Genomic DNA, 56,451 nt, shown 5'->3' on the forward strand with positions numbered 1-56,451 from the left:
TGTCCCTATCGTCTAGAGGCCTAGGACATCACCCTTTCACGGTGAGTACCGGGGTTCGAATCCCCGTGGGGACGCCAAGACAAGAAAGCCCGCAATTGCGGGCTTTTTTTATTTCTGCGGCACCCGGGCCGTGGTGCTCGGCGATGCGCCGCTGCAGATCGTCACAGGCTGCGGCCATTGAGCGGTTGGCCGCTACCTCACTTCCCAGTCCACCATGCCTGAGCGCATTCTCGCTCACGCAACGCGCGCTCACTCATATGACTGAATCTAAGCCGAGCGTCACCGTCGATTCCAGTGAGCGGCACACAAAGCAGAAGCCCGACATCATCATGATGCGGCTTTTTTTCATCCAGCAAAAATCATTCAGGCAGCACTGTCTCCCCGGCGGCAATCACGGCGGATGTTTTGCGCTATCCTCTCCGGCAAACCAATACTCATACTCAGGAGCGCACATGGCAGAGGCAGCCAATCTCGACATCGACAATCGCGGCGTCGCCACCATCACCTTGAATCGTCCGGACGTGCACAACGCCTTCGATGACCAGCTGATCCTGCACCTGATCCGGCTGATCGGTCAGGCGCGCGACGACGCCCGCACGCGCGTGCTGCTGTTGACGTCGACCGGCAAATCCTTCTCCGCCGGCGCTGACCTGGCCTGGATGCGGCGCATGGGCGATGCATCGCGCGACGACAACCTGCGCGATGCGCGCAACCTGGCGCTGCTAATGGAAACCCTGAACAGCTTTCCGGCGCCGACCGTGGCCAAGGTGCAGGGCGCGGTGATGGGCGGTGGCGTGGGCCTGGTGTCGTGCTGCGACATCGCGATCGTCTCCGAGGCGGCGTTTTTCGCGTTGTCCGAGGTGAAGCTGGGATTGGCGCCGGCGGCCATCAGTCCGTACGTGATCGCCAAGATGGGCGTGTCGCAGGCGCGCCGTTACTTCGTCTCCGGCGAGCGCTTCTCCGCCATCCGCGCGGCGGCGATCGGCTTGGTGCACGAGGTGGTGCTGGCCGTCGAGCTGGACGACAAGGTGGAGCTCGCGCTGGCCGCGTTGCTCAACAACGGCCCCCAGGCCATGCGCGCGGCCAAGCAGCTGGTGCAGGTGGCCAACCCCGTGAAGGTCACACCGGACCTGGCGGAATATACGGCCGGCGTGATCGCCGACCTGCGCGCCTCCGATGAGGGGCGCGAGGGCCTGCGCGCTTTCCTCGAGAAGAGCACGCCGGCCTGGGCGGTGAAAGACTGAGCGCGAACAGACCTGCGCGAAATACCGGACGGCGGCGGTGTCTTATGAAGCCGCTTCTTGCGTGCCTTGCGGCTCCGGCGCATCCAGCGGCCAGGCCAGCGACAGCGGCGTCAGGCGCAGGCCGAAGGCGGCAGCCGTGGCGGCCGGCGCGCCTGCATCGCGCGGGGCGGCGATGCGCGCCAGCAGGTCGCGCACCGAGTGCTGCAGCACCGGGCAGGCCAGCGTCTGCAACGGCGCAGAGCGCACTGCTACGTCGCCGCCATTGGCCAGCCGCGCCAACTGCGCGAGGCTGTGTTCTTCCGGTCCCGCCAATTCATAGATTCCCGCTTTGCCCATGCCCAGTGCCGCCGATTCGGCAATGGTGGCGACGTCGCCCAGGTTGATCGGGCGGGTGGTGCGCTGTTCGGCATGTTCTCCATACAGCACCACCGGCGCGTCGGGCGCCTGCTGCAGCAAGGCTTGCTCGAACGGCAGCGGCTGCGGGCTGCCGCGCACCACCGGGCCCAGGCGGAAGATCACGCTGCCCGGCAGGACGCGCAGCACGTCTTCGGCCATGCCCTTGGCGCGCAGGTACCAGTTCTCCGAGCCGGCATCGGCCAGCAGCGAGGAAAAATACACCACCCGCGTATCGCGTGCGCCGACCGCCTGCGCCACCTGGCGCGCGGTGTCGACCATGCCGTGCTCGTAGGCGGCCCAATGGTCGGCGCCCACCACGCCGGTCAGCAGCACCACGGCGTCGGCGGCGGCGATGGCCTCGGCGCTGTGCGGGTTGTTGGTCCAGTCGCTGATCACCTCGTCGGCCACCAGCCGGGCGGGTTGGCGCACCAGCGCGGTGGCGTGCATGCCGGAGTCGCGCAGCAGCAGGAGCAGCAGGCGTCCGGTCTGGCTGTTGGCGCCGGCGACGACGACGCGGGGACGGGCAGCAGGGTGGGGCTGGTTCATGTTTCCTCCGGACGGATGGGAGAACAATCTGCCGGCGCGGCCGGCAAGGCAGGAAGCGGTGGCGCCGGGGGAGGAGGCGCTAGCTGCGGCGCAGCGTGATGGCGTGCTCCGGGCACGCCGCCACGCACAGGCCGCAGGCGCGGCAGGCGTCGGCATTGGGGGTATAGGCGACCTGCATGCCGTGCACGCGCAGCTTGAATCGGTTCAGCCAGCCCAGTTCGGCGAAGTCGGCGTCGTCGATGCGGCGCACCTCGAATACCTTCTCCGGGCAGACCGGCACGCAATCGGCCTTGCCCTCGCAGCGTTTGAGGTTCACCACCGGCACGATGATGCCGGGCGGCTGCTTGCAATTGGCAGCCTGCATCGGAAAAGCGGCGCCCATGCTCAATCGCGCTCGCGGTTGGGGCAGCCGAACATGCGCCAGCGCGACTGGAAGCGTTCGCGCTCTTGCGGCGTCATGGCCTCCCAGCGCGCACGCATGCGGCGCTTCTTTTCATGCCAGCCGCCATGGCGACCGCGGAAACCGCCGAACAGGATGCGGCACAACACCAGCAAGCCCAGCGCACGCCAGAACCCGATCTCGACCGCACCGGGGAACATCGGCGGCACCACCCAGTTCCACAGCAGCATCACCGCGCCGCCCAGCACGCCCACGCACAGCAGCGCGAACACCCCCTTGATCAGGAAGCCCATGCGAAAGCGCCGGCGCGGCCTGATCTGCTCCAATTCCCGTCCTTGATTCTGATCCTGGTCCATCACATCTCCAATTCGTCATAAACCGCCTGCAGCCGCTCGCGCAGATGCAGGACCGCATAGCGCTTGCGCGCCAGCAGGGTGTTGAGGCTGGTGCCGCTGGCGGCAGCCATCTCCTTGAAACTGATGCCGTCGAGCTCATGCGCGACGAACACCTCGCGTTGGTTGGCCGGCAGTTCGTCCAGCGCTTCCTGCAAGGTTTCCAGCAGCATCGACCGGGCATAGGCCGCTTCCGGGCCGTCGTCCACGGCCGGCAGCGCCAGGTCCAGCCGCCACGCGTTGTCGGCGGCATCGAAGTCGTCGGCGTCGGCCCCTTCGTGCAACGCGGCCAGCGGTTCTTCCTTCTTCTTGCGGAAGCGATCGATGATGCGGTTGCGGGCTACCCGGAACAGCCAGGCGCTGACCTGCTCGATCGGTTCCGGCAGCCGGTAGGCCTGGACGAACTCATGGAACACGTCCTGGAGAATGTCCTCGGCCTCGCCGGCGTCGGCCACCCGACGGCGAATGAAGCCGCCCAGCCGCGTACGCTCGCGCAGCACGGTGGCGGTGATTTCGCTGTCCTTGTCGCTCATGGCTTGGTTGTCGGGAATCGCCTGCATGCCCTGAAGACGGCTCATCTCCGGGGATATTGTGCGGTCGCGAAAAAAAGTGAAGGAGTGGGGAAACCGCCGATTCTAGCGGTTGCCGTCGCGGGACGGCGCGTGAAGGAAATACTTGGGCGCGGGCGTTGCCATGGCGGCAACGCCCGCAAGCAGGGGGGCAGAGGGAGCGGGAGATCAGCGGCGGCCGAACACCGCCACGGCGTCGGCCAGCGTGTCCATGCGCGCCTGCATGTTGGCCACCGCGGCGGCGGAGTGCTCGACCATGTCGGCGTTCTTCTGCGTCATGCCGTCCAGCATCAGCGCCGATTCGCTGACCTGGGCCACGCCCAGGCTTTGCTCGCTGGCGCTGGTCGACATCTCGCCGATCAGCGCGCTCAGGCGATGCACCTCGTCGACGATGACGCCCATTTCGCGTCCCGCCGATTCCGCGCGGCGCGCGCCGGCTTCGCTCTTGGAGACGCTCTCGGCGATTAGTTGCTTGATGCCGCGCGCCGCGCCGGCGCTGCGTTGGGCCAGGTTGCGCACCTCGCCGGCCACCACCGCGAAGCCGCGTCCGGCCTCGCCGGCGCGGGCCGCTTCTACCGCCGCGTTGAGCGCGAGGATGTTGGTCTGGAAGGCGATGCTGTCGATCAGGGTGTTGATTTCGCCGATCTTTTCCGACGACTGGGCGATCTCGCGCATGGTCTGCACCACCTGCATCACCACCTCGCTGCCGCGTGCGGCGGTGTCGCTGGTTTCGCGCGCCAGTGCGTGCGCCGCCTGCGCGGTCTGGGCGCTGTGCTCGACGGCAGCGGCCATCTGTTCGGCCGCGGCGGCGGTCTGCTGCAGGTGCGAGTGGGTGTCGGCGGTGCGCTGGCGCAGGTCGGTGTTGTCGCCGGCGATCTGGCGGTTGGCCTCGGCCAGGCCGTCGATCTGGGCCGAGACGTCGTCCAGCAGGGCGCGCAGGTTCAGGCCGGCCTGGTTCACCGCGCGCAGCAGCAGGCCGATCTCGTCGACCCGGTTGATGCCGGGCGTCTCCGTCGGCTGGCCCGCGGCCACCGCCTTGGCCTGCTCCAGCACCTCGCCCAGCGGGCGGGCGACGCGATATTCCAGCCAGGCGCCGGCAGCCGCCAGCGAGGCCAGCAGCACGCCGCCGGCCACCGAGAGCGGCGTGCCGGTGGCCAGCCATTGCGCGGCCAGCGACACCAGCGCCGCGCCGCCCAGCGCCAGGCGCAGGCGCCAGCGCACCGGCATCACCTGGCCCAGGCGGGTCCAGGCCATGACGCCGTTGCGCACCACCAGTCCCTTGTAGAAGCGCAGTCCGCGCGCGCGGCCTTCGCGAAAGGACTGGTACAGCGCTGCCGCTGCCGCGACTTCCTGCGGCGCCGGACGGGTGCGCACCGACAGGTAGCCGTGCACCTCGCCCTGGCGGCGGATCGGCGTGACGTTGGCGCGCACCCAGTAGTGGTTGCCGTCGGCGCGGCGGTTCTTGACCAGCGCGGTCCAGGCGTCACCGCGCTGGAGCGTACGCCACATGTCGGCAAAGGCTTCCTTGGGCATGTCCGGGTGGCGCACGATGTTGTGCGGCTGGCCAAGGATCTGCCCGCGGGCGAAGCCGCTGACACTGAGGAAGGTGGAGTTGGCGTAGGTGACCAGGCTGGTGGTGTCGGTGGTGGACATCAGCGTGGCCTGTTCCGGGTAGGCGTGGCCTTGCTCATCGGAATCGATGTGAAGGATGGCGGGCGCGATGACAGGCGGACGGGTGCCGGCGGGCGCCAGCGGATAGGTTTCGGTCTCTTCGGCCAAGGGTGTGAAGGCCTGGGGCAGGTCGTTGATCTTCATGATGGTCGGTGGTGATGACGGTGGCGACGGCAATGGCGACGGCAAGACCGGGGCGCATCCGCGCTGCTGCTAAGCGGGCGAATGGAACGCATTGCTGGTCGTCGGGTGGAAGCGCCCTGACATGGGCATGGTCGGCGCGTCGGCGCCGGCGTCGTGGTCAGCCGTCCTGGATTACGATCATGTGCACCCCCTGCGGTTACGCCGTCCCATCGGCGACGTCGGCGGTCATGCATGCGAGACGCATGCGATGGGAATTGCCATATTTATAACGCCGCCGCGCGCCATCCCGGGCCGGCCGATTTGAGCTGCATCAACACGCCGGACAAAATACCTGAGGGAAATCTTGCTCAAAAAGAAAACGCACCCAATGGGTGCGTTTTCGTTGAAGTAGCGCGAAGTTGCTGTGACTATGCGCGAGTTTGCATGGCGAGCGGTGCGCCGGTCACAGCTCGATCTTCGTGCCCAGCACCTTCAGGAATTGCGCCAGCCAGGCCGGGTGGGCGGGCCAGGCCGGCGCCGTGACCAGCTTGCCGTCGGTGATGGCGGCGTCCACCGCGATGTCGGCGAACTCGCCGCCGGCCAGCTTGACCTCCGGCGCGCAGGCCGGATAGGCCGAGACCTTCTTGCCCTCCAGCACGCCGGCCGCGGCCAGCACCTGCGGGCCGTGGCAGACCGCGGCGATGGGTTTGTCGGCCTTGGCGAAGCCCTGCACCAGCTCGATTACCTTGGGGTTCAGACGCAGGTATTCGGGCGCGCGGCCGCCGGCCACCACCAGCGCGTCGTAGCCGGCCACGCTGACTTCATCGAAGCTGGCATTGAGGGCGAAGTTGTGGCCCGGCTTTTCGGTGTAGGTCTGGTCGCCTTCGAAGTCATGGATGGCGGTCTTGACCTTGTCGCCGGCCTTCTTGCCGGGGCACACGGCATGCACCGTATGGCCGACCATCTGCAGCGCCTGGAACGGCACCATGGTTTCGTAGTCTTCGGCGAAATCGCCGGTCAACAACAGGATCTTCTTCGCAGCCATCGTCATCTCCTTGAGGGTAAAGCCGGCCTCGGGCCGGGGTGAAACTGGCGGGTGGCGCGACCCTGGGGGGTCAGGCCAGCCACCGCATCTGACGTGATTCGCCCATCAAAAAATCCCGGTTCATCTCCACGCATTCGCGCAGGTAGCTCCACAGCGCCGACACGCGCGCCACATGGCGCTGTTCGCTGGACGCCACCAGCCAGAAGGTGCGGGTGATGGCGATCTCCTGGCTCAGCACCGGCACCAGCAGTTCGGACTGCTGGGCCAGGAAGCAGGGCAGGATGGCCAGCGCGTGGCCGCTGCAGGCGGCGGTGTATTGCGCCACCACGCTGGTGCTGCGAAAGGCGCGGAAGGATTCGGGGGCGACCGTGTCCTTGTAGCGCAATTCCTCGCTGAACACCAGATCGTCGATGTAGCCGATGAAGTTGTGCTGCTCCAGATCGGCCAGCGTGCGGATGGAGGCGTGGCGCTCCAGGTACTCGCGCGTGGCGTAGAGCTTCAGTACATAGTCGGACAGTTTTGTGACCACGTAATTACCGGACAGCGGGCGCTCGATGGCCACGCTGATGTCGGCCTCGTGCTTGGACAGGTTCACGAAACGCGGCATTGGCAGCATGTCCACCGTGATGTGCGGATTGCGCGCGCAGAAGTGGGCGATGTGCGGCGCCAGCATGAAGGTGCCGAAGCCTTCGGTGGCGCCCAGTCGCACCTGGCCCGAGAGCTTGCTGTTGTGCCCGCCCAGTTCCTCGGCGGCGGCGTAGACGGTGCTCTCGATCTTCTCCGCGTATTCCACCAGGCGGTAGCCGTCGGCGGTGAGCTTGTAGCCGTGGTTGTTACGATCGAACAGCTGGCTGCCGACCTGTTCCTCGAAACGCTTCATACGGCGCGACACGGTGGAATGGTCGATGCCCAGCTTCTTGGCGGCGTCGACCAGGCCCTGGCTGCGCGTGAGCTCGAGGAAGATCCTGAGATTGTCCCAGTCCAGCATGCGGTCTCCTGTCCTTATTGCATGCGTTTTGCATTGGTGCAAAAGCATTTTGGATTTATGTTTATTGTACCGATATTAACGCACATGCAAAATGCACCTGCTGCAGAGGAAAAGCACGCTTGATGCTTGGCCCCGCAGCAGGAGGAATGCGGCGCGATCCGACGTCGATGCAACGGCGGACGCGACCGACAACAACGACAATATCAAGGAGACAAAATGCGTAAGAACGTATTCGGCCGTTCGGTCATGGCCGCCGCTGTTGCCTGTGCGATTTCCCTCTTCGGCGCCGTCACGCCTGCCATGGCGCAGGACGCCAATACCGTCAAGGTCGGCATCCTGACCGACATGTCCGGCCCGTATTCCGCCATGGGCGGCCAGGGCTCGGTGGTAGCCGCCAAAATGGCGGTGGAAGACTGCCTCAAGGCCGAGTGCAAGGGCATGAAGATCGAGATTCTCTCGGCCGACAACCAGAACAAGCCGGACGTCGGCGTGACCCGCGCACGTGAATGGCTGGACCGCGACAAGGTCGAGGCCATCGCCGACCTGACCAACTCCTCGGTGGCGCTGGCGGTGCAAAAGCTGATCAAGGAAAAGGGCGGCATCGCCATGTACAGCGGGCCGGCCACCGGCGCGCTGACTACCGCCGAATGCGCCACCAACGGCTTCCACTGGATGTTCGACACCTATTCCCAGGCCGCCGGCGCGGCTGCGGCGCTGACCAAGCTGGGCAACAAATCCTGGTACTTCGTGACGGTGGACTACGCCTTTGGCCACTCGCTGGAGAAGGACGCGGCCGACGTGGTCAAGGCCAACGGCGGCACGGTGGTCGGCTCGGTGCGCCATCCGCTGAACGCCTCCGACTTCTCCTCCTTCCTGCTGCAGGCCCAGGCCTCCAAGGCCCAGGTGATCGGCCTGGCCAACGGCGGCACCGACGTGGTCAATGCGATCAAGCAGGCGCGCTCGTTTGCGGTCGGCGGCAAGGACCAGCGCCTGGTGGCGCTGCTGGTGTTCCTCTCCGACGTGCACGCGTTGGGCCTGGACGCGGCCCAGGGCCTGGTCTACACCGACGGCTTCTACTGGGATTACGACGAGCAGACCCGCGCCTTCTCCAAGCGCTTCGAGGCGCAGTTCAAGAACAACAAGCCGACCATGGTGCAGGCCGGCGTGTATTCCAGCGTGCTGCATTTCCTGAAGGCGCGCGCCGCCGCCAAGACCGCCGACTGGAAGGTGGTGTCGCAGAAGATGCGCGAGATCCCGATCTCCGACGTGGTGATGCGCAACGCCTCGATTCGCCCCGACGGCCGCGTGATCCACGACATGTACCTGTACCAGGTCAAGTCGCCGGCCGAATCCAAGGCGCCGTGGGACTACCTGAAACTGCTGTCGGTGATCCCGGCGCAGCAGGCCTTCCGCCCGATGGACGCGGCCTGCCCGCTGGTCAAGCAATAACGCTTCTCCCGGGACGGCAGGTCCCCTCATTCATCTGCATGCCGCCCCGGTCTTTCATTCTTATTTATGGAAACTGCATCATGAGCCAAGCCAATATTCCCAACGTTCCCCTTTACCTCAACGGCGAGAAGGTGCAGTCGACCTCCAAGGAGTGGCGCGACGTGAAGAACCCGGCCACCCAGGAAGTGGTGGCGCGCGTGCCGTTCGCCACCAAAGAGGAAGTCGACCGCGCCGTCGCCAACGCCAAGGAGACCTTCAAGACCTGGCGCAACACCTCGCTGGCCCAGCGCATGCGCATCATGCTGAAGTTCCAGCAACTGCTGCGCGAGAACATCGCGCCGCTGGCCGAGTTGATCACCCGCGAGCACGGCAAGACCCTGCCCGACGCCGAAGGCGAGGTCATGCGCGGCCTGGAAGTGGTGGAGCACGCCTGCTCGATCACCTCGCTGCAGCTGGGCGAGATGGCCGAGAACGTGGCCGGCGGGGTCGACGTCTACACGCTGTACCAGCCGTTGGGCGTGGGCGCCGGCATCACCGCGTTCAACTTCCCGGTGATGCTGCCTTGCTTCATGTTCCCGATCGCGGTCGCCTGCGGCAACACCTTCGTGCTCAAGCCCTCCGAGCAGGATCCGACTTCCTCGCTGTTCCTGGTCGAGCTGGCCAACCAGGCCGGCCTGCCGCCGGGCGTGCTGAACGTGGTGCACGGCGGCCCGGACGTGGCCAACATGATCTGCGACCATCCCGACATCAAGGCGGTGTCCTTCATCGGCTCGACCCATGTCGGCACCCACATCTACCGCCGCGCCAGCGAGGCCGGCAAGCGCGCGCAATGCATGATGGGCGCCAAGAACCACTGCATCGTGCTGCCCGACGCGCCCAAGGATCACGCCATCAACAACCTGCTGGGCGCGGCCTTCGGCGCTGCCGGCCAGCGCTGCATGGCCAACTCGGTGGTGGTGCTGGTGGGCAAGACCCGCGAATGGATTCCAGAGATCGTCGAGCGCTCCAAGGCCATGAAGGTCGGCCCCGGCAGCGACCGCAAGGCCGATGTCGGCCCGCTGGTCTCGGCGTCTGCCAAGGAGCGCGTGGAGCGCCTGATCGGCCGCGGCGTGGAGCAGGGCGCCAAGCTGCTGCTGGACGGTCGCAACTTCAAGGTGGCCGGCAGCGAGAACGGCAACTTCGTCGGCCCGACTGTCTTCACCGGCGTGAAGGCCGAGATGGATATCTATACCCAGGAGATCTTCGGCCCGGCGATGTGCATCGTCGAGCTGGAGACGCTGGACGAGGCGATCGCCTTCATCAACGCCAACCCCAACGGCAACGGCACCTCGATCTTCACCAGCTCGGGCTACGCCGCGCGCAAGTTCCAGAACGAGATCGACGTCGGCCAGGTCGGCATCAACGTGCCCATCCCGGTGCCGGTGGCCTACTTCAGCTTCACCGGCTCGCGCGCCTCCAAGCTGGGCGACCTCGGCCCCAACGGCAAGCAGGCGGTCACCTTCTGGACCCAGACCAAGACCGTCACCGCGCGCTGGTACGCGCCGGACGAGGCGGCCGGCCAGGTCAACACCACCATCTCGCTGAAATAAGGAGGGCATCATGAGCGCGAATATTGTCTTCATCGGCCTGGGCAACATGGGCCTGCCGATGGCGCAGAACCTGGTCAAGGCCGGCTTCACGGTGAGCGGCCACGACCTGGTCAAGGCCAGCGTCGACAAGCTGGTGGAGGCAGGCGGCAAGACCGAGGCCGACTCCATGGCGGCGGTGGCCAAGGCCGACGTCGTCATCACCATGCTGCCGGCCAGCAAGCACGTCGAGTCGCTGTATCTGGGCGACAAAGGCGTGCTGGCCTCGGCCAAGCCGGGGGCGCTGCTGATCGACTGCTCGACAATCGCGCCGGAGGCTTCGCGCAAGGTCGCCGCCGCAGCTGCGGCCAAGGGCTTCGAGATGCTGGATGCGCCGGTTTCCGGCGGCACCAACGGCGCCGCAGCCGGCACGTTGACCTTTATGGTGGGCGGCAGCAAGAAGGCCTTCGACGCCGCCCAGCCTTACCTGCAAAAGATGGGTAAGGCGATCTACCACGCCGGCGACAGCGGCAGCGGCCAGACCGTCAAGGTATGCAACAACATGCTGCTGGGGATCCTGATGATCGGCACCTCGGAAGCGATCCGCCTGGGCGTGGCCAACGGCATGGACCCGAAGGTGCTCTCCGAGATCATGTCCAAGAGCTCGGGCCGCAACTGGACGCTGGAGGTCTACAACCCTTGTCCCGGCGTGATGGATGCGGTGCCGTCGTCGAAGGGCTATGCCGGCGGCTTCGGCGTGGACCTGATGCTGAAGGACCTGGGCCTGGCCGTGGAGAACGCGCTGGCCACCGGCAGCGCCATTCCGCTGGGCGCGGCGGCGCGCAACCTGTACGACATTCACAGCAAGAGCGGTTCCGGCAAGCTGGATTTCTCCAGCATCTTCAACTTGCTGGGCAAGGCGCAGTAAGGACTTGCATGGTGGTCTTCATGCTGTCCGTTTGTACTCCGAGGAAGTAATTCTTGCGCGGCTTCGGCCGCGTTTTTTTTCTGAGCGAATGACGGCATGGAGGAAGCCGCCAATACCGCTCAGGGTTCAAAATCTCTCGCCATCTGTCGTTCCTGCGAAGGCAGGAACCCGGCGTCGTTCAACGATCGTTGAGGCACGACGAACGCCACTGGATCCCTGCTTTCGCAGGGATGACATTGAGGTGTTGCCGGAGCCGCCGGCGGTTCAAGATACTTCCATTCTGTTGTCCTGACGAAGGTCAGGACCCGGCGTCGTTTGTCATGCTTCAGAAAAGCGGCACACGACACTGGATCCCGGCCTTCGCCGGGACGACGGAGGAGGGATCTCGAGCATGGGGAGGTATTGGCCTTATTATCGATGTCGTTCCTGCGAAAGCAGGAACCCGGCGTCGTTCAACGTCCATTGAGGCATGGCGAACGCCACTGGATCCGTGCTTTCGCAGGGATGACATTGAGGTGTTGCCGGAGCCGCCGGCGGTTCAAGATACTTCCATTCTGTCGTCCTGACGAAGGTCAGGACCCAGCGTCGTTCGCGCAGATCGCTGCGGAAAAGAAAACGGCGCCCGCAGGCGCCGTTCGTTATCAGCTTCAGCTGAATCCACTGACCAAGCCAGTGGATTACTTCTTCACTTCATCCTCGATATGCGCGCGGATGATGTCGGCGAAGTTGGCGTCGGCGGTGAAGCCCAGCGCCTTGGCGCGCTTGGCTTCGAACTGGCCGGGCCAGGAGTTGACGATGCGCTTGATGGCTTCGTCTTCCTTCCATTCGATCAGCTTGACCACGTCCTTGCCGGCGACTTCTTCCAGCGCGGCGACCATGTCCTTGACCGTCACGCACAGGCCGTCGATGGACAGGAAGCGGGCCAGGCCGAGGTCGGCGCCGTTGATTTCATGACCATGGATCAGGTTGGCGATGGCCTGGCGCGGCGACATCAGCCACATGCGGGTGTCGGCACCCACCGGGCATACCGACGGCTGGCCGTTCAGCGGCTCGCGGATGATGCCGGAGGCGAAGCTGGAGGCCGCCTTGTTGGGCGCGCCCGGGCGCACCGAGATGGTCGGCATGCGCAGCGCGCGGCCGTCGATGAAGCCCTTGCGGCTGTAGTCCTGCACCATCAGCTCGCCCATCACCTTTTGCGCGCCGTAGGAGCTTTGCGGCATCAGCAGGGTGTTGTCGGGAACGATGGCCGGCAGCTCGCCGCCGAACACCGCCACCGAGCTGGTGAACACCACGCGCGGCTTGGTGCCGAGGGCGCGGGCGCGTTCCAGGATGATGCGGGTGGCGTCGAAGTTGATCTTCATGCCCAGCTCGAAATCGGCTTCCGCGTGGCCGCTGACGATGGCGGCGAGGTGGAAGATCGATTGCGTATCGGCGGTGATCACACGCTCGATCACGGAGGCGTCGGCGATGTCGCCGGTCACGGCTTCGATGCGCGGGTCGGTGAAGCCTTGCGCCGGCACCACGTCCAGCAGGGTGATGCGCTTGATCTCCTGCTGCTTGCCGTCGCGGCCGGTGAGGGTGCCGCGTTGCAGGAGCTGGCGCGCCAGTCGGCTGCCCAGGAAACCGGCGCCGCCGGTGATGACGATATGCATGTGTTCTCCTCGTTGGTTTGGCCCGGAGTATCCCGGCCTGAAAGTCGTTGCGATACGTTGTGCGCCATGGCAGGACACAGCGTGCGGCAGCGATTATAGCAGAAAGTTGTCATACAACTTTTTCGGACAATGGAAAAGATTTGCGGATTTCCACAGCAGGGCGGGGCGGCCAAAAGCGGTATCATGCGCGCCATGAAGAACGCCGACGCCTCTACCTCTCCCCGCCACGCCGCAGACCTGGCGCCCGCCCACGCTCCCACGCGCGGCAAGGGCACGTTGGCCGACCACGTGACCAGCGTGCTGGCCCGACAGATCCGCGACGGCGAGTTTGCGCCGGATGCGCGGCTGCCGTCCGAGCGGGAGTTGACCGAGCGCTTCGCCGTCAGCCGCACCGTGATCCGCGAGGCGATCTCGCGCCTGAAGTCCGAAGGCCTGGTCGGCTCGCGCCGCGGCAGCGGCACGGTGGTGCTGGGCGCCAACCAGGCCACGCCGTTCCGGCTGGACATGCAGGTGGAGGACATGCGCGACTCCATCCGGGCGGTGCTGCGGGTGATCGAGCTGCGGCGCGGGGTGGAGGGCGAGATGGCGGCGCTGGCCGCGCAGCGCCGCACCAAGGTGCAGAATCAGGCGATCCAGCAGGCCCTGAAGGCGATCGACAAGGCGGCCGAGGACGGGCGCGACGGCGTGCAGGAGGATTTCGCGTTTCACGCGGCGATCTCCAACGCGGCGCACAATCCGCTTTATACCTCACTGGTGCAGTTCCTGAGCCAGTTCCTGCATGCCGCTATCCGCGTGGCGCGCATGAACGAGGCGCGGCGCAGCGACTTCGGCCAGCAGGTGCGCAGCGAGCATGCGGCCATCGCCCGGGCGATTGCCGACGGCGATGCGGCGGCGGCGCGCGCGGCGGCATTGCAGCACATGGAGAATTCGGCCCAGCGCATCCAGGCGGCCGACCGCGAGTTCTGGGCCAGCGAGGCGGGGCAGGCGGCAGCGCGCGATCTGGCGCGGCAGGTGGAGACGAAGGAGTAGCTGATTTCAGGCGGGCGGGAGCTGATTTTCCGGCCGACGCCACCCATATGCAGTCATCCCGGCGCAGGCCGGGATCCGGTGGCTTTCATTATGTGCAGACGAGCGCTGAACGACGGGGAGTTGATTTGAGCTGCGATGCGCCGGCACGCAACACAATATCCCGGACATAAAAAAACGCCGCATGAAGCGGCGTTTTTTATTGCATCGGCGGAAATTAACCGCGGACAACCTTCTTGTACTCGTTGGTACGGGTGTCGATTTCGATGTCGTCGTCCTGGCTCACGAACAGCGGAACCATCACGGTGATCTGGTTGGCTTCGATCGCGTTTTCGATCTTGGCTTCCTTCAGGACGTTGCCCGAAGTGTTGCCCTTGACCGCCGGCTCCGAGTAGGCAACCTTGCGCACGATGGTGGTCGGCATTTCAACCGAGATCGCCTTGCCGTCGTAGAACACGGCTTCGCACTGCATGCCGTCCTTCAGGTAACCGACGGCGTCGCCCATGTTCTCGCCTTCGATTTCGTACTGGTTGTACTCTTCGTCCATGAAGACGAACAGCGGGTCGGCGAAGTACGAGTAGGTCACCGGCTTCTTGTCCAGCACCACCACGTCGAACTTGTCGTCGCCGCGGAACACGCTTTCCATCGGGGTGTTGGTCAGCAGGTTCTTCATCTTCCACTTGTAGGTGAAGCCGGTGCGGGAGGAACCGTTGACGTCCGAGCGCAGGACGATCATGGGCTTGCTGTCGACCATGATGATGTTGCCGACGCGGATTTCTTTTGCAAATTTCATAGCGATGTATCGTGAAAAGTAGGTTGCTTCAAACTGTCAGTAGCCCACTGGCAAAACCTCACCGCAAGCCCACGTACGATTGAATATCCAAACTGCGTTAAAAAACTAAGCCCGCTATTTTACCCCATTTTCAGGGGGCTTCTACCACCAGGCGACGCGCGAAATTGAGCAGATTGGCCATGAAGTCGCCATTTGCCAACATCTTGTGCAGCCACTGATCAGCTCCCTGCGTGAGCGCGGGCAACTCTTGCTCCAGCGCCTGCCAGCTTGCCGTCCAGTCAACATCGGTATGGTTGGCGCCGTTCCAGGCGCGGTTCAGTTCGATCAGCGTCGGCGTGGCCGGCGCGTAGATCTTCAGGAACGCGTTCAGCTTGGTGTGGTGCAGGTTCTTGTCCTGCTGGTAGATGTTCCAGACGAAGGGCTTGCCGGCCCACTGGGCGCGCACGAAAGAATCCTCGCCGCGCACGAAGTTGAAGTCGCAGCTCCACAGCAGGCGGTCATAGTCGGTCTGCGGCACGAAGGGCAGCACTCGTACCGTCAGCGCGCCGCGTGTGGCGGCGGCGCCGGCCTGCATGGGCGCGCCGAGGAAGGGCTCCACGGTGGAGCGCGCCACGCCCTCCGGCACCAGGCAGGTAACGGGCGTCGGCCCGGTTTGCCAGGCAGCGAACAGTTCGGGGATCGGCGCATAGTCGTAGCAGAACAGCGAGACCTTCAGCCCTTGCTGCTCCTGCGGCGTCACGCCCAGGCGCTGCAGGAAGGGCGCGGCCTGGCCCTCGCGCAGGAAAGCCTGGCGCTGCGCTTCCAGGTCGGCTTCGCCGCTCAGGCCGCCGGTGCGTTCGTTGAAGCCGGGGAAGAAGAAATACTTGGTCAGTTTCAGCGTGCGATGCGGCGAGGGCAGGGTATGGCAACCCTCCACCCAAGGTTCGGCCGAGAGGCCTTCGAGGTTGAACCACACCGGCTTGACGGCGCGTTGGGCCATGGCTTCCACGTAGCCCGGCGGGATCTCGCAGCCGAAGAATTCCATGACGATGTCGGCCACGTCCGTCGGGGCGTAGCTGCCGTCCTGGGTGCTCCAGTGGCGCACCGTCACGCCGGCCGCCTGCTGCAGCGCCGCTTGCGCATCGATCTCGGGCCAGATGCGCTTGAAGCTGGCCAGGTCATCCACCCACAGCCGCACGGCGATGCCGTGTTCATGCGCCAGTTGCCGGGCCAGGCGCCAGCAGATGCCGATGTCACCATAGTTGTCGACCACCCGGCAGAACAGGTCCAGGGTCTTCAGCGGATTGGGGGCGAGGGTCTCGTGTTGCATGATGAAAAGGGCTACGCGGCGGCGCGGGCGAGCAGGGAAAGGGCGAATGATACCCAACTCGGGCCGCCGTCAGGGTGGCTGCCTTGTGTGGTTTTGAATGAGAAGTTCGAAAATATTCAATTTAAATTGCTTGCAATTTAATTTTGAGATGTTTAATATTCGATGCATGGACAACGCACACACACCGAAGCTGCCGGACGCGCTGATCGACGAAGCCCTGCTTCTCGACAACCAGCTGTGTTTCGCGATGTATTCGGCGTCCCTGGCGATGACCAAGGCGTACAAGAAGATTCTCAGCGCACTTGATATCACCTATCCTCAGTATCTGGTGATGATGGTGCTGTGGGAAAAGGACCAGATCACCGTGTCCGAGCTGGGCGCCCGCCTGTTCCTCGACTCCGGCACGTTGACGCCGCTGTTGAAGCGCATGGAAACCATGGGTCTGCTGCACCGGGCGCGTGACGCCGGCGACGAGCGCCGCGTGGTGGTGAGCCTGAGCGACGCCGGCCGTGCATTGCATGAGCGGGCGCGTGCGGTGCCGGTGAAGATGAGCTGCATGTTGCCGCCGCTGGAGCTGGTGCAAAAGCTGGTGAGCGATCTCAAGGTGGTGCGCAAGAATTTGCTGGACGACGAGCAATAAGGCGTCGGCAGGCGGTGATGTTAGTTGTGATTAGATTGTTCACAATTATATTGTAAATAATATATGTGGTTGTGGTCGCAGCAGTCCGAAGCAGGAGCAGGGCGCGCACAAAGGCGTGTGCAGGAGCCGGGAGTCGCGCAAGGCTGGAAAGAACAAGCAAGCAGGCAGGACCAAGCAAATCTGTAGCGGTAGTAAAAAACGGCGAATCTTTCGCCATCCCCACTCTCAAAAGTTGGCCTTAAGTGGCCTCAACCTGAAAAGCTGAAAGGAAATAACATGCCCTCCGACAAGATCCAAAAAGCACTGTACACCGCCACTGCAACCGCCACCGGCGGCCGTGAAGGCGCCGCCAAGTCGTCCGACGGCGTGCTGGACGTCAAGCTGTCGACCCCGAAGGAACTGGGCGGCGCAGGCGGCCCGGGCACCAACCCCGAGCAACTGTTCGCAGCCGGCTACTCGGCTTGCTTCCTGGGCGCGCTGAAGTTCGTCGCCGGCCAGGCCAAGGTGGCCCTGCCTGCTGACGCCAGCATCACCGGTAAGGTCGGCATCGGCCAGATCCCGGCCGGTTTCGGCATCGAAGCGGAACTGAACATCTCGCTGCCGGGCGTCGACCGCGCCGTGGCGCAGGATCTGGTGAACAAGGCGCACCAGGTGTGCCCGTACTCCAACGCCACCCGCGACAACATCAACGTCACCCTGAACCTGGTGTAATCGCTGAGGTAAGCGCTCATCTCCGCAGTCGCCAAGGCTGCGGATGCAAGAAAAAACCCGCGAAGTGATTCGCGGGTTTTTTGTTTTTGCTGCCTGCTTTGCCGGCAGCATTGCAGGCGAAACGTGCTTACACCGCGCCGCGCGTCTCCACGTACAGCGAATACAGCGAATGGCTGCTGGCCATGAACAGGCGGTTTTTCTTGGCGCCGCCGAACACCAGGTTGGGGCAGCGCTCGGGCAGGTGGATGTGGGCGATGGCCTTGCCCTGCGGGTTGAACACGCGCACGCCGTCCAGCTCCTCGGCCTTGGCGTCCAGTGCGCCGTTGCTGCCCCAGCCGCACCACAGGTTGCCGTCGACGTCGATCTTGAAGCCGTCGATACCGCCCGGGCCGTTGGCGTCCACCACCAGGCGGCGCTTGCCGATGCGCGCGCCGTCGTCGCTCATGTCATAGGCCCAGATCACGCGGTTGGGCGCGGCGCGCGACTCGTTGATGTAGAGGATCTTTTCGTCCGGTGAAAACGCCAGGCCGTTGGGGCCGGCCAGGGCATCGGTGATCAGCGAGAGGCGGCCGGTGCGGCCGTCGATGCGGTAGACCGAGTGCGGCAGCTCGGAGACCTGCTTGTCGCCTTCCCATTCGCCGGCAATGCCGAACGGCGGATCGGTGAACCAGATCGAGCCGTCGGATTTGCAGATGATGTCGTTGGGCGAGTTGAAGCGCTTGCCGTTGTAGTTGTCGGCCAGCACGGTGATGCTGCCGTCGTACTCGGTGCGGGTGACGCGGCGGGTCAGGTGTTCGCAGGCCAGCAGGCGGCCCTGGCGGTCGCGCGCCAGGCCGTTGCTGAAGTTGGACGGCTGGCGGAACACCGAGGTGGCGCCGGTGGTTTCATCCCAGCGCATGATGCGGTTGTTGGGGATGTCCGAGAACAGCAGAAAGCGGCCGTCGCCGAACCACACCGGGCCTTCGACCCAGCGGAAGCCGGTGGCCAGCTGTTCCACGCTGGAACTGAACAGGCGGTATTTCAGGAAACTCTTGTCCAGCACCTCGACGCTGGGATCGGGGTAGCGCTGGCTGGGTTTGAAGTCGAAGCTCTGCGCGCGGGCGCCGAGGGCGGTGCCGGCCAAGGCCAGGCCGCCGAGTAGTGTTGTACGACGAGTTTGATTGACGTGGCGGTCGTTTTTATTGCTTTCTTGTGGCATCGATGGTCTCCGTGAGGGGGGATTTCACCGGCGGGCGCAAGCCCGTTCGGCGGCAAGTCCATACAGGAAGGCGAGTACACGCAAGCCGGGGTAGCTGCGCGAGGGCGGGGTGAGGTCTCCTGAGATCGCGGGCCTGGCGGTCGGCTGGCTCGTCTTGCTCTATATGTTATAGGACATCGTATAACATGATGTGCTCAATGGCAACCGCTTCCATCCCGCCGATGCATGCCGGCCGGAATGGCTGCACCTTCGTCAGCGCGTAAGCCGTGCCAGCAGCGTGCGCACGATGCGGCGGTGGAAGGGCATGATGGCGGCCAGATAGGCGCGGCCCAGCCAGCGCTTCGTATGGACCACGGTGGTCACGGTCAGCCTTGGCGCGCTGTCATGCTCGCCGTGTTCGCCGCCGCCGGAGGATTTTTCCACGCACAGGCGAAAATCGAGATGGCTGTCGTCCATGCCCATGATCATCCGCGTGGGACTTTGCTCGATCACCGGAAAGCCCGGGCTGTCGCTACCCGGCTGTCTTGCGCCGACCTGCAGGCGTGCACCCTTCAGCCCGAGCGGCGCCACCAGCCGGTTGCGCAGGTCCAGCAGCGCAGTCACCCAGGCCGGGCTGCCGGCCATCATGCGCGCGGCAATGGCGCCGGCGTCCAGTTGCGCCAGCGCCGGCGGCAGGGTGGCGCGATAGCTGTCGGCGAACTGCGCCGCCGGCAGCAATTGCCAGTGATGCGGTTCCGGGGCGATTTCATCGGGACGGTGGGCGTGCGTGGCGGTCATGGTGCCTCCGTGAAGACAGTGTCGTCGAACATAAAAAAAGCCGGCGGGATCGTCCATCCCGCCGGCTTGCGTCTTACTTCTTGGCGCGGCGCTTGCCGTCGGCCTTGCTGGCACTGGCGAAGCGCTCGTGCGTCTCTTCAGCCTTGCGGCGGCCGAAGGCGTAATTGGCTTCCAGCCACATCACGTTGATGATGCCGAAGGCCAGCGCCAGGCCGATGCCAAGAATCCAGGCGAAATACCACATCGTGTTCTCCTTGAGTGAGTGGACGGCGCTCAGTAGGCCGTGTGTTCGTTGTCGTGAATGTCTTTGAGCGTGACCTTGCCCTTGACTACGCGGTACACCCAGCCGGTGTAGACGATGATCAGCGGCAGGAAGATCAGCACCATCCAGAACATCAGGCCCAGGCTCTTGTGGCTGGCCACCGCGTCCCACATGGTCAGGCTGCTCCTGGGATCGAGCGAGGACGGCATCACGAACGGGAACAGCGACATGCCGGCCGTGAGGATGATGCCCGTCACCGACAGGCCGCTGGCGATGAAGGCCAGCCGCGCGCGGCGCGCCAGCGCCAGCAATGCCGCCAGCGCCGCGCCGGCGATACCGAGTGCGGGCAGCAGTTTGGTCACGGGCCAGCGAGCGTAGTTGTCGAACCAGGCGCCGGCGGCGAGCTCCACCGTCTTGGCCAGCGGCGTGAAGGCGCTGTTGGCGTCCGGCATGGCGGTGATGCGATAGCCCGGCAGCTGCGCCACCCAGAAGCCGCCAGCGATGAACAGCGCGATGGTGGCGACGGCGGCGGCGACTACGGTCTTGCGCGAGCGCTCGCCCACGGCGGCGTCGGTCTTGACGAAGGCGAAGGCGGCGCCGTGCATCAACAGCATGGCCACCGACAGCAGGCCTGCCAAGAGGCCGAACGGATTCAACAGCGCGAAGAAGCTGCCGGTGTATTCCACCCGCATGGTGTCGTCGTAGTGGAAGGGCACGCCCAGCAGCAGGTTGCCGAAGGCCACGCCGCAGATCAGCGGCGGCACGAAGCCACCGATGAACAGGCCCCAGTCCCAGGCATTGCGCCAGCGCGGATCAGCCACCTTGCTGCGGTAGTCGAAGCCCACCGGGCGGAAGAACAGCGAGAACAGCAGCACCATCAGCGCGATGTAGAAGCCCGAGAAGGCGGTCGCGTAGACCAGCGGCCAGGCCGCGAAGGTGGCGCCGCCGGCGGTGATGAACCAGGTCTGGTTGCCTTCCCAGGTGGGGCCGATGGCGTTGATCAGCACGCGCCGCTCGGTGTCGGTCTTGCCGGCGAAAGGCAGCATCATGCCCACGCCGAAGTCGAAGCCGTCGGTCAGCGCGAAGCCGATGATGAGCACGCCGACGAAGGCCCACCAGATCAGTTTGAGTGTTTCGTAATCGAAGATCATCTTGCTTTCCTCTTTTCTTCAGTCGGCCTCAGGCCGCGCCAGAATGGGCGGCCGGGTTGATCGGCGGCTGCAGCACGGCGCCGGTATCAGCGTCCTTGCCCGGGGTTTCCCAGTGGTACTTGCCGGTGTGCAGGCTGCTCGGCCCGCGGCGCGCATACTTGATCATCAGCGTCATCTCCACCACCAGCAGGAAGGTGTAGAACAGGATGAAGCCCGCCAGGCTGAAGTACAGGCTGCCCGGCTGCAGCGAGGACGCCGACAGGTGCGTGGGCAGGATGCCGGCGATGGTCCACGGCTGGCGGCCGTACTCGGCGACGATCCAGCCCAGCTCGGCGGCGATCCACGGCAGCGGGATGGCGAACACGGCCAGCTTGAGCAGCCAGCGCTGCGGCGCCAGCTGCTTCTTCCCCAGGAACCAGACCGAGGCCGCGAAGATGAACAGCATCAGGAAGCCGATCGCCACCATGCCGCGGAAGGACCAGAACAGCGGCGCCACCTTCGGGATGGTGTCGTTGACGGCATGCGAGATCTGTTCGGGCGTGGCGTCGACCACGTTGTTGGTGTACTTCTTCAGCAGCAGGCCGTAGCCGAGATCCTTCTTGTGCGCCTCGAAGGCGGCGCGCGCCTCGGGCGACTTGTCGCCGGACTTCAGGCGGCTCAGCGCGGCATAGGCTTGCATGCCGTTGCGAATGCGCGCCTCATGTTCCTGCTTCAAGTCCTTGATGCCCATGACTTGCGTATCGGTCGAGCGGGTCGCGATCAGGCCCAGCACGTAGGGGATCTTCACCGCGTAGTCGGTGCGTTGCTCCTTGTCGTTGGGCAGGCCGAACAGCGTCAGTCCGGCCGGCGCGGGGTGGGTGTCCCACTCGGCCTCGATGGCCGCCAGCTTGACCTTGTTGACTTCGCCGGCGGTGTAGCCGGACTCGTCGCCCAGCACGATCACCGAGAGCGTGGCCGCCAGGCCGAAGCCGGCCGCCACCGCGAAGGAGCGCAGCGCAAACGCCGTATCGCGCGCCTTCAACAGATACCAGGCCGAGATGCCCAGCACAAACATCGACGCCGTCACGTAGCCGGCCGCCACCGTGTGCACGAACTTGACCTGCGCCACCGGGTTGAAGATCACCTCGGTCATGCTGGCCAGCTCCATGCGCATGGTCTCGTAGTTGAACTCGGCGCCGACCGGATTGTTCATCCAGCCGTTGGCGATCAGGATCCACAGCGCCGACAGGCTGGAGCCCAGCGCCACCAGGAAGGTCACCATCAGGTGCTGCTTGCGCGAGAGCTTGTCCCAGCCGAAGAAGAACAGGCCGACGAAGGTCGACTCCAGGAAGAAGGCGGCCAGGCCTTCGATGGCCAGCGGCGTGCCGAAGATGTCGCCCACGTAGTGCGAGTAATAGGACCAGTTGGTGCCGAACTGGAATTCGAGCGTGATGCCGGTGGCCACGCCCATGGCGAAGTTGATGCCGAACAGCTTGCCCCAGAAGCGGGTCATGTCCTTGTAGATGGGGCTGCCGGTCATCACGTAGACCGATTCCATGATCACCAGGATCCAGGACAGGCCCAGCGTGAGCGGGACGAACAGAAAGTGATACAGCGCCGTCACGGCGAACTGCAGCCGCGATAGCGAAACGACTTCATCGATCGGAACCATTTGTTACTCCGGTGTGTGAGGGGCGTCAGATAGGTCAGGTGTGGCGGGAGGCTGGTAGGGCTGACGAGTCGTCCCTGCCGGCGCCGGTCCGGGCGAGAGCATGCGCAGCTCCACGCTCTCGGTGGGCATGCGCATGTGCTTGGCCTGCGGATGGGCGAAGAAGGTCTTGGCCAGCACTGTGAGCAGTGCGACCTTGACGATCAGCAGCAGGGTGATTTCGACTCCCAGCGGCAGCTGGGTCAATCGGGGCAGCTTGCCGGGGAATCGCATGATTTACTCCTTGTCGGGAGCGCTGGGCGCCCGGTCGGGGTCGACGCTCTCGGCGTCGCCGCGCGAGGATGAGGAGGATGAGGAGGCCGACGGCGACGGGCCGAAGCGGAACTTCTCGCGCACGTCGAGCAGCTTCTTGACCTTGGAGCCCATCTTCATCAGCGACACCAGGGTCTCCGGCGAAAGGCGCTGGACGTCGTCGAACCACGAGCTGGAGAGCTCGATGAGCTCATACATCTCGCGCATGCGCTTCTGAGTTTCCTTGTCGCCGGGGCCGCTGGGTTGTTCCAGCAAGGCGTCGCGCAGCATCGACAGGGTCGGCTCGATCTCGCGGCGGCGGCGTTCTTCCAGCAGGGCCTTGAAGATGTCCCAGATGTCGCCCGGCGGTTCGAAGTATTCGCGGCGGTCGTTGGGGCGGTGCAGCAGTTTCACCAAACGCCAGGATTGCAATTCCTTCAAGCCCATGCTGACGTTGGAGCGCGAGAAACTGAGGTATTCGGCGATCTCGTCGGCGTTGAGCGGGCGGCCGCAGATGTAGAGCAGGGCGTAGATCTGGCCGATGGTGCGGTTGATGCCCCAGCGGCTGCCCATCTCGCCGAAATGGCCGATGAAGCGCTGCATCAAAGGGCTCAGGGTGGTGTTTTCCATGATTCAGATTGTTTGGTTGATTTTGAATTTTCAGTAATTACTGAAATTTAAAACAATTAAGCGGCCCGTCGCAAGGACACCAGCCCATCAATTTTCTGATAACAGTCATCACTGACGAGAATGATCCAGCGCCCGCGCGGGGCGCAGGCTGCAGCACGGCGGCAGGCATGCGAGGACTGTGTCGTATCCGCGTCGCCGGTCGAAAGTTTCATTGGTGGAACTTTCGTGACACCAGGCGCGTGGACGGCACCGCGCCGATGCGGACTTCCCGGTTCCGCAGGGGCGCAGCCCTGATGCGCTGCATGGCAACATTTTCGCGCTTTCCTACACGTACTGAAGAGCCTGACCGATAGGGAATTTGATGTTGATCAAATACGCTTGGCAAAGTCCCGCAAGGTGTTGCACGCGGTTTGCAATGCCGCCGGCCGTGGTGGTGGGCGACGTCGGGACGCAAGGGGCGACCGCGCCAGGGGAGGGCGGCGGTCGGGCCTCCCGGGAGCCGTCGGTTTCCCGTTCTTGTTCAAGGATCATTCTTATGTTGGGTTTCGATTTCCGCGTGGCCAGGATTACCTGGACCGTGTTCCTGGTGGCCTTGCTGCTCTACATCACCTACACCGTCTCTTCGACGCTGCTGGTGCTGGTATTCGCGGTCTTCTTCAGTTATCTGGTGTACCCGCTGGTGGAGTTGCTGGAACGTTTTCGTCCGCGCCGCGTGCCGCGCACGGTCTCGATTGCGGTGGTGTTCGTGCTGGTAATCGCCCTGGTGGCGACCGTTGTGGCGGTGTTCGGCGCCCGTATCCAGGAGGAGGCGCTGCACCTCTCCGAGCAGTTGCCGGCGCTGCTGCGCTCCAATGACGTGGTCGGTCGTATCCCGCTGCCGGGATTCGCCGAGCCGCTGCGCGCGCGCATCCTGGGCTTCGTGCGCGACCAGCTGGCCAACGGCACCGACCAGGCCATGCCGCTGGCCAAGCAGTTCGGCGTCTCCGTGATGCATGCGGCCAGCAACCTGATTTACCTGGTGCTGGTGCCGGTGATCAGTTTCCTGCTGATCAAGGAGGCCCCGGCCATGCGTGACGAGATGCTGTCGTGGATGAGCCGCGCCAACCGCCGACTGTGGGACAACATCATTAAGGACCTGGACGTGCTGCTCTCGCGCTATGTGCGGGCCTTGCTGTTTCTCTCGATCGCCACGCTGGTGGCCTACAGCATCGCCTTCTCGCTGATGGGCGTACCGTATGCCATGCTGTTGGCCGGGCTGGCCGCGGTGCTGGAATTCATCCCCTTCGCCGGACCGCTGGCGGCCAGCGCGGCCGCCCTGGTGGTAGCCGGCTTCAGCGGCTTCGATCATCTGTTGTGGCTGGTCGGCTTCATCATCGCCTATCGCGTGTTCCAGGATTACGTGCTCAATCCCTACCTCATGAGCGAAGGCGTGGAAGTGAGCCCGCTGATGGTGATCCTCGGCCTGCTGGCCGGCGACCAGTTGGGCGGTGTGGCCGGCATCTTCCTCTCGGTGCCGGTGATGGCGGCGCTGAAAATCATCTTCACCCGCGCCTCCGCCGCGCAGAAGGCACGCCGCGAAATCGAGGCGCGCGCGGCACTGGTGGAGGCAGAGGCGCTGGAACGACAGAACGCACCGCCGCTGCAGCAGACGGTGGTGCAGGTCAATATCGAGAAAAAGTAGCGCCGCGTAGCAGCCGGTCGATGCGCAACGAAAGCCGCTGGGTTCCTGCCTTCGCAGGAACGACGAGTAGTGAGCGACTTGAACGTGCGGAGGTATTGCCAGCCTCCTTCGTGTCGTCCCTGCGAAAGCAGGGACCCAGCGTCGTTCAGCGGTCGGAGGCGAGCGGGAAGGGCCGCGTGAAGTCGTTCACTGGTCAGCAGCCGGCGGGAACGACAACGTGAACCTGATCCACCCCGGTTGCGGGCATTCCACCGTCGCCGTTCCCCGGTGCAGGCTCATGATGGCCTTGACAATGGCCAGCCCCAGGCCGTTGGATTCGGTAAAGGCGCTGCGCGAGCGGTCGCCGCGGTAGAAGCGGTCGAACATGCGCGCCATGGTGTGCGGCGTGGCGTCCAGGCTGCGGTTTTCGACCACAATGCTGCTGCCGTTGCGGTCGCTGCGCGAGAGGATACGCACCTCGGTATCGGCCTCGCCATAGCGCACCGCGTTGATCACCAGGTTGTTCACCGCGCGGCGCCACATGATCAGGTTGGCCCAGCATTCGCCCTGGGTGTCCAGCGTGAAGTGCATGCCGCGTTCGTCGGCAATGCCTTCGAAGTAGTCAGCGATCTTGCCCAGCTCCGCGGCCAGGTCCAGCGGCGCGCAGTCCACCGCCAGCGTGGCGTGGTCGGCCTGGGCCAGGAACATGATGTTCTCGACGATGCGCGAGATGCGCTGCAACTCCTCCACGTTCGATTCCAGCAACTGCTCGTACTCTTCCGGCGAGCGGGGCTGGCCCAGGGCTACCTGGCTCTGGCCCATCAGCACGTTGATGGGAGTGCGGATCTCATGGGCCAGGTCGCCGGAGAATTGCTCCAGGTGTTCGTAGCCGGCTTCCAGCCGATCCAGCATGGCGTTCAACGACAGCGCGGCGCGCCGCAGCTCCTCGGGCATGCCGTCCTGCTCCAGCCGCATCGACAGATGATCGGGTGTGATCTGCGCGGCGCGTCGGCTCATGTCCTCCAGCGGGCGCAGGCCGCGCCGCAGCAGCAGGAAGCCGAGCAGGGCGGTGATCAGCACCGCGCCGGCGGCGGCGCCGGCGATGCGCCAGCGGTAGGTGCGCATCATGCGCGCCTCCTGCACCATCACGTAGGCGGCCACGATCTCCACCGTGTCGTGGTTGCCGCTGCCGGGTTTGCCGACATCGGCCAGCGCTGCGACCCAGCGCACGCGCACGCCGTCGGCGCGGGTACTGGTGAACAGGTCGGCCGAGGTGACCGGCGTGCCGACCGGGATCGGCTCCATTTCCGGCGGCGTCAGGTGGTCCGGGTTGCTCTGGATGAAGGGGGCTTCGCCGTGACGGCGGAAGATGCGCACGTCCTGTTCGTTGCCCATCATGCTTTCGAACAGCGCCGGCCGTTGTTCCATCTGCTCGACGTTGTAGAGATCGTGCATCAGGTTGCGGAAATGCTCGACGCGTCCCGTGAGCGCCTGGTCGGCGCGCAGCTCCAGCGACTCGGTGGCGGCTTGGTTGAGATACAGGCCCAGGCCGGTCACCACCAGGAAGGTCAGCAGCGAAAACAGGGCGGTCACGCGGGCGGCGAGCGTCCAGCCGCGTGCTCGGGCGGCGCTGGCGTTCATGGATTTTCCGAGAACATGTAGCCCACGCTGCGCACGGTGTGGATCAGTTTCTTCTCGAACGGTGCATCGATCTTGGCGCGCAGACGCTTGATGGCGACGTCGACCACGTTGGTGTCACTGTCGAAGTTCATGTCCCAGATCTGCGAGGCGATCACGCTGCGCGACAGCGCTTCGTCGCGGCGCTTGATCAGGAGGTGCAGCAGCATGAACTCCTTGTTGGTCAGCGCGATGTTGATGCCCTGGCGGGTGACCTTGTGGCGGATATGGTCCAGCTGCAGGTCTGCGATCTCGACCACCTCGGCCTCGCGCACCACACCGCGTCGCAGCAGGGTGCGGATGCGCAGCACCAGCTCGGTGAAGGAGAAGGGCTTGACCAGGTAATCGTCGGCGCCCAGCTGCAGGCCGCGGATGCGGTCGTCGACATGGTCCTTGGCGGTCAGGAACAGCACGGGCAGGTCGCGCTTGCTGCGCAGCGCGCTCATCACCTGCCAGCCGTCGATGCCGGGCAGCATCACGTCCAGCACCACCAGATCGTAGTCCTGCTCAAGCGCCATGTGCAGGCCGTCGGCGCCGTTGCGCGCGAGGTCGACTGCGTAGCCGGACTCGCGCAGCCCCTTTCTCAGGTAGTCACCGGTTTTTGGATCGTCTTCGATTACGAGTATGGCCATGCGTGGGATGCCGCCCAAAGGGGCTTGTCGAATGCGGGAAAATGCAGCAGATTCTAGCAACGGCGCGGTTTTTCTTCATGACAAAATTGTCATCAAATTGCCACCCGGATGTCACCCCGTCGCCCTTAACATGGCCACACGTCGCAAAGGCAGGCCGCCTGTCCTTTGCCCCACGCCAATTTTTTTGCCGGAGCGCACCATGCTGATCAAGATTCGTCCCGACCAGATCGAGATTCCGACCTCTTCGGAAATCACGCCCAAGGACGTTTATCTCTCCCGTCGCAGCTTCATGGCCCGCGTGGCCGCCGGCGCGGCGCTGGCCGGTGGTTTCGGCGCGTTGCCCGAGGCTTATGCGCAGCAGGGCAGGAAGCTGCCGGCCAAGCTCAATAACGCCTTCGCGGTGATGGAGAAGCAGACCGCCTACAAGGACGCCACCAGCTACAACAACTACTACGAGTTCGGCACCGACAAGGCCGATCCGGCCAAGAACGCCGGCACGCTCAAGACCAGTCCGTGGACGGTGGACATCGAAGGCGAGGTCAAGAAGCCCTTCACGCTGGATCTCGATGCGCTGATGAAGCTGGCCCCGCTGGAAGAGCGGATCTACCGCCTGCGCTGCGTGGAGGGCTGGTCGATGGTGATCCCCTGGATCGGCTATTCGCTGTCGGCCCTGATCAAGAAGGCCGAGCCCACCGGCAACGCCAAGTACATCGAATTCGTCACCCTGGCAGACAAGAAGCAGATGCCCGGCCTGTCCGACCCGATCCTCAACTGGCCGTACCGCGAGGGACTGCGCATGGACGAGGCCAACCATCCGCTGACGCTGCTGACTTTCGGCATGTACGGCGAGGTGCTGCCCAACCAGAACGGCGCGCCGGTGCGCATCATCGTGCCGTGGAAGTACGGCTTCAAGTCGGCCAAGTCGATCGTCAAGATCCGCTTCGTCAAGGACGAGCCCAAGACTGCGTGGAACATGTACGCCGCGCGCGAGTACGGCTTCTATTCCAACGTCAATCCCAATGTCGACCACCCGCGCTGGTCGCAGGCCACCGAGCGCCGCATTGGCGAGGACGGCTTCTTCGCGCCCAAGCGCAAGACGCTGATGTTCAACGGCTACAGCGACGTGGCCGGCTTGTACGCGGGCATGGACCTGCGCAAATTTTATTGACCGTTGAGGTAGTCCAGCATGCAGCTCGCTCCCGCCGCTCTCCGCAATCTCGCGCCGCGCACCGTCAACGTGCTGTGGTGGATCTTCCTGGCGCTGGCTTTTGCGCCGCTGGCGCGCCTGGTGGCGTTGGGATTCACCGGCGGGCTGGGCGCCAATCCGCTGGAGTTCATCACCCACGGCACCGGCGACTGGACGCTCTACCTCTTTTGCATCACGCTGGCTGTGACGCCGCTGCGCAAGCTCACCGGCATGAACTGGCTGGTGAAGATGCGCCGCATGCTGGGGCTGATGGCCTTCCTCTACCTGTGCCTGCACTTCACCACCTTCGTCTGGTTCGACCATTTCTTTGACGTCGGCGAGATCTGGAAGGACATCGTCAAGCGGCCCTTCATCACGGTCGGCGTGCTGGCCCTGGTGCTGACGATCCCGCTGGCCGTCACCAGCACCAACGGCATGGTGCGCCGACTCGGCGGCAAGCGCTGGCAAGCGCTGCACCGGCTGATCTACCTGATCGTGCCGCTGGGCGTATTGCACTACTGGTGGGACAAGGCCGGCAAGAACCTGATCGCCCAGCCGCTGCTGTTCGCGGTGCTGGTGGGCGTGCTGCTGGCGCTGCGCGTGTTGTGGCGCCAGGGCAAGAAGGCGACGCCCGAGCCGAAACCGAAACCCAAGCCGGCGTCGGCCACGCGTTCCTGATGTTTCCGGCTGCGGCCCAGACAGGGGCCGGCAGCAGCCAAAGCAAGATTTCACAGTCGTTTCCGTTCGGAGAAAACCATGTCCATCCTGAAACCTGCCGTCATCGTGACGGCGGCCGCCGCGCTGTGCCTGGCGCTGGTATCCATGGCGCGCGTCAATGCCGCCGAATCCGCCGTCGCCGTGCCGGTTGCCGCCGGCAAGGCGCAATTGCCATCTTCTGCCCAGAGCGAGACCGTGGTGCTGGCCGGCGGCTGCTTTTGGGGTGTGCAGGGAGTGTTCCAGCACACCAACGGCGTGCTGCGCGCCGTGTCCGGCTATGCCGGCGGCAAGTCCGGCACCGCCACCTATGAGATGGTCAGCTCCGGCTCGACCGGCCATGCGGAGGCGGTGCAGGTGACCTATGACCCGCGCAAGATCTCCTTCGGCCAGATCCTGCAGATCTATTTCTCGGTGGCGCACGACCCGACCCAGCTGAACCGCCAGGGGCCGGACCATGGCACGCAATACCGTTCGGCCATCTTCACCGCCAACGACCAGCAGAAGCAGGCGGCCGACGCCTACATCGCGCAGATCAACGCAGCCAAGGTGTTTGCCGCGCCCATCGTGACGCAGGTGACGCCGCTGCAGGGCTTCTACGCGGCCGAGGATTATCACCAGGATTACGCCACGCTGCATCCCAACCAGCCTTACATCGCCTACAACGATCTGCCCAAGATCGCCAATCTGCAGAAGATGTACCCGGCCATCTATCGCGCCGATCCGGTGCTGGTGTTCAAGCGCTGAGTTCCTGAACTGCTTTCCCGGCACGCTTGCCGCAAGCCGCATCGTTCGCGCGATGCGGCTTTTTTCTTTGGCGCGCCACGCGCCGCGTGAGCGCTTCCGGATGACAGATTTGTCATTCGATTGTCATTCGATGGTTGCTGCGTGTTGCCTACACTCCATGCATCACTTTCCCGAGGAGACAGCATGCAAGCATCCGCCCACCGCAGTTCCCGCCACAACCTGCGCCGGCTGATGCTGGCGGCCTGCGTCATCGCGCCTTTGTCTGCGGCGGTGCTGGCGCACGATATGCACGATATGAACGATATGCATGGAATGGCCGCGCCGGCCGCGGCCAAACCGCCGGCCTTCGTCGCCAGCACCGCCAAGCCCTTCGACGGGCTGATGGGCGACGCCATGAACGTCATGGACTACGGCATGAAGCAGGCGCCGATGAACGGCAATGCCGACCACGATTTCGTCACCATGATGCTGCCGCACCACCAGGGCGCGGTGGACATGGCCAAGGCGGTGCTGCTGTACAGCCAGGATCCCGAGATCCGCAACCTGGCGCTGGGCGTGATCGCCGAGCAGAACAACGAAATCCAGGTAATGCAGGCCTGGCTCAAGCGCCACGGTTATCCGACCGACGCGCCCTGATGCGTCCTTCTCCACTTTCCCTCACCACCGACAAGAGAGACAAGCAACGATGAACAAACTCACCTTCGTATTCTCAGCCGCGGCGCTCGGCCTGGCCGCATCATCGGCCATGGCGTTGCCTACCGCCCAAGACCGTGTCTACACGGCCGACCAGAACAGCAATACGGTCTCGGTCTTCAACCCGGCCGACAATACGCTGGTCGGCCAGATCCGCCTGGGCAACCCGCGTCCCGACGTGCTCTCTCCGCTGTACAGGGGCCAGATCAATGTGCACGGCATGGGTTTTTCGCCGGACCACAAGACGCTGGTGGTGATCTCCAACGGTTCCAATTCGGTCACCTTCATCGACACCGCGACCAATGCCGTGAAGGGCATCGCCTACGTCGGTCGCTCGCCGCATGAAGGCTTCTTCACCGCCGACGGCAAGGAAGTGTGGGTGGTGGTGCGCGGCGAGGACTATATCTCGGTGATCGACCCCAAGACCTTCAAGGAAAAGCGGCGCATCCAGACTGCGGTCGGCCCCGGCATGGTGCAGTTCATGCCGGACGGCAAGCTGGCCTTCTCGGTGGCCAGCTTTACGCCGCAGGTCGATGTGATCGACGTCAAGTCGCACAAGGTGATCAAAAAAATCGACGTGGTCAGCCCGTTCTCGCCCTTCCTGCAGTTCACGCCGGATCACAAGGAGCTGTGGATGACCCACAAGGACGTGGGCAAGGTGACCCGCATCGATACGCACACCCTGAAGGTGACAGGCGTGATCGACACCGGCTTCATCACCAACCACCTGGCGTTCGCGACGGTGGATGGCCGTGTGCTGGCCTACGTCACCGTGGGCGGTGAGAACGTGGTGAAGGTGTTCACCACCGACGCCGAGGCCAAGCTGGTCGCCACCATCCCCACCGGCGCGCTGCCGCACGGCATCTGGACCTCGGATGACAGCAGCCGCATCTACGTCGGCCTGGAGAACGGCGACGGCGTGGAGGTGATCGACCCGGCACAGAACAAAGTGGTGGCGCATATCGCCGGCGGGCAGGCGCCGCAGGCGCTGGTGTTCCTCTCCAACGTGGTGAAGCAGGGCGGCGGCAAGCAGAACCTGATGCCGCTGGCCAATGCCGAGCCGACCAATATCCGCCTGAAGCCGGTGACGTCGGCTGACGCGCGCGGCTTCGTGGTCTTGCGCAATCTGGGCGTGGTCGACGCGCTGGAGGTCTCGCTGTTCAAGCTCAAGCCGCAGACCAACTACAACGTCTATCTGAGCGGCCAGGCCACGCCGGTGGCCAGCTTCGTGACCGATGCCAAGGGCATGTCCAACGGCACCGCGATCGGCCCCACCCGCAAGCTGGCAACGTCCGGCGCGGACGCCGCCCCGGCCAGGCTGATTGTGATGGAGGGCAATGCGCCGGTCGACGAGGCCCGCGCGGCGCTGGTCAGCGACATGTAATGCGCAGGTAAAAGCGCAGCAAAGGGCGCTTCACGTCCGGGGCAGGGATGAGACAATACGGCGTTTTGCCCGTCGCCAGTCCATCCCGCCCCGCCCATGAACGCTACCGAAACGCTCAGACACGCCTTCCAGCTCTTCGAGCAGGAACATTACGCCGCCGCCGAAGAGGCCTTGTTCGGCCTGCTGCAGCAGGAGCCTGATCATCTGCAGGCGCTGCACCTGCTGGGCAGCGTGGCAGCCGCGCAAGGGCGCTTCGAGGAAGCAGCGGTGGTGCTGCAGCGCGCCTTGCGGGTATTGCCGCACGATGCGCAGGAGGGCAACGAGGCGCTGGCGATCCGCTACAAGCTGGGTCGCGCTTTCTATGAGCAGGGTCGCGTCGAAGACGCTTTCCTGCTGTACCGCGACCTGATCGAGACCGGCTATCGCCTGCCCGAGCTGTTCGTCGCCGCTGCCGCCGCGCTGCAGGCGCTCTCGCCCGCAGGCAAGAACGACGAGCAGGCCATTGCGCTGCTGGACGAGGCCTTGCAGTTGCAGCCCGATTCTCCCGATACCTGGCACCGCAAGGCGCTGCTGCATGAACGCCGCAGGGACTGGGCGGCCGCGCGCGCCAGCATGCACCGGGTCTTGCAGCTGGACGGCCGGCGCGCCGTCTACTGGCTTGACGCCGGCCTGGCCGAGCATGCCTTGGGCGAGTTCGAGGAGGCGCTGAAGTTCTACGACCAGGCCCTGATCGTCGACCCGGATTACGTCGATGCCCACGTCAGCCGCGGCACCAGCCTGGCGCGCCTGCGCCAGTACGACGACGCCATCGACAGCTACCGTCGCGCGCTCGCGCTGCAGCCCGACGACGCCGACGCCAAGGTCAACCTCGCGTTCTCGCTGCTGGTGCTGGGTAGGATGCAGGAAGCGCTGCCGCTCTATGAATGGCGCTGGGAGGGGCGCAGCGCCGATCCCTATCGCCACGCGGCGATTCCCGCTTGGAACGGCGCCAGTTCGTTGCGCGGCAAGCGCATGTTGTTGTGGGCCGAGCAGGGCCACGGCGACACTATCCAGTTCAGTCGTTACGTGCAACAGATCGTCGAGGCCGGTGCGCAGGTCGTGCTGGAAGTGCCGGCCGCGCTGCTGCCGTTGATGGCGAGCCTGCCGTCGGCATCGCAGCTGGAGCTGGTCGCCATGGGCGCGCCGCTGCCTGCGCTCGACTACCAGCTGCCGCTGATGAGCCTGGCGCTGGTGTGCAATACCCAAGCCGACGACATTCCCGCCCCCGTGCCTTACCTGCGCGCCGACGAGGCGCGCCTGCAGGCCTGGAGCGCGCGCATCGACACGCTGGCGCCGCGCGCATCCGGCCGCCTGCGCGTGGGCATCGTCTGCTCCGGCAATGCCGGCAACGTCAACGACCGTCGTCGCTCCATCGCCCTGGAACAATTTGCGCCGCTGGCACAGGCGCGTGCGGATCTGGATTTCTTCATCCTTCAGCCTGACCTGCGCGCGGCAGACGCCGTCTGGCTGGCCGCGCATGACGCCTGGCACTGGCTGGGGGCGGGGATTGGCGATTTCGCCGACACCGCTGCGGCGCTGGCGTGCATGGACCTACTGGTGACGGTGGACACCGCCGCCGCCCACCTGGCCGGGGCGCTTGGCTTGCCGGTGTGGATCGCGCTGCCGTTCGCGCCGGACTGGCGCTGGTTCCTCAATCGCCACGACTCGCCGTGGTATCCGACGGCGCGGCTGTTGCGCCAGCAACGCGCAGGCGAGTGGGGCGATGTGATATTGACGATGAAGGCGGCGCTGGCGGTGTCGGACCTCGCGCGGCCTTAGGTCTTCAGAGCTTGTTGGCCGGCGCCGTCTCAAAATAGCGCTTGGTGTTGAGGTGCACCAGCGGGCTCGCCATGAGCTCCTCCAGCGGCCACCAGCGCAGTTCGGCGTGCTGCGCATCCGGCGTGATGCGACTGCCGTCGGGCAGGATGCAGCGGCATCCCAGGGCAACATAGTGCGTATTGATGCCGGCGCGGCCGAGCGCGTTGTCGTCGTAGATGTGATCGAAGGCGCCCAGCAATTCCCAGTCCTGCGGCGCAATGCCCAGCTCGACCCGGGCGATGCGGCGAATGGCATCCTTTAATGCTTCATTCTTGCGGATGCGTCCGCCCGGCACGAACCAGAAATCCTGCGCCGGCCGGTTGCGCCGGTGGCCCAGCAAGACATCGCCGCCGGCATTGCGGATGATCAGGTCGATCGACACCAGCGGCGTGGAGTCGACGACGAGGGCAAAGTCGTCCGGGGGCAGATTCATGCGGGGATCCTGATGAGCTTGAAGATCAAAAGACGGTGCTGAACATCGGCAGTATCAAACAGCAGGCGTGGCGCAGGCCAAAAGCAGAAAAGCCTTCCAAAGAAATCTTTGGAAGGCTTTGTATTCTGGTGGGGCGTCACAGATTCGAACTGTGGACCTACGGATTAAGAGTCCGCTGCTCTACCAACTGAGCTAACGCCCCGTTGCTTCACTTCGCTGTTTGCTTAGTGCTGCAAGAGAGGACGCATTATAGGAGGGCCTTTTAAACTCCGCAAGCCCTTTTTTGAAAAATCTTAAAAATATTTGCGATTTGCTGAGGCGGCGGTGGAACGACAGGGGCCGAGTTCGGTAGCAACCGGCCCTAAAGCCGCGTCAGAGCGCGCTCTTGATGCCGTTGACCCAGGATTTTGCCGGCAGCTTGGTCTGCGCCTCGATCAACGCCGCACGCGCGTACAGGTCGACGAAGTTGAATTCCTGCTTGCCTTTGAAGGCCAGCGCGACCACGTTGCCGTCGTGCACCTCAGGCAACGAGACCACGGTGTCGAAGGCGTATTCCATGGCGCGCAGGTTCTTGGCATAGCTGGGATGGTCGCCGAACAGGTTGACCGTCATCACGCCGCCTTCGGCCAGGCTGTCGTAGCAGGCTTGGTAGAACTCGGGCGTATCCAGCACCGGGCCGCGCGCGGTGGCGTCGTACAGGTCGACCTGCAGGGCGTCGATGATGCCGTGGCCGGCGGCGTGGACGATGAAGTCCATGGCGTCGCTTTCGATGAGCATCAGGCGCTCGTCCGGCTGCGGCAGCTTGAACATGCTGTGGCAGATGGCGATCACCGCCGGGTTCAGCTCCACGGCGGTGACCTGGGCCTGCGGGAATTCGCGATAGCTGTACTTGGTCAGCGCGCCGGTGCCCAGCCCCAGCTGGACGATATGGCGCGGCGACGGGTTGAAGAGCATCCAGGCCATCATCTGCTGGGCGTATTCCAGCTCGATCCAGTCCGGCTTGCGGATGCGCATGGCGCCTTGCACCCACTCGGTGCCGAAATGCAGGTAGCGCACCCCGTCCAGCTCGGACAGCGTCACCGGGACGAACTTGGGCTTGCGCGGTTTGGCGGCGTCGGCTTCGAGCTGGCGGCTACGCCGGTTGGGGCCGGCCTTGGTGTTGGCCTGGGCTTCGATGGATTTTCTTCTGATCAGCATGGTGTGGAGTAATGTGGCGGCGGCCGGCACGGGAGGAGAAAGGGCCGCGGATGCCGAATGATACATGCATCCCCGCATGCCGCCGCCGACGCTCCGGCGCACGCATTGCGACTTTGCAGCGCCAGCCGCATATGCTCATGCGGATTCATTCGTTTTACGGCGCAAGCCCATGTGTGAGGATGCCATCCTCATTCTTATCGGGGACATCATGCAATTCGCACCATTGGCAAGACTGGCAGGCGCCGCCGCGGCGCTGACGATCACGCTGGCGCTGGCGCCGCAGGGCGCCCTGGCGCAGGACAAGAACAAGATCAAGGTCGGCATCTCGGTGGGCAACGCCGAGGCCACCTTCGAGGTCGTCAAGAAAGTCGCGGCGCGCGAAGGCTTGGAGATTCAGACCGTGGTCTTCAGCGACTACCTGCAGCCCAACGCCGCGCTGGCTGCCGGCGACCTGGACGCCAATGCCTTCCAGCACCAGCCCTACCTGGACAGCCAGATCAAGGCGCGCGGCTACAAGATCGTGCCGGTGGGCCTGACCATCACCGCGCCGCTGGGTATTTATTCCAAGAAATACAAGTCGATCGACCAGTTGCCCAATGGCGCCTCGATCGGCATCCAGAACGATCCCTCCAACGGCAACCGCGCGCTGCTGCTGTTGCAGAAGGCCGGCCTGATCAAGCTCAAGCCCGGCGTGGGCGAGAACGGCGTCAACGCCACGCCTCTGGATGTGGTGGACAACCCGAAGAAGCTGAAGCTGGTCGAGCTGGACGCGGCCCAGCTGCCGCGCTCGCTGGATGACCTGGCCGCCGCCTCGATCAACAACGACTATGCCTTCAAGGCCGGCCTGTCGCTGCAAAAGGACACCATCGCCGTGGAAGACCCGCGCGGCCGCTACGCCAACCTCATCGCCACCCGCGCCGATGACAAGGACAAGCCCTGGGTCAAAAAGCTGGTGCACGCCTACCAGTCCGAGGAGGTGCGCAAGTTCATCGAGACCGAATACAAGGGATCGCTGGTGCCGGCATTCTGATTGCTGCTGAGAGGCAAGCCGACTTGACTTGGGGGTAGGCCTTTAAGCGCTTTTCATTGTCATCATAGGCATGACACACGACGCTGGGTCCCGGCCTGCGCCGGGCGACACGGTAGAGAAAACTTGAATCCCCGTTGGGACGATTCATCTCCTGCCTGTCGTCCCGGCGAAGGGCGGGGCCCAGCGTCGTTGCACTGTCTCCAAGCCAAGGCCGGCTTTTTTATCAGCCATGGCGCGCAACCGCCGCATCGCTCGGCTACACTGCGCCCATGCTCAAAAATCTCATCCTCTGCATCAAGCTGGCCATCGTCTTCGCGGGCATCGTGTTCTTTGCGAAGGCGCTGCAGTATCTGATCTTCAATGGCGGCTTCTCGGGCGAGTTTTACGACTATCTCTTCTTCCGAAAGTGACGGATGCGTCGGGGCAAGGCGGATAACGCCGTGCCCGTCGTGAAGTTCGCAAGCACAGAAAAATATCTCATGTTGAAAAAATTGCTTTCGATAGGACTGCTGATGGTGATGAATAACGAGGCGCAAGCCGCTGCGCCCGACTTTGCTGCGGTAACTGCCATGCTGCAAAAGGCGACTGGCGCCGAAGTGCGTCCCTATTCGACGCGTGATTTCGGCAGAGATAAATACGCCGGCGCGATATCGGCGCTGGTACCGGAAGACATTGCAGAAGAAAAAATGCTGGCGTTGCGCCGCGAGCTGCCGCCGCAATGGCTAAGCTTCGTTGGCACCACCAACAGTCTGGCCTCGCCCAAGCCGGTCGGGGCGGAGATCGTGGTCGGACCCGGGCGCGAAGCGCTGGACATTCTCGACATCGCACAAACCGATGCCGTCAACTACGGCATGGTGACCAAGGATCTGAAGGCACATCTCCGTCTGTGGGACCAGCAGTATGGCATCGATATCCTGCAGGCCGGGACCGACACTATCATGCTGAAACTGCGCAAGATGCCGGCCGACCTCGCAGCGTTCGCCCGCGAGGTCTACGAGTTCTGTCCTGACATTGTGGAGCAGGGCGCCGGAACAGTGGAGGCGCTGGAGGCATCGATCCGCGAGTATCACGGCGTGTTCCTCTGGTGGGATTGAGCTGGAATCAAGCTGAGCTGACGTCGGATGATGCCAGTTGGCGCCATATCCCCAATTTTTGTTCGTAAGACAGCGATGCATGCGCCGGGCTGCTCGACGGTAGCGACAGGATCCGGTAGCGGCGTGCACTTTCTCCCAACGCTTTGAGGCCGATCCTGGCTGCCGTGCCGCCGTTGAAGGCGATGGTCTGCAAGTCGGGCAAGGTCTGGAGCAAGGTCAGCAGGTCATTGTGGGAATGGTCCCGGATGTCGCTGTCCAGGCTGCCGATGCGGCGCGCATTGGCGATCACGTCCCACAGACCGATGCGATGCGCCAGCAGCGTCTGCAGGCGATCTTCATAGGCCATGGCCACCAGCGCCTCGCCGGTGATCTCTGATAGCAGCTTCCAGAAGCCGTTGCGCGGATGGCCGTAGTACTGACTTGCCGCCAGCGAGGCGGCGCCGGGCAGGCTGCCCAGGATCAGCGTGCGGGTGTCGGCCGCAACCACCGGCGGGAAGCTGGCCAGCAGGGGATCGGCGGCGGTGAATTGCAAGGGTTTGCGGGCGGGCATGGCGATGGAGAGATGAAAATATTTATTGGTTGCGCCGGCGCAGCGCGGGCAGGGCACAATGACGCGGCGCCCGCAGCCTGGGCGGGCAGGCGGGGGCGCGGATGCTGCAGCAGCGCGTCCGCCCGGCCGCCCGCCTTGCTGTTGCTTGCGGCAAAATGGCGATTTTAACGTCGATCCTGGCGTGGTTGGCACAGGCGCAATCCCTTTCATTTCCTATTCCTACGGAGACAAGAACATGGCAGACAAGGTCATCATCGTGACAGGCGGCAGCCGCGGCATCGGCGCGGCAACGGCCAAACTGGCGGGGCAGCGCGGCTATGCGGTCGCGGTCAACTATGTATCCAACCGCGACGCCGCCGAGGCGGTGGCGGCGGACATCCGCAAGGCCGGCGCTCGCGCCATCACCGTGGCCGGCGACGTGGCCAAGGAGGAGGACATCCTGCGCCTGTTCGCCACCGTGGACCAGGAGCTGGGCCCGGTCACCGCGCTGATCAACAACGCCGGCATCCTGGACCACCAGTCGCGCCTGGACGCCATGAGCGCCGAGCGCATCAACCGCGTGCTGATCGCCAACATCACCGGCAGCCTGCTGTGCGCGCGCGAGGCGGTCAAGCGCATGTCGACCAAGCATGGCGGCAAGGGCGGAACCATCGTCAACCTGTCGTCGATGGCCGCCAAGCTGGGTGGCCCCGGCGAGTATGTCGACTACGCCGCCTCCAAGGGCGCGATCGACGCCTTCACCATCGGCCTGGCCAAGGAAGTGGCCGCCGAGGGCATCCGCGTGAACGCCGTGCGCCCGGGCCTGATCTATACTGACATCCACGCCAGCGGCGGCGAAGCGGGCCGGGTCGACCGGCTCAAGGACGCCGTGCCGATGAAGCGCGGCGGCAGCGCCGAGGAAGTTGCCAACGCCATCATGTGGCTGGTGTCGGACGAGTCATCCTACGCCACCGGCACCTTCATCGACGTGTCCGGCGGCCGCTGAGCCCGGCGCAAGGTCGTTCGCATCCACCAACCCACCCGCAACGGAGGCAGGCATGAACACCGCACCACAGCGTCGCATCGACGAACTGCTTTCGCGCTATGCCGAGAGTCACCGCGACCCGATGAACGAGATCATCCATTGCGTGTGCATCCCGGCCATCGTGTTTTCCCTGCTCGGGTTGTGCTGGGCGCTGTCGCCGGCGGTGGCGCTGGTGGTCGCGGCGGCGTCGCTGGCGTATTACCTGAGCCTGTCGCCGCCGTTCGCCGTGGGCATGCTGGCCATGGCGACGGTGATGCTGGTGCTGCTGGCGCGCCTGCCGGCGGGGGCGGTGCTGCCGGTGTCGGCGGTGGTGTTCGTGCTGGCCTGGATAGGGCAGTTCGTCGGCCACAAGATCGAGGGCAAGAAGCCGTCCTTCTTTGAGGACTTGCGCTTCCTGTTGATCGGGCCCTTGTTCGTGCTGAGTTTTCTGTACCGGCGCTGGCAGATCCGCTATTGAGCGCGGCGCGCAAAAGGCCGCCGGATTCGGCGACCGGCCCGGTTTGTATTAAGATGTAAAGAATTGTTTGCCGCCCGGGGAAAAGCGCGATCATGCCGATCGGCGAGGCGCAGGCAATTCACGCTGCCCGATGACCGGGCCTTATTTCAGTCGGAGTGTTTTTGTATGAAGAAATTGATTTTGATCGCAGCATTGGGCGCCCTGGTGGCGGGTTGCGCCGTCGAGCCGAACTCGGCCAGCGTCTATAACACCCGCCAGGCGCAGGGCGAACAGACCGTGCGCATGGGCGTGGTCGAGTCGATCCGCAACGTGACCATCGACAAGGGTTCGTCGGGCGTCGGCACCCTGGCCGGCGGCGCGCTGGGCGGCATCGCCGCTGGTTCCAACATCGGCGGCGGCAACGGCGCGTTGGCGGCCGGCATCGTCGGCGCGCTGGCCGGCGGCGTGCTGGGCAATCAGGCGGAAGCCCGCCTGGCCAATCGTCCGGGTCTGGAAATCACCGTGAAACTGGACAACGGCGAGTTGCGGGCCATTACCCAGGATGCGGACGAGCCCTTCCGCGTCGGCGAGCGCGTGCGTCTGCTGTCCAACGGCCGCACAACCCGCGTGACGCACTGATCTTGCGTTCGGCGTCGCCGGCAACGGCGCGCGGCAAGCAAGAGCCAGGCATGAGAAAAAGCAGGACTTCGGTCCTGCTTTTTTCATGGGCGCTCGCAATGTTCTCCGGCCTGCCGCTCCATCCATTCCTCCCGTCCGAGTCGGTATAACCGGTGCAGCCGCAGTGGATGCTCCGGCGGCAGGCGCGGGTGCAGGAAGTCTTCGCGGATGTCGTAGTGCATGCCCAGCCGCTGCATCACCGCCAGCGAACGATGGTTGGCCGGCACCGTGAAAGACACGATTTCGGGCAGCTCCAGCGCGGTGAAGCCGTGGCGCAGTGCGCAGGCGGCGGCCTCGGCGGCGTAGCCCCGGCCCCACAGGTCGGCGGCCAGGCGCCAGCCGATCTCCACCGCCGGCGTGAAATGGGCATTGAAGGACACCCGCAGCAGGCCGACAAAGCCGGCGAACTCCGTCACGCCCGGGATCTCCAGCGCCCAGGGGCCGAAGCCGTGCTCTGCAAAATGCGCCTCGATGCGATCGGCCAGGGCGTCGCTGTCCGGCCGGGGAAGTGCGGTGGGGAAGTGCGCCATCACGCGCGGGTCGGCATTGATGGCGGCGAACGGCGCGCGGTCGGCGTCGCGCCAGGGGCGCAGCAGCACGCGCTCGCCGCGCAGCGAGACCGGCGACTGCGTGCCGTCAGGGCGCGGGCGGTTGTTCGTCATGCGTCTGCTTGCGCTTGACCAGCCAGATATAGATCACCGTCTGCAGCAAGGCCACGGTACTGCCGACGATCACTTCGCCCACCCGCATGAAGGCCAGGTGCAGCTCCTGGTTCAGCCCGCTGCCGCTGAAGGCGGCTGACAGCAGGATCACCACCGTGGCCGGCCCCAGGCGCCAGTTGCTGGGATAGTTCTGCAGCAGCATGGCCACCACCACGGCAGCCGTCAGCGCCACCAGCATGGCCAGGAAGGTCGGGCCGAAGACCACCAGCGCGATGCATGAGATCACGCAGCCGGAGAGGGTGTTGATCAGCCGCGCGCGAAAGTTGGCCTTGGCCACCGTCATGTCGGGCTCGGTCACGATGATCAGCGAGATCATGGCCCAGTAGGGCTCCGCGATGCCGGCCGCGCGCAGGCCGTACCAGAGGATCAGGCAGCCGGACAGGATCTTGACCAGATAGGCCAGCGCGTTCTTGCGCGGGTTGATGAAGTTGAATTCCATGGGATGCAAGGACTGACGGGACTTCGATGGTACCCACGGATGCGCGGGCAGGGCAAGGCGGCGGTTCGCGCCCCAAGCAAAAACGCCGCCGCGTCCCTGGGGAGCGCGGCGGCGTCAGCCGGTAGCAATGCGTCCGGTGTTACTTGGAGGCCATGCCCAGCAGCATGTCGTTCAGGCGCTTGACGAAGCCCGACGGATCGCCCAGCGCGCCGCCTTCGGCCAGCAGGGCCTGGTCGAACAGGATATGCGACCAGTCGCCGAACTTGGCTTCTTCATACTTCAGGCGCTGCACCAGCGGGTGATCCGGATTGATTTCCAGGATCGGCTTGGACTCCGGCGCGTTCTGGCCGGCCGCCTTGAGCATGCGCACCAGGTTGCCGGACAGTTCGTTCTCGTCAGCCACCAGGCAGGCGGGCGAGTCGGTCAGGCGGAAGGTGACGCGCACGTCCTTGGCCTTGTCGGCCAGGGCGGTCTTCATCTTCTCGACCAGTTCCTTGTAGTCGGCCTGGGTGTCTTCGTGCTGCTTCTTCTCGGCTTCGTTTTCCAGTTCGCCCAGGTCGAGGCCGCCCTTGGCCACCGAGGCCAGCTCCTTGCCTTCGAACTCGGTCAGGAAGGACAGCAGCCATTCGTCCACGCGGTCAGTCATGATCAGCACTTCCACGCCCTTCTTGCGGAAGATCTCCAGGTGCGGGCTGTTCTTGCCGGCCTGGTAGTTCTCGGCGGTGACGTAGTAGATCTTGTTCTGGCCTTCCTTCATGCGGCCCACGTAGTCGGCCAGCGAGACGCTCTGGGCGTCGCTGTCGCCATGGGTGGAGGCGAAGCGCAGCAGCTTGGCGATGCGGTCCTTGTTGGCCGCGTCCTCGCCGATGCCTTCCTTGAGCACCTGGCCGAATTCGGTCCAGAACGTGGCGTACTTGTCCTTCTGTTCCTGCTCGTCGCTGTTGGCCAGTTCTTCCAGCAGGCTCAGCACGCGCTTGGTCGAACCCTCGCGGATGGCGCGCACGTCGCGCGACTCCTGCAGGATTTCGCGCGAGACGTTCAGCGGCAGGTCGGCCGAGTCGATCACGCCCTTGACGAAGCGCAGGTAGACCGGCATCAGCTGCTCGGCGTCGTCCATGATGAACACGCGCTTGACGTACAGCTTGATGCCGCCGCGCTTGTTGCGGTCCCACATGTCGAACGGCGCGCGCGCCGGGATGTAGAGCAGCTGGGTGTACTCGCTGCGGCCTTCCACGCGGTTGTGGGTGTAGGCCAGCGGCGCGCCGAAGTCGTGCGAGACGTGCTTGTAGAACTCCTCGTACTGCTCGGGCGTGACCTCCGACTTGCTGCGGATCCACAGGGCGCTGGCCTGGTTGACGGTTTCCAGCTCATCCTTCTCGACGGTTTCCTTCTTCTCGTCGTCCCATTCTTCCTTCTTCATCAGGATGGGCAGGGAGATGTGGTCGGAGTACTTGCGGATGATGGACTTCAGTTGCCAGGCGGAAAGGTACTCATCCTCGCCTTCGCGCAGGTGCAGGATGATGTCGGTGCCGCGACCGGGCTTGGTAATTGCTTCGATGGAGAAATCGCCGGCGCCTTCGGATTCCCAGCGCACGCCCTGGTCGGCCGGGGTGCCGGCGCGGCGCGTTTCGACGGTGATGCGATCAGCGATGATGAAACCGGAGTAGAAGCCCACGCCGAACTGGCCGATCAGGGCGGCGTCCTTCTGCTGGTCGCCCGACAGGCGGGAGAAGAATTCCTTGGTGCCGGACTTGGCGATGGTGCCCAGGTGAGAAATCGCCTCCTCGCGGTTCATGCCGATGCCGTTGTCGGAGATGGTGATGGTGCGGGCCGCCTTGTCGAAGCCGACCGTGATTTTCAGCTCCGGGTCATCCTCGAACAGGCTGCCGTCGTTGATGGCTTCGAAGCGCAGCTTGTCGGATGCATCGGAGGCGTTGGAGATCAGCTCGCGCAGGAAAATTTCCTTGTTGGAATACAGCGAGTGGATCATCAGCTGCAGCAGCTGTTTGACTTCGGCCTGGAAGCCCATGGTCTGTTTTTCGGATGCCACGTTTATTTCCTTGTTAAGTGTTCAGTAGAAACGAAAGGGAGTGAAAAAAGTTGCAATAGCGAGCAGCAATCGCGGATGGGCAAGATATAGGGAAGACCTGTGGTTTTTCAACCGCATTTTCAGTGACTTTTATAAGCTTTTGTCATTTTTCGGAAATCCCTGATAGCGGATAGACATCAGCATGACGATAATTGCCGACGTTGAAAACGATCAAGTCAATTGAAATTAAAAGATTTTTTAAGGTTTTTATGTAATTTTCCTGCCATGTGCGGGTGTTAAAATTACTTTTGCCAAAATACAAAGTTTTGTTGACATATAATCACTATTTCTTTGGGCCTCACAACAAGAACAATACCTAGGCCGGTGTGTGATTAGCGGAATCCGCGTCATGGGATCGCGGATTTTTTCTTATTCATTGGATGGGGTCGATGGATCGGCGGGATGCCGGTGCGTCGTGTTGATGATAGTGCTCAAAAGCAAGCGTTTTTTACTCGGTATTTCCCTGGGACTGACCGCGCACCAATTTGCCTGCGCCGCGGAAGACCTGGCACCGCTGTCCGAACCGCCGGCGCGCGCGCCGTCCGCGGCCGCGGCGCCGACGCCGACCATGCCAGCCGCACCCGTGCTTTCGGCGCCGAGCGCGGCGCCCGCTCCCGACAAGCTTGACCTTCCGCCGCAGATCCGCCTCGGGCGCGATCCGGTCGGCCCTGCGCCAGGCGAGCAACGCCTGCCGGCGCTGCTGCCGGTGGACGCCAGGCTCGGCCCCAGCCCGGATGACGAGATCCTGGTGCTGCTGCGCCAGTCCGATGCAGATTTTTCCGGCAACACCATCGTCCTGCCGGAGGCGACCATCGTCCCCGAAGGCGATCCGGTGCCGCGCCTGACCTTGCAGCAGGTGCTGGACCTGGCGCTGAACAACAGCTACAGCTACGCCGCCACGTCGGCCCAGGCCGACCAGGCGCGTTACCAGGCCAAGGCCGCGCTGGGTCAGCTGGGGCCGACGCTGGACGTGCGCGCCCAGAAGGGCAAGGAATATTCCTCGCCGTCCTCGGTCATCGATCCCAATACCGGCACGATCCAGAAGGCGTCTGATCACAAGCGCTGGGACGTGACGGTGATCGGCCGCCAGCCGGTGTTCGCGCCGGGCTCCTTTTTTGACTACCGCAAGTCCAGTTCGCTGGCCGACGCCGCCGACCTGCGCCGCGACGACGCCCGCGAGACCCTCTATTACAACTCCATCAAGGCCTACTACGACGTGATGCGCGCCTATGCATCGCTGTCGTTCTCGCGTTCTTACGCGCAGCGCATGAACACCTTGCTGGACTACATGCGCAAGCGCCTGGAAGGCGGCGGCGCCAGCCGCATCGACTTCGAGCGCGTGCGCGGCCGTTCGCTGACCGCGCAGGCCGCCGTGGCCGAAGCCGAGGGCGCGCTGGAGTCGGCCATGGTCTCGCTGAACCAGATCACCGGCCGCAAGATCGAGCAGGTCGAAGTGCCCGACCACATGATGCCGGTGGTGCCCGACAGTTCCAAGCTGGCGCTCAACAACGTCTACGAGAGCAACCCCGGCGTGCGCGCCGCGCGGCGCGACGTCGAGGCGGCCGGCCTGGAGCTGAAGTCGGCGCGTTCCAAGTTCTCGCCGACCTTCGCCGTCGAGTGGACGCAGCAGAAGACGCGCGGCGCCGGCGGCGCCATCGACACCTCCACCAACGCGCTGCAGCTGTCGACCGACCGCCGCCTGATGCTGGTGATGACCATGAACCTGCTCAACGGCGGCAGCGACATGTACTACACCAAGCAGATCGACGCCAAGTACGTCGAGAAGAGCAACACCGCGCTGGATCTGGAGCGCAAGCTGCGCGAGCAGATCGAGATCAATTACCGCACGCTGGGCGCGGTCAGGAAGCGCATGGACATCTCGCGCCAGGCCTACCTGACCAATGCCAACGTGGCCGACGTGTTCCTGGAGCAGCTCTCGACCGGCAGCAAGCAGCTGCTCGACGTGCTGGATGCCTATCAGCAGGCCTACCAGGCGCGGATGGATTTTGCGGCCCTGCTGTTCCAGCAGGCCGATATCAGTTACCAGATCCTGCGTAACACCGGCCGGGCGTCGTCGCTGATCGCGCCGCCGGCGCAGGCAGACAAATAGTTCGAGGGGAAGGCATGGAGGGCGGAAAGGAACAGAATTTCTGGCCAGGCTTCGTGGACGCGCTGTCCAACGTGGTGCTGGTGATGATCTTCGTGGTCGTGGTGTTCGTCGTCACGTTGTTCTATTACTCGCAGAAGCTGGCCCAGATGAAGGTCAGCAAGCTGGTCTCGCAAAGCCAGACGCAGGCGGTGCAGGGCGAGGTCAAGAGCAAGCGCAACGATTTGATCAAGACGCCGGACAGCACCGAGGTCAACGAGTCCGACAGCAAGGCCGAGCGTGATCGCGCCGAGGAAGTGGTGCAGTTGAAGCGCGAGGTGGCGGCCCTGAAGGCCAAGCTGGCCGCCGCGCCGCTGCAGTCCGACGCCGGCAGCATGCGCAGCGCTGCGCCGCCGTCGAGCCCCAATGCGATCCAAGTCAAGACTGATCCGACCAAGAACGAGATCGCGCCGGGCCTGAAGATCGATGCCAATGACAAGGCCGTGGTGCTGAACTTCGACGCCGACTCGACCCAGATGACCGAGGACGGCACCAAGGCGCTGGACCGCGGCATCGGCGACTGGATCAAGCGCGCCAAGTCCAGCCAGGGCAAGATCGTGGTGACCGGCGTGATCAGCTCGGGCGGCTACAGCGACAGCCGTCGCCGCGCCTATTACCGCACCGTCGCGGTGCGCAACTACCTGATCGACGCCGGCGTCGACAAGGAACGCGTGGTGAGCCGTGTGGCCACCGCCGAGAACGGCAACGAGAACGCCTCGCGCGTGATCGTCCAATATCTGGCAGGAGCCAAATGAGCATGTCGATCAAGCCCAACGCCATTGACGGGATTGCCTCCCGAGGCAAGGGCTTGATGCGCCGTCTCGCGCCGCGCCTGGATCGCCGCCTGGGCGAGCTGCGCAGCATGCCGCGCCCACGCATGGCGGTGCTGGCGTGCACGGTGTTGCTGGCGCTGCTGGTGATCTGGTCGGTGTTTGCGCCGATCGACATGGTGGTGCGCGGCAACGGCCGCATCGTCGCCTCCGAGCATAACCAGATCATCCAGCACTTGGAGGGCGGCATCGTCTCCGCCATCCTGGTGCGTGAAGGTGCGGCGGTGAAGAAGGGCCAGACCTTGATTTCGATTGCCGACGTGCGCGCCAACGCCGACCTTGGCGAGGGCCGGGTCAAGATCATCGGCCTGCAGGCCAAGATCGCGCGCCTGTCGGCCGAAGCTTCCGGCGCTGCGGCGCTGCAGATGCCGGCCGACATGGAGCGCAACGATCCGGCTGTGCAGAGCGAGCAGGCCGCCTTCGCCGCGCGCGGCGCCAAGCTCTCGCAGGAGCTGTCGGTGCTGCGCGAGCAGTCGGCGCAGCGCCAGGGGGAACTGGGCGAAGCCGTCAGCCGCCAGAAAAGCCTGACCAGCGAAGTCGACTTGGCCCAGCGCCAGTACAAGCTGATCCACAACATGCTGGAGCGCAATGCCGCCTCCCAGTTGGAAGACATCCAGGCCGCCGCGCGCGTGCAGGATGCGCAGAGCAAGCTGGCCGCCACCAACGCGATGATCCCGCGCCTGAACGCGGCGATCGCCGAGTCGCAGGCAAAGATGGGCGAAGCCTCCTCGCGCTTCCGTTCCGACGCCCGCACCGAACTGACCGCCGCCGAGACCGAACTGGCGCGCCTGCAGGAAGAAATCAAGTCGCGCAACGACCGCGTCTCGCGCTCGGAGGTGAAGGCGCCGATGGACGGCGTGGTCAACCGCGTGCTGATCAATACCGTCGGCGGCGTGGTCAAGCCGGGCGATCCTATTGTTGAAATGACCCCGAGCGACGACAAGCTGGTGATCGAAGCCAAGATCTCGCCGTCCGACCGCGCCCAGCTCATGACCGGCGCGCGCGCCCGGGTCAAGGTTTCGGCTTACGACTATGGCGTCTACGGCGCGATGGACGGCGTGGTGACCGAAGTCTCCGCCGACACCGTGCCCGAAGAGCGCGGCGAGCGCTATTACCGCGTCAAGATCGAGGTCACGCGTGGCGCCGGCGAGTTGCAACGCAACCTGGCGCTGATGCCCGGCATGACCGCCACCGCCGACATGATCGTCGGTCGCCGCACAGTGTGGCAGTACCTGATGTCGCCGTTGTCGCGCTTCTCGCAAAGCGCCATGAGGGAGCCGCGATGAGCCGTTTCCTTTGCATCGACTTCCTTTGCACCGTTTTCCCAGCCGCACGGACGAACCGCGCGTTGTCCGTTTTCATTTCCAGTATCGCTAGCGCCGCTAGCACCCATTCGCCCGGAACTTCGCCAGTATGAAAAACCTACGCCAATTCTATGCACTTGCCGCCATCCCGACGCTGTTGCTGCTGGTGGGAGCCTTCCTGTTCCGGGACTTCGTCCTGCATGCGATCCACATCAACCCGTTCCTGAACCTGTTCATCATCTCGGTGGCGGTGTTCGGCATCGCCCTGATCGGTTACAACATCTACCGCGTGAACTGGGAGCATGACAAGCTGATGCAGTTCTACGCCCGCACCAAGGCCGGCGAGTCGATGCAGGACCTGGTCCAGGCGCCCGAGTTCGCCGGCACCGAGATCGGCCAGGTGCTGGTCAGCGTGGCCAGCACCAAGGGCCGCCTGACCTCGCGTATCGAACAGGAGACCATCGAAGGTTCGCTGCATGACCTCAAGGCGCACCTGGAAGCCAAGACCGAATTCCCGCAGTTCCTGACCGGTTTCATGATCGCGCTGGGCCTGCTGGGCACCTTTATCGGCCTGCTGGAAACCCTGGTCGGCACCGCCGCCCTGATCGACGGCTTCGGCAAGGCCGCCGGCGGCGGCGACATGGACGCCTCCTTCATGCGCCTGGTGGCCGACCTGCAAAAGCCGCTGGCGTCGATGGGCACCGCGTTCTCGGCCTCGATGTTCGGCCTGATCGGCTCGCTCTGCCTGGGCCTGACGCTGACCCCGCTGCGCGGGGCCGGCAAGAAGCTGGTGGCGCGCGCGCGCGAGTGCATCAGCGACATGGTGCAGCACGTGATCCACGATATGAGCGGCCCGGCGGCAACCCAGCGCCAGGGCGTCTCGGAAACCTTCCTGGCCGAGTTCCTGCAAGACTTGATGGTGCTGCAGCGCGAATCCATCATGGCCGCGCGCAACAGCTCGGAAGCCTCGCTGCAGGCCGGCATCAAGCTCGAAGGCCTGAACGAGCGCCTGAACAACATCGTCCAGCTGTTCAACGACAGCATGGAAGAGTCGCGCAACCTGCGCCAACTGGTGGCCTTCGGCCCGCGCATGCATGAAACCGCGCAGCTGACGCTGGAAGAGATCCGCAACGTCGGCCAGATCATCAACAACAAGATCACCTCGGCGCGCGACCTCAACGACAGCCTGTCGGCGCTGGAAGAACGCCTCTCGGTGAATGGCGACATCGCCAACCGCACCTTCGAAGTGCTGCCGCAGATCGTCTCCAACATCCAGGCCGGCCAGCTCGCGATGTCGGCGGCGATGACCTCCCTGCAGGCGCAGCAGAGCGAAATTTCCAACATGAACGAGAAGAGCGCGCAGAACATCGCGCAGCTGCCGACGCTGCTGAACCAGATCTCGATCCGCCTGGCCGACGAGATGGGCGCCATCCAGTACCAGGGCGAAATCCAGTCCACCGTGGCGGCGCGCCTGAACGAACTGGGCAACACCATCGGCGAGAACTCCAGCAACATGGCGCGCGACGCGCTGTCGGCGCGCCAGCTGCAGATCGACCTGGCCAAGCACATGGCCACCCAGAACGACCGCGTGAAGAACCTGGGCGCGATCCCGCAATCGCTGACCTCGATCACCGAGGCGCTGATGCGCCAGAACATCAACTGGCAGACCGTGATTGAAGAAATGCGCAGCGGCCGCCAGACCATGGTCAAGGACCTGCGCCTGGAACTGCGCGAAGCGATTCGCGAGATGTCCGCCAACCGCGGCGCGCAGCCCTGAGCGCCTAGCGCGCAGGCACGGAGCAACCGGAGCATTTGACGATGAACGAAAGCGAACAGGTCCACATCGATCAGCCGCAGGCCCGCCAGGACCTGCGCCAGGATCCGACATACCTGTCGCTGCTGCGCGCTTATGGCAGCCGCTTCGTGGAAATCATCGTGGCCGGCATCGTGGTCAACCTGCTGGGCCTGTTGATGCCGCTGTATTCGCGGCTGGTGTACGACAAGGTGATCGGCAACCACATCCCGGAAACCCTGTGGGCGCTGACCCTGGGCATGCTGCTGTTCATTGCGCTGGAGCTGGTGCTGCGTCTGATCCGCGTGTATTACACCGAGCAACTGGCGGGGCGGCTGGACGTCGAGTTCGACGAAGTATCGGCGCGCCGGATGCTCAACGCCAAGGTGAACGCGCCGGTGGGCGTGGTGCTGGCGCGCTATCGCGACCTGTCTTCGGCGCGCGACCTGATGTCCTCCAACTACATGCTGTTGCTGGTGGACCTGCCGTTCCTGGTGCTGTACCTGGTGGTGCTGGGCCTGGTGGCCGGCCATCTGGTGTGGGTGCTGCTGGTGGGCGGCGCGCTGCTGGTAGGCGCGCAGCTGCTGTTCAAGGTGCCCGCCAACGATTACGCCAATGCCGCCATGAAGTCCGGCACCGGCAAGGTCGACAAGATGGCCAGCATCGTCTACGGCATGGAGACGCTCAAGACCACGCCGCTGCAGGATCGCCTGATGCGCTCCTTCCTGGCCGACGCCGCCGCCAACGCCGTGGCGCAGGCCAAGAGCCGCTTCTGGATGAACTCCGGTTACGCGGTGGCGACGGTGGGCTACACCTTCATTTCCGTGGCCACCCTGGTGGTGGGCGTGTATCTGGTGGAAGACAACGCGCTCACCGTGGGCGCCCTGATTGCGGGCTCGCTGCTGATCAGCCGCGCTACTTCGGTGCTGTCGTCGTTGTCGGCCTTCCTCGGCCGCATCGAAATGTTCCGCCGCGCGCGCGCCGAGTTCGAGCAACTGTTCGGTGAAGAAGAGCAGACCGTCACCGCCGATGTGCTGCGCCAGGAAATGCGCGGCCTGATCCAGGTCGGTAACCTGATGCTGCATCTGGACAAGAAGGAAGCGCCCACGCTCAAGCACGTGTCGCTGACCGTTCAGCCGGGCGAGAAGGTGGGCATCGTCGGTCGTTCCGGCTCGGGCAAGTCGACCTTGCTGCGCGCGCTGGCCGGCTTGCACAAGCCGGAAGAAGGGCACGTGCTGATCGACGGCGTGGCGGTGACCGCTTACGCGCCCGAGGTGCGCATGCGCTGTATCGGCTTCAAGCCGCAGGAGCCGTTCATCTTCGACGGCACCGTGGCGGCCAATATCTTTGTCGGCGACCGCGTGCCCGGCCAAGTCTACGAGGCGGCGCTGGGCGTGTCCTCGCTGGACGACCTGATCGCGCGCGGCGAGCTGCGCCTGGACCAGATGCTCAAGGCGCCCGGCAATCTCTCCGGCGGGCAACGCCAGATGGTGGCGCTGGCGCGGGTGGTGGCGAGCGTGCCGCGCATTTTGCTGCTGGACGAGCCGACCACCGGCATCGACCAGCAAACCGAGGCGCGCATCATCGAACGGATGATCGGCTTCGCCAGCGGCCGCACGCTGGTGGTGGCCACGCACAGTCCGGCCTTGCTACGGCATATGGATCGCATCGTCGTGATCGACGGCGGACGCATCGTGGCCGACGGGCCGCGCGAACAGATCCTGCAGTAGAACCAATAGCATCGTCCTGTCGAGGGGCAGGACGATGGAATGAATCAACAACTTTGAACTGATCTTCGACGGCGAGGGGAACATGGCAACCGCAAGCTCATCACAAGCGAACTCCGCGGAAAAAATCACCGGCCCGGTGCGGGTGGTGATGCCCGACCAGAATGGCAGCTTCCAGCTGAACTCGCCGCGCGGCGCAGTCCAGCGCGTGCAGGTGGTGGACGTGGACATGGTGCTGCACATGACCGACGGCACCAAGGTGGTGCTGGCCGGCGGCGCCATGGAAGCCATGGATGACAAGTCCAAGGTCAAGTTCTCCGACACCAGCTCCGACACCGGCAAGCTGCTCGACGCCGTGGGCAAGATCACGCTGGCGGCCAACGACCAGTCGCGCATCCTCAACTCCGACCCGATCGCCCAGCCCGATCGTGTCGCCACCGACGCTTCGGTGCAGAGCACGCAGCACGTCAGTACCGACCGCAACGCCGCCAGCGTGGGCAGCGACGGTATCAGCCAGCTGTCCAAGATCATTACCGACAACGCCGGTTCGCTGACCACCAACGGCACGCAGAACCTGTCGGTGCCGACCCAGCCCACCGCCGAGGCTTCGACCGCCACCGCCGCTTCGGCGCTGGTGGCCTCGCAGAGCGCCAGCACCAGCGACGCGCCGGTGCGCCCGGTGGAAGTGCAGCAGCCGCCCGAGCGTCCGGGCGTGATTCCGCCGACCACGATTCTCGATCCGTCGCTGCCCACGCAGGCGGTCAAGCTGGTCAACGTGGCGAGCATCACCTACTCGGCCGACGGCGCCACCATGTACGGCAGCGCCGGCGTGCCCTTGTCCGCCACCGACGCTTCGTTGACGCAGCAGTTCAGCACCCAGGTACTCAACGCCGCCAACAACGTCACCACGATCTACGCCGCCGGCAACAACACCGGCGCGTTCAGCAAGGTCTTCAACGTCACCATCAGCGGCAGCGGTAACGTGCTGACGGTGGAAGTGTCGGGTGTGCCGTCCAACATGACCGTCGTCGGCGGCACCGACCTGGGAGGCGGGAAGTATTCCGTCCCCGTCACCTCGGGGCAGAAGGAATTCAGCATCCAGCTGCAGTACCAGACGGTGGATGCGGATACCTCTTCGCCGGTGCACCAGTCGTTCGACCTGACCTTCACCACCGTGGTGGGGACGTCGAGCGGCCAGCTCACGCTCAACGACACGCGCCACGTGGCGGTCAAGGACGCCACTGCCTACGGCGACCTGAACTACCTCGACCCGGCCACCGGCGACGCGGTGCTGGTGCTGCCCGCGCAGGGTACGCCGCATGAGGTGCATGCGGGCAACAACGCCGGCACCACCATCTACGGCAGCAATGCCAACGACCTGCTGTACGGCGGCACCGGCAACGACACGCTCTACGGCGGCACCGGCAACACCTTCTTCGAAGGCGGCGCCGGCGCCGACCGCATCATCGGCGGCGTCAACAGCACCGGCACCAACGTCAATACCGCCAGCTACGCCAACTCCGGCGCCGGCGTGACCATTGACCTGGTCAACGGCACCGGAGTGGGCGGCGATGCCCAGGGCGACACGCTGCAAAACATCCAGAACCTGAAGGGCAGCGCCTACAGCGACACCTTCATCGCCAACGGTTCGCTTAACCGCCTCGACGGCGGCAGCGGCGGTTCGGATACGGTGTCCTACCAGTTCTCCAACGCGGCGGTGACGGTCAACCTGATCACCGGCGCCGGCAGCGGCGGCTACGCCCAGGGCGACACCTACACGCACATCCAGAACGCCATCGGCAGCGATTACAACGACGTCTTCATCGCCAGCACCGACGCCAACCGGTTCGACGGCAGGGGCGGCTCCAATACGGTGTCTTACGCCAGCTCCGGCGCAGGCGTGACGGTCAATCTGCTGGCCGGAAGCGGTAGCGGCGGTTCGGCCGCCGGCGACACCTACGCCAACATCCAGAACGTGATCGGCTCGGCCTACAACGACACCTTCGTGGGCAACGCCGACGCCAACAGCTTCGACGGCGGCACCGGCGGCAACGATACGGTGAGCTACGCCGGCTCGACCAGCGGCGTGTCGGTCAACCTGGTGACCGGCCGCGGCGCCGGCGGTTATGCCGACGGCGACAGCTACAACCACATCCAGAACGTCATCGGTTCTTCGCATGACGATACCTTCTTCGCGGGCCCCGACAGCCTGCACTTCGACGGCGGCGCAGGCGGTTCCGATACGGTGAACTACGGCGGCTCGACCGGCGCGGTCGTCGTCAACATGATCACGCAGTCGGGCAGCGGCGGTTACGCGCAGAACAATACCTACGCCAACATCCAGAACATCGTCGGCAGCTCGTACTCGGATACCTTCATTGCCAGCGCCGCGGCCAATAATTTCAACGGCGGACTGGGCGGCTCGGACACGGTCAGCTACCAGTACTCCAACGCGGCGGTGACGGTCGACCTGACCAAGAGCGACGGCACCGGCACCTTCGGAGGCTATGCCGACGGCGACGTCCTGGCGCACATCCAGAACGTCATCGGCAGCGACTACAACGACATGTTCTACGCCAGCGCCGATGCCAACAGCTTCGACGGCCGCGGTGGCGTCAACACGGTCAGCTACCAGTATTCGGTCGGCCCGGTCACCATCGACCTGACCAATACCATCGGCACCGGCACCGGCGGCTACTATGCCGCGGGCGATACGTTCACCAATATCCAGAACATCATCGGCAGCGTCTACGACGACACCTTCGTCGCCAGCGCCGCGGCCAACAGCTTCGACGGCGGCGGCAACTCGGTGCACAACCGCGTCAGCTACGCGGCATCGAATGCCGGCGTGACCGTTGATCTGGTGCTAGGCGCCGGCGCCGGCGGTTACGCCGACGGCGACAAGCTGGCCAACATCCAGGACCTTACCGGCAGCGACTACAACGACACCTTCGTGGCCAGCGCGGCGGACAACAACTTCGAAGGCGGCGCCGGCTCCAACCGCGTCAGCTACGCGTCGTCCAATGCCGGCGTGATCGTCGACCTGGTGCAGGGCACCGGTTCGGGCGGCTATGCCAACAACGATACCTACGCCAACATTCAGAACGTGACCGGGTCGGGCTTCGACGACACCTTCATTGCCAGCGTGGCAGCCAACGCCTTCGAGGGCGGGGCCGGCACCAACACGGTCAGCTACGCCAAGGCCAGCGACGCCAACGGCGTCACGGTCGACCTGTTCCATGGCACCGGCAGCAACGGCTTCGCCAACGGCGACACCTACGCAAACATCCAGAACGTGATCGGTACGGCGTACGATGACACCTTCATCGCCGACAACAATCACAACGTCTTCAACGGCCTGCAGGGTTCGGACACCGTCAGCTACGCCTATTCGAACGCGGGCGTCACAGTCAACCTGGTGACCGGGGCGGGTACCGGCGGCTTTGCCGATGGCGACACTTACATCGGCATCGAGAACGTGGTGGGATCGGCATCCGACGACCTGATCATCGCCAGCGCGGATGCCAATACCATCGACGGCGGCGTGAGCACTGCCGCCTCCCACAACCGCGTCAGCTACGCCAATTCGAATGCCGCCGTCACGGTGGACCTGAATTACGTCGACGGCACCGGGACGTCCGGTGGATATGCCGCCGGCGACAAGTTGTCCAATATCCAGGATCTGACCGGCAGCGGGTTCGACGACACCTTTGTCGCAAGCCAGGCCGCCAACAATTTCGACGGCGGCGGCGGGAGCCACAATCGCGTCAGCTACGCGCCTTCGGTCGTCAACGAGACCATCGATTTGTATAGCGGCGCAGGCACCGGCGGTGTCGGCAGTTATGCCAACGGCGACACCTACGTCAACATTCAGGACGCCACCGGCGGATCCGGCGACGATACCTTCATCGCCAATGCGGTCGCCAACAACTTCGACGGCGGCACCAGCACCGCCACGTCGCACAACCGGGTCAGCTACCAGCATTCGACGGTCGACGAGACCGTGAACCTGTACAACGGCCAGGGCACCGGCGGCGTCGGCAGCTTCGCCAACGGCGACACCTACGCCAATATCCAGGACGTGACGGGCGGCTCGGGCAACGACACCTTCGTGGCCAGCGCGGCGGCCAACAACTTCGACGGCGGCGGCGGCACGCACAACCGCGTCAGCTATACCAACTCCACCGTCGACGAGACGATCAACCTGGTGACGGGGCAAGGTACGGGCGGCGCGGGCAGCCTGGCCAACGGCGACACCTACGTCAATATCCAGGACGTGACCGGCGGCGCCGGCAACGACACCTTCTACGGCAACACCGCAGCCAACAGCTTTGAGGGCGGCGGCGGCGCCCACAATCGCGTCAACTACACCACGTCGACCGTCTCCGAGACTGTCAACCTGTTCACCGGCCAGGGCACGGGTGGCGTGGGCAGCCTGGCCAACGGCGACACCTACGCCAACATCCAGGACGTGACCGGAGGCTCTGCTGATGACCTGTTCATCGCCAACGCGGCGGCCAATAACTTCGACGGCGGCGTGAGCACGGCGACGTCGCACAACCGCGTCAGCTATACCAACTCCACCGTCGACGAGACCATCAACCTGGTGACGGGGCAAGGTACGGGCGGCGTGGGCAGCCTGGCCAACGGCGATACCTACGTCAATATCCAGGACGTGACCGGCGGCGCCGGCAACGACACCTTCTACGGCAACACCGCAGCCAACAGCTTTGAGGGCGGCGGCGGCGCCCACAATCGCGTCAACTACACCACGTCGACCGTCTCCGAGACTGTCAACCTGTTCACCGGCCAGGGCACGGGTGGCGTGGGCAGCCTGGCCAACGGCGACACCTACGCCAACATCCAGGACGTGACCGGAGGCTCTGCTGATGACCTGTTCATCGCCAACGCGGCGGCCAATAACTTCGACGGCGGCGTGAGCACGGCGACGTCGCACAACCGCGTCAGCTATACCAACTCCACCGTCGACGAGACCATCAACCTGG

51 protein-coding genes and 2 tRNA genes (1 of these 53 cut by a window edge) are annotated in these 56,451 nt (G+C 64.5%); 27 read left to right on the forward strand and 26 right to left on the reverse strand.

Features of this window, described 5'->3' with window-relative positions:
• Position 1: 1 nt before the first annotated feature.
• Together J8I26_RS00970 and J8I26_RS00975 are read left to right on the forward strand one after the other, a co-directional pair.
• Positions 2-77 (forward strand) — tRNA-Glu (locus J8I26_RS00970).
• A 375-nt stretch (positions 78-452) separates the two neighbouring features.
• Positions 453-1,244 (forward strand): enoyl-CoA hydratase-related protein, encoded by a 792-nt coding sequence (locus tag J8I26_RS00975; RefSeq protein ID WP_209603213.1) that lies wholly within the window; start codon positions 453-455, stop codon positions 1,242-1,244.
• A 42-nt stretch (positions 1,245-1,286) separates the two neighbouring features.
• On the opposite strand, the gene J8I26_RS00980 is transcribed toward J8I26_RS00975, so the two are convergent.
• The 7 genes from J8I26_RS00980 to J8I26_RS01010 all read right to left on the reverse strand — a co-directional run bounded on the left by J8I26_RS00980 (position 1,287) and on the right by J8I26_RS01010 (position 7,374).
• Positions 1,287-2,186, reverse strand: coding sequence for an NAD(P)H-binding protein (locus J8I26_RS00980; RefSeq protein WP_209603215.1), 900 nt, complete (start codon positions 2,184-2,186; stop codon positions 1,287-1,289).
• Positions 2,187-2,265: 79 nt separating this feature from the next.
• Positions 2,266-2,568 (reverse strand): 4Fe-4S binding protein, encoded by a 303-nt coding sequence (locus J8I26_RS00985; protein WP_245200011.1) that lies wholly within the window; start codon positions 2,566-2,568, stop codon positions 2,266-2,268.
• Between the two features lie 2 nt (positions 2,569-2,570).
• The gene (locus J8I26_RS00990; RefSeq protein WP_209604727.1) at positions 2,571-2,879 is read right to left on the reverse strand and encodes a hypothetical protein; all 309 of its coding nucleotides are present in this window, start codon (positions 2,877-2,879) and stop codon (positions 2,571-2,573) included.
• Between the two features lie 62 nt (positions 2,880-2,941).
• On the reverse strand, positions 2,942-3,538 hold the full coding sequence (locus J8I26_RS00995) for a sigma-70 family RNA polymerase sigma factor (RefSeq protein WP_209604725.1): 597 nt from the start codon (positions 3,536-3,538) through the stop codon (positions 2,942-2,944).
• Between the two features lie 177 nt (positions 3,539-3,715).
• Positions 3,716-5,200, reverse strand: a complete 1,485-nt coding sequence (locus J8I26_RS01000) for a PAS domain-containing methyl-accepting chemotaxis protein (protein WP_209604729.1) — start codon at positions 5,198-5,200, stop codon at positions 3,716-3,718.
• A 604-nt stretch (positions 5,201-5,804) separates the two neighbouring features.
• Positions 5,805-6,386, reverse strand: a complete 582-nt coding sequence (locus J8I26_RS01005) for a DJ-1/PfpI family protein (RefSeq protein ID WP_209603217.1) — start codon at positions 6,384-6,386, stop codon at positions 5,805-5,807.
• Positions 6,387-6,456: 70 nt separating this feature from the next.
• A complete protein-coding gene (locus tag J8I26_RS01010; RefSeq protein ID WP_209603219.1) occupies positions 6,457-7,374 on the reverse strand; it encodes a LysR family transcriptional regulator in 918 nt (305 codons plus the stop codon).
• Between the two features lie 216 nt (positions 7,375-7,590).
• Here J8I26_RS01010 and J8I26_RS01015 point away from each other — a divergent pair, with 216 nt between their 5' ends.
• The 3 genes from J8I26_RS01015 (at position 7,591) to mmsB (ending at position 11,316) form a co-directional block, all read left to right on the forward strand.
• On the forward strand, positions 7,591-8,823 hold the full coding sequence (locus J8I26_RS01015) for an ABC transporter substrate-binding protein (protein ID WP_209603221.1): 1,233 nt from the start codon (positions 7,591-7,593) through the stop codon (positions 8,821-8,823).
• 80 nt (positions 8,824-8,903) lie between these two features.
• Positions 8,904-10,412, forward strand: coding sequence for a CoA-acylating methylmalonate-semialdehyde dehydrogenase (locus J8I26_RS01020; RefSeq protein ID WP_209603223.1), 1,509 nt, complete (start codon positions 8,904-8,906; stop codon positions 10,410-10,412).
• Positions 10,413-10,422: 10 nt separating this feature from the next.
• Positions 10,423-11,316 carry a 3-hydroxyisobutyrate dehydrogenase gene (gene mmsB / locus J8I26_RS01025; protein WP_209603225.1) on the forward strand — a complete coding sequence of 298 codons (894 nt, stop codon included), beginning with the start codon at positions 10,423-10,425 and terminating at the stop codon, positions 11,314-11,316.
• Between the two features lie 677 nt (positions 11,317-11,993).
• Here mmsB and denD read toward each other — a convergent pair.
• A complete protein-coding gene (gene denD / locus J8I26_RS01030; RefSeq protein WP_209603228.1) occupies positions 11,994-12,968 on the reverse strand; it encodes a D-erythronate dehydrogenase in 975 nt (324 codons plus the stop codon).
• 183 nt (positions 12,969-13,151) lie between these two features.
• Between denD and J8I26_RS01035 the strand changes: the two genes are divergently transcribed.
• The gene (locus tag J8I26_RS01035; protein WP_209603230.1) at positions 13,152-13,997 is read left to right on the forward strand and encodes a FadR/GntR family transcriptional regulator; all 846 of its coding nucleotides are present in this window, start codon (positions 13,152-13,154) and stop codon (positions 13,995-13,997) included.
• Positions 13,998-14,211: 214 nt separating this feature from the next.
• On the opposite strand, the gene J8I26_RS01040 is transcribed toward J8I26_RS01035, so the two are convergent.
• Positions 14,212-14,787: an elongation factor P gene (locus J8I26_RS01040; protein ID WP_209603232.1), complete on the reverse strand. Its 576-nt coding sequence runs from the start codon at positions 14,785-14,787 to the stop codon at positions 14,212-14,214.
• A gap of 130 nt (positions 14,788-14,917) precedes the next feature.
• Positions 14,918-16,096, reverse strand: a complete 1,179-nt coding sequence (gene earP, locus J8I26_RS01045) for an elongation factor P maturation arginine rhamnosyltransferase EarP (protein ID WP_209603234.1) — start codon at positions 16,094-16,096, stop codon at positions 14,918-14,920.
• A gap of 166 nt (positions 16,097-16,262) precedes the next feature.
• Here earP and J8I26_RS01050 point away from each other — a divergent pair, with 166 nt between their 5' ends.
• Both J8I26_RS01050 and J8I26_RS01055 read left to right on the forward strand, forming a co-directional pair.
• Positions 16,263-16,736, forward strand: a complete 474-nt coding sequence (locus J8I26_RS01050; protein ID WP_209603236.1) for a MarR family transcriptional regulator — start codon at positions 16,263-16,265, stop codon at positions 16,734-16,736.
• A gap of 276 nt (positions 16,737-17,012) precedes the next feature.
• Positions 17,013-17,447 (forward strand): organic hydroperoxide resistance protein, encoded by a 435-nt coding sequence (locus tag J8I26_RS01055; RefSeq protein ID WP_079215511.1) that lies wholly within the window; start codon positions 17,013-17,015, stop codon positions 17,445-17,447.
• A 127-nt stretch (positions 17,448-17,574) separates the two neighbouring features.
• On the opposite strand, the gene J8I26_RS01060 is transcribed toward J8I26_RS01055, so the two are convergent.
• The 7 genes from J8I26_RS01060 to J8I26_RS01090 form a co-directional block, all read right to left on the reverse strand.
• Positions 17,575-18,645: an SMP-30/gluconolactonase/LRE family protein gene (locus tag J8I26_RS01060; RefSeq protein WP_209603238.1), complete on the reverse strand. Its 1,071-nt coding sequence runs from the start codon at positions 18,643-18,645 to the stop codon at positions 17,575-17,577.
• 252 nt (positions 18,646-18,897) lie between these two features.
• Positions 18,898-19,422 (reverse strand): DUF2867 domain-containing protein, encoded by a 525-nt coding sequence (locus J8I26_RS01065; RefSeq protein WP_209603240.1) that lies wholly within the window; start codon positions 19,420-19,422, stop codon positions 18,898-18,900.
• Between the two features lie 73 nt (positions 19,423-19,495).
• Positions 19,496-19,666 carry a cytochrome bd-I oxidase subunit CydX gene (gene cydX, locus J8I26_RS01070; RefSeq protein ID WP_209603242.1) on the reverse strand — a complete coding sequence of 57 codons (171 nt, stop codon included), beginning with the start codon at positions 19,664-19,666 and terminating at the stop codon, positions 19,496-19,498.
• Between the two features lie 29 nt (positions 19,667-19,695).
• Entirely contained in the window at positions 19,696-20,835 is a 1,140-nt protein-coding gene (gene cydB, locus J8I26_RS01075; protein WP_209603244.1) for a cytochrome d ubiquinol oxidase subunit II, read from the reverse strand.
• A gap of 28 nt (positions 20,836-20,863) precedes the next feature.
• Complete coding sequence (locus J8I26_RS01080; protein WP_209603246.1) at positions 20,864-22,486, reverse strand: cytochrome ubiquinol oxidase subunit I; 1,623 nt, start codon at positions 22,484-22,486, stop codon at positions 20,864-20,866.
• 3 nt (positions 22,487-22,489) lie between these two features.
• On the reverse strand, positions 22,490-22,756 hold the full coding sequence (cydP, locus tag J8I26_RS01085; RefSeq protein WP_209603248.1) for a cytochrome oxidase putative small subunit CydP: 267 nt from the start codon (positions 22,754-22,756) through the stop codon (positions 22,490-22,492).
• Positions 22,757-22,759: 3 nt separating this feature from the next.
• Positions 22,760-23,404 carry a GbsR/MarR family transcriptional regulator gene (locus J8I26_RS01090; protein ID WP_209603250.1) on the reverse strand — a complete coding sequence of 215 codons (645 nt, stop codon included), beginning with the start codon at positions 23,402-23,404 and terminating at the stop codon, positions 22,760-22,762.
• A 535-nt stretch (positions 23,405-23,939) separates the two neighbouring features.
• On the opposite strand from J8I26_RS01090, the gene J8I26_RS01095 reads away from it, so the two are divergent.
• A complete protein-coding gene (locus J8I26_RS01095; RefSeq protein WP_209603252.1) occupies positions 23,940-25,085 on the forward strand; it encodes an AI-2E family transporter in 1,146 nt (381 codons plus the stop codon).
• Between the two features lie 186 nt (positions 25,086-25,271).
• Here J8I26_RS01095 and J8I26_RS01100 read toward each other — a convergent pair whose 3' ends face one another.
• Both J8I26_RS01100 and J8I26_RS01105 read right to left on the reverse strand, forming a co-directional pair.
• Entirely contained in the window at positions 25,272-26,705 is a 1,434-nt protein-coding gene (locus J8I26_RS01100) for a heavy metal sensor histidine kinase (protein WP_209603254.1), read from the reverse strand.
• The gene (locus J8I26_RS01105) at positions 26,702-27,373 is read right to left on the reverse strand and encodes a heavy metal response regulator transcription factor (protein WP_209603256.1); all 672 of its coding nucleotides are present in this window, start codon (positions 27,371-27,373) and stop codon (positions 26,702-26,704) included. The genes J8I26_RS01100 and J8I26_RS01105 overlap by 4 nt, the downstream gene beginning before the upstream one ends.
• 199 nt (positions 27,374-27,572) lie before the next feature.
• Between J8I26_RS01105 and msrP the strand changes: the two genes are divergently transcribed.
• From msrP to J8I26_RS01135, 6 genes are all read left to right on the forward strand, one after another.
• Complete coding sequence (gene msrP / locus J8I26_RS01110; protein WP_209603258.1) at positions 27,573-28,541, forward strand: protein-methionine-sulfoxide reductase catalytic subunit MsrP; 969 nt, start codon at positions 27,573-27,575, stop codon at positions 28,539-28,541.
• Between the two features lie 18 nt (positions 28,542-28,559).
• A complete protein-coding gene (locus tag J8I26_RS01115; RefSeq protein ID WP_209603260.1) occupies positions 28,560-29,237 on the forward strand; it encodes a protein-methionine-sulfoxide reductase heme-binding subunit MsrQ in 678 nt (225 codons plus the stop codon).
• A gap of 78 nt (positions 29,238-29,315) precedes the next feature.
• The gene (gene msrA / locus J8I26_RS01120; protein WP_209603262.1) at positions 29,316-30,020 is read left to right on the forward strand and encodes a peptide-methionine (S)-S-oxide reductase MsrA; all 705 of its coding nucleotides are present in this window, start codon (positions 29,316-29,318) and stop codon (positions 30,018-30,020) included.
• Between the two features lie 183 nt (positions 30,021-30,203).
• Positions 30,204-30,656 carry a DUF305 domain-containing protein gene (locus J8I26_RS01125; protein ID WP_209603265.1) on the forward strand — a complete coding sequence of 151 codons (453 nt, stop codon included), beginning with the start codon at positions 30,204-30,206 and terminating at the stop codon, positions 30,654-30,656.
• Positions 30,657-30,705: 49 nt separating this feature from the next.
• Entirely contained in the window at positions 30,706-32,097 is a 1,392-nt protein-coding gene (locus J8I26_RS01130; RefSeq protein ID WP_209603266.1) for a hypothetical protein, read from the forward strand.
• A gap of 96 nt (positions 32,098-32,193) precedes the next feature.
• Positions 32,194-33,915 carry a tetratricopeptide repeat protein gene (locus J8I26_RS01135; RefSeq protein WP_209603268.1) on the forward strand — a complete coding sequence of 574 codons (1,722 nt, stop codon included), beginning with the start codon at positions 32,194-32,196 and terminating at the stop codon, positions 33,913-33,915.
• A gap of 4 nt (positions 33,916-33,919) precedes the next feature.
• Here the strand turns inward: J8I26_RS01135 and J8I26_RS01140 are convergent, their stop codons facing one another.
• The 3 genes from J8I26_RS01140 to J8I26_RS01150 all read right to left on the reverse strand — a co-directional run bounded on the left by J8I26_RS01140 (position 33,920) and on the right by J8I26_RS01150 (position 35,584).
• Entirely contained in the window at positions 33,920-34,387 is a 468-nt protein-coding gene (locus J8I26_RS01140; protein ID WP_209603270.1) for a GDP-mannose mannosyl hydrolase, read from the reverse strand.
• Between the two features lie 126 nt (positions 34,388-34,513).
• Positions 34,514-34,589 (reverse strand) — tRNA-Lys (locus tag J8I26_RS01145).
• 170 nt (positions 34,590-34,759) lie between these two features.
• Positions 34,760-35,584, reverse strand: a complete 825-nt coding sequence (locus J8I26_RS01150) for a spermidine synthase (RefSeq protein ID WP_209603272.1) — start codon at positions 35,582-35,584, stop codon at positions 34,760-34,762.
• 208 nt (positions 35,585-35,792) lie between these two features.
• Between J8I26_RS01150 and J8I26_RS01155 the strand changes: the two genes are divergently transcribed.
• From J8I26_RS01155 to J8I26_RS22855, 3 genes are all read left to right on the forward strand, one after another.
• Positions 35,793-36,614, forward strand: a complete 822-nt coding sequence (locus tag J8I26_RS01155) for a MetQ/NlpA family ABC transporter substrate-binding protein (protein WP_209603274.1) — start codon at positions 35,793-35,795, stop codon at positions 36,612-36,614.
• Between the two features lie 134 nt (positions 36,615-36,748).
• Positions 36,749-37,024, forward strand: a complete 276-nt coding sequence (locus tag J8I26_RS01160; RefSeq protein WP_209604851.1) for a hypothetical protein — start codon at positions 36,749-36,751, stop codon at positions 37,022-37,024.
• Between the two features lie 30 nt (positions 37,025-37,054).
• On the forward strand, positions 37,055-37,708 hold the full coding sequence (locus J8I26_RS22855) for a DUF4253 domain-containing protein (protein ID WP_209603276.1): 654 nt from the start codon (positions 37,055-37,057) through the stop codon (positions 37,706-37,708).
• A 7-nt stretch (positions 37,709-37,715) separates the two neighbouring features.
• Here J8I26_RS22855 and J8I26_RS01170 read toward each other — a convergent pair whose 3' ends face one another.
• Positions 37,716-38,258, reverse strand: a complete 543-nt coding sequence (locus tag J8I26_RS01170; protein WP_209603278.1) for a DNA-deoxyinosine glycosylase — start codon at positions 38,256-38,258, stop codon at positions 37,716-37,718.
• Positions 38,259-38,493: 235 nt separating this feature from the next.
• Here J8I26_RS01170 and J8I26_RS01175 point away from each other — a divergent pair, with 235 nt between their 5' ends.
• The 3 genes from J8I26_RS01175 (at position 38,494) to J8I26_RS01185 (ending at position 40,357) form a co-directional block, all read left to right on the forward strand.
• On the forward strand, positions 38,494-39,243 hold the full coding sequence (locus tag J8I26_RS01175; protein ID WP_209603280.1) for an SDR family oxidoreductase: 750 nt from the start codon (positions 38,494-38,496) through the stop codon (positions 39,241-39,243).
• A gap of 52 nt (positions 39,244-39,295) precedes the next feature.
• Positions 39,296-39,739 carry an Mpo1-like protein gene (locus J8I26_RS01180; protein ID WP_209603282.1) on the forward strand — a complete coding sequence of 148 codons (444 nt, stop codon included), beginning with the start codon at positions 39,296-39,298 and terminating at the stop codon, positions 39,737-39,739.
• A gap of 165 nt (positions 39,740-39,904) precedes the next feature.
• Complete coding sequence (locus J8I26_RS01185) at positions 39,905-40,357, forward strand: hypothetical protein (protein ID WP_209603284.1); 453 nt, start codon at positions 39,905-39,907, stop codon at positions 40,355-40,357.
• Between the two features lie 83 nt (positions 40,358-40,440).
• Here J8I26_RS01185 and J8I26_RS01190 read toward each other — a convergent pair whose 3' ends face one another.
• From J8I26_RS01190 to htpG, 3 genes are all read right to left on the reverse strand, one after another.
• Entirely contained in the window at positions 40,441-41,058 is a 618-nt protein-coding gene (locus J8I26_RS01190; protein ID WP_209603286.1) for a GNAT family N-acetyltransferase, read from the reverse strand.
• Positions 41,033-41,557 carry an FUSC family protein gene (locus J8I26_RS01195; protein WP_209603288.1) on the reverse strand — a complete coding sequence of 175 codons (525 nt, stop codon included), beginning with the start codon at positions 41,555-41,557 and terminating at the stop codon, positions 41,033-41,035. Before J8I26_RS01195 ends, J8I26_RS01190 begins: the two co-directional genes overlap by 26 nt.
• A 139-nt stretch (positions 41,558-41,696) precedes the next feature.
• Positions 41,697-43,607, reverse strand: coding sequence for a molecular chaperone HtpG (gene htpG / locus J8I26_RS01200; protein WP_209603289.1), 1,911 nt, complete (start codon positions 43,605-43,607; stop codon positions 41,697-41,699).
• Positions 43,608-44,214: 607 nt separating this feature from the next.
• On the opposite strand from htpG, the gene J8I26_RS01205 reads away from it, so the two are divergent.
• The 6 genes from J8I26_RS01205 to J8I26_RS01230 form a co-directional block, all read left to right on the forward strand.
• Positions 44,215-45,756, forward strand: coding sequence for a TolC family protein (locus J8I26_RS01205; protein WP_245200012.1), 1,542 nt, complete (start codon positions 44,215-44,217; stop codon positions 45,754-45,756).
• A 14-nt stretch (positions 45,757-45,770) separates the two neighbouring features.
• A complete protein-coding gene (locus tag J8I26_RS01210) occupies positions 45,771-46,547 on the forward strand; it encodes a cell envelope biogenesis protein OmpA (RefSeq protein WP_209603293.1) in 777 nt (258 codons plus the stop codon).
• Positions 46,544-47,908: an HlyD family type I secretion periplasmic adaptor subunit gene (locus J8I26_RS01215; RefSeq protein ID WP_209603295.1), complete on the forward strand. Its 1,365-nt coding sequence runs from the start codon at positions 46,544-46,546 to the stop codon at positions 47,906-47,908. Before J8I26_RS01210 ends, J8I26_RS01215 begins: the two co-directional genes overlap by 4 nt.
• A gap of 127 nt (positions 47,909-48,035) precedes the next feature.
• Complete coding sequence (locus J8I26_RS01220; protein ID WP_209603297.1) at positions 48,036-49,703, forward strand: biopolymer transporter ExbB; 1,668 nt, start codon at positions 48,036-48,038, stop codon at positions 49,701-49,703.
• 41 nt (positions 49,704-49,744) lie between these two features.
• Positions 49,745-51,448, forward strand: coding sequence for an ATP-binding cassette domain-containing protein (locus J8I26_RS01225; protein WP_209603299.1), 1,704 nt, complete (start codon positions 49,745-49,747; stop codon positions 51,446-51,448).
• A gap of 82 nt (positions 51,449-51,530) precedes the next feature.
• A protein-coding gene (locus J8I26_RS01230; protein ID WP_245200013.1) for a calcium-binding protein crosses the window boundary here: on the forward strand, positions 51,531-56,451 show its 5' portion. Its footprint extends 3,074 nt past the window's final position; 4,921 of the gene's 7,995 nt are visible here — the first part of the coding sequence; the start codon lies at positions 51,531-51,533; the stop codon falls past the right edge of the window.

It is taken from the genome of Herbaspirillum sp. LeCh32-8 (assembly GCF_017814915.1).
Lineage (GTDB): Bacteria > Pseudomonadota > Gammaproteobacteria > Burkholderiales > Burkholderiaceae_D > Herbaspirillum.

Excerpts from the sequence above, each read along its gene's own strand:
- J8I26_RS01005 (WP_209603217.1), bottom strand. The coding sequence starts at position 6,386 with ATGGCTGCGAAGAAGATCCTGTTGTTGACCGGCGATTTCGCCGAAGAC.
- J8I26_RS01050 (WP_209603236.1), top strand. The coding sequence starts at position 16,263 with ATGGACAACGCACACACACCGAAGCTGCCGGACGCGCTGATCGACGAA.
- J8I26_RS01195 (WP_209603288.1), bottom strand. The coding sequence starts at position 41,557 with ATGGAATTCAACTTCATCAACCCGCGCAAGAACGCGCTGGCCTATCTG.
- msrP (WP_209603258.1), top strand. The coding sequence starts at position 27,573 with ATGCTGATCAAGATTCGTCCCGACCAGATCGAGATTCCGACCTCTTCG.
- cydB (WP_209603244.1), bottom strand. The coding sequence starts at position 20,835 with ATGATCTTCGATTACGAAACACTCAAACTGATCTGGTGGGCCTTCGTC.
- J8I26_RS01115 (WP_209603260.1), top strand. The coding sequence starts at position 28,560 with ATGCAGCTCGCTCCCGCCGCTCTCCGCAATCTCGCGCCGCGCACCGTC.
- J8I26_RS01065 (WP_209603240.1), bottom strand. The coding sequence starts at position 19,422 with ATGACCGCCACGCACGCCCACCGTCCCGATGAAATCGCCCCGGAACCG.
- J8I26_RS01130 (WP_209603266.1), top strand. The coding sequence starts at position 30,706 with ATGAACAAACTCACCTTCGTATTCTCAGCCGCGGCGCTCGGCCTGGCC.
- J8I26_RS01180 (WP_209603282.1), top strand. The coding sequence starts at position 39,296 with ATGAACACCGCACCACAGCGTCGCATCGACGAACTGCTTTCGCGCTAT.
- J8I26_RS01220 (WP_209603297.1), top strand. The coding sequence starts at position 48,036 with ATGAAAAACCTACGCCAATTCTATGCACTTGCCGCCATCCCGACGCTG.
- J8I26_RS01215 (WP_209603295.1), top strand. The coding sequence starts at position 46,544 with ATGAGCATGTCGATCAAGCCCAACGCCATTGACGGGATTGCCTCCCGA.
- J8I26_RS01125 (WP_209603265.1), top strand. The coding sequence starts at position 30,204 with ATGCAAGCATCCGCCCACCGCAGTTCCCGCCACAACCTGCGCCGGCTG.
- J8I26_RS01060 (WP_209603238.1), bottom strand. The coding sequence starts at position 18,645 with ATGCCACAAGAAAGCAATAAAAACGACCGCCACGTCAATCAAACTCGT.
- cydX (WP_209603242.1), bottom strand. The coding sequence starts at position 19,666 with ATGTGGTATTTCGCCTGGATTCTTGGCATCGGCCTGGCGCTGGCCTTC.
- J8I26_RS01135 (WP_209603268.1), top strand. The coding sequence starts at position 32,194 with ATGAACGCTACCGAAACGCTCAGACACGCCTTCCAGCTCTTCGAGCAG.
- J8I26_RS01175 (WP_209603280.1), top strand. The coding sequence starts at position 38,494 with ATGGCAGACAAGGTCATCATCGTGACAGGCGGCAGCCGCGGCATCGGC.
- J8I26_RS01205 (WP_245200012.1), top strand. The coding sequence starts at position 44,215 with ATGCCAGCCGCACCCGTGCTTTCGGCGCCGAGCGCGGCGCCCGCTCCC.
- J8I26_RS01225 (WP_209603299.1), top strand. The coding sequence starts at position 49,745 with ATGAACGAAAGCGAACAGGTCCACATCGATCAGCCGCAGGCCCGCCAG.
- J8I26_RS01055 (WP_079215511.1), top strand. The coding sequence starts at position 17,013 with ATGCCCTCCGACAAGATCCAAAAAGCACTGTACACCGCCACTGCAACC.
- J8I26_RS00995 (WP_209604725.1), bottom strand. The coding sequence starts at position 3,538 with ATGCAGGCGATTCCCGACAACCAAGCCATGAGCGACAAGGACAGCGAA.
- cydP (WP_209603248.1), bottom strand. The coding sequence starts at position 22,756 with ATGCGATTCCCCGGCAAGCTGCCCCGATTGACCCAGCTGCCGCTGGGA.
- J8I26_RS01185 (WP_209603284.1), top strand. The coding sequence starts at position 39,905 with ATGAAGAAATTGATTTTGATCGCAGCATTGGGCGCCCTGGTGGCGGGT.
- J8I26_RS01035 (WP_209603230.1), top strand. The coding sequence starts at position 13,152 with ATGCGCGCCATGAAGAACGCCGACGCCTCTACCTCTCCCCGCCACGCC.
- J8I26_RS00975 (WP_209603213.1), top strand. The coding sequence starts at position 453 with ATGGCAGAGGCAGCCAATCTCGACATCGACAATCGCGGCGTCGCCACC.
- J8I26_RS01100 (WP_209603254.1), bottom strand. The coding sequence starts at position 26,705 with ATGAACGCCAGCGCCGCCCGAGCACGCGGCTGGACGCTCGCCGCCCGC.
- denD (WP_209603228.1), bottom strand. The coding sequence starts at position 12,968 with ATGCATATCGTCATCACCGGCGGCGCCGGTTTCCTGGGCAGCCGACTG.
- J8I26_RS00985 (WP_245200011.1), bottom strand. The coding sequence starts at position 2,568 with ATGGGCGCCGCTTTTCCGATGCAGGCTGCCAATTGCAAGCAGCCGCCC.
- J8I26_RS01010 (WP_209603219.1), bottom strand. The coding sequence starts at position 7,374 with ATGCTGGACTGGGACAATCTCAGGATCTTCCTCGAGCTCACGCGCAGC.
- J8I26_RS01080 (WP_209603246.1), bottom strand. The coding sequence starts at position 22,486 with ATGGTTCCGATCGATGAAGTCGTTTCGCTATCGCGGCTGCAGTTCGCC.
- J8I26_RS01095 (WP_209603252.1), top strand. The coding sequence starts at position 23,940 with ATGTTGGGTTTCGATTTCCGCGTGGCCAGGATTACCTGGACCGTGTTC.
- mmsB (WP_209603225.1), top strand. The coding sequence starts at position 10,423 with ATGAGCGCGAATATTGTCTTCATCGGCCTGGGCAACATGGGCCTGCCG.
- msrA (WP_209603262.1), top strand. The coding sequence starts at position 29,316 with ATGTCCATCCTGAAACCTGCCGTCATCGTGACGGCGGCCGCCGCGCTG.
- J8I26_RS01015 (WP_209603221.1), top strand. The coding sequence starts at position 7,591 with ATGCGTAAGAACGTATTCGGCCGTTCGGTCATGGCCGCCGCTGTTGCC.
- J8I26_RS01210 (WP_209603293.1), top strand. The coding sequence starts at position 45,771 with ATGGAGGGCGGAAAGGAACAGAATTTCTGGCCAGGCTTCGTGGACGCG.
- earP (WP_209603234.1), bottom strand. The coding sequence starts at position 16,096 with ATGCAACACGAGACCCTCGCCCCCAATCCGCTGAAGACCCTGGACCTG.
- J8I26_RS01170 (WP_209603278.1), bottom strand. The coding sequence starts at position 38,258 with ATGCCCGCCCGCAAACCCTTGCAATTCACCGCCGCCGATCCCCTGCTG.
- J8I26_RS01090 (WP_209603250.1), bottom strand. The coding sequence starts at position 23,404 with ATGGAAAACACCACCCTGAGCCCTTTGATGCAGCGCTTCATCGGCCAT.
- J8I26_RS01040 (WP_209603232.1), bottom strand. The coding sequence starts at position 14,787 with ATGAAATTTGCAAAAGAAATCCGCGTCGGCAACATCATCATGGTCGAC.
- J8I26_RS01000 (WP_209604729.1), bottom strand. The coding sequence starts at position 5,200 with ATGTCCACCACCGACACCACCAGCCTGGTCACCTACGCCAACTCCACC.
- J8I26_RS01105 (WP_209603256.1), bottom strand. The coding sequence starts at position 27,373 with ATGGCCATACTCGTAATCGAAGACGATCCAAAAACCGGTGACTACCTG.
- J8I26_RS01140 (WP_209603270.1), bottom strand. The coding sequence starts at position 34,387 with ATGAATCTGCCCCCGGACGACTTTGCCCTCGTCGTCGACTCCACGCCG.
- J8I26_RS00990 (WP_209604727.1), bottom strand. The coding sequence starts at position 2,879 with ATGGGCTTCCTGATCAAGGGGGTGTTCGCGCTGCTGTGCGTGGGCGTG.
- J8I26_RS00980 (WP_209603215.1), bottom strand. The coding sequence starts at position 2,186 with ATGAACCAGCCCCACCCTGCTGCCCGTCCCCGCGTCGTCGTCGCCGGC.
- J8I26_RS01190 (WP_209603286.1), bottom strand. The coding sequence starts at position 41,058 with ATGACGAACAACCGCCCGCGCCCTGACGGCACGCAGTCGCCGGTCTCG.
- J8I26_RS01150 (WP_209603272.1), bottom strand. The coding sequence starts at position 35,584 with ATGCTGATCAGAAGAAAATCCATCGAAGCCCAGGCCAACACCAAGGCC.
- J8I26_RS01020 (WP_209603223.1), top strand. The coding sequence starts at position 8,904 with ATGAGCCAAGCCAATATTCCCAACGTTCCCCTTTACCTCAACGGCGAG.
- J8I26_RS01155 (WP_209603274.1), top strand. The coding sequence starts at position 35,793 with ATGCAATTCGCACCATTGGCAAGACTGGCAGGCGCCGCCGCGGCGCTG.